Annotated in this window: 48 protein-coding genes, 7 pseudogenes and 1 riboswitch (1 of these 56 running past the window's edge); of the genes and pseudogenes, 31 read left to right on the forward strand and 24 right to left on the reverse strand. The window is 55.3% G+C overall.

Going from position 1 to position 57,671, the window contains the following annotated elements:
- The first annotated feature begins 272 nt into the window (after window positions 1–272).
- Both HA51_RS21720 and HA51_RS27715 read left to right on the forward strand, forming a co-directional pair.
- Window positions 273–1,094, forward strand: a complete 822-nt coding sequence (locus HA51_RS21720) for a M55 family metallopeptidase (RefSeq protein WP_084936655.1) — start codon at window positions 273–275, stop codon at window positions 1,092–1,094.
- 25 nt (window positions 1,095–1,119) lie between these two features.
- Entirely contained in the window at window positions 1,120–1,251 is a 132-nt protein-coding gene (locus HA51_RS27715) for a hypothetical protein (RefSeq protein WP_281253470.1), read from the forward strand.
- Window positions 1,252–1,268: 17 nt separating this feature from the next.
- Here the strand turns inward: HA51_RS27715 and HA51_RS27140 are convergent, their stop codons facing one another.
- Window positions 1,269–1,445 carry a hypothetical protein gene (locus HA51_RS27140; RefSeq protein ID WP_158087384.1) on the reverse strand — a complete coding sequence of 59 codons (177 nt, stop codon included), beginning with the start codon at window positions 1,443–1,445 and terminating at the stop codon, window positions 1,269–1,271.
- A gap of 55 nt (window positions 1,446–1,500) precedes the next feature.
- Between HA51_RS27140 and HA51_RS21730 the strand changes: the two genes are divergently transcribed.
- The gene (locus HA51_RS21730) at window positions 1,501–2,337 is read left to right on the forward strand and encodes a fumarylacetoacetate hydrolase family protein (protein ID WP_084936660.1); all 837 of its coding nucleotides are present in this window, start codon (window positions 1,501–1,503) and stop codon (window positions 2,335–2,337) included.
- 180 nt (window positions 2,338–2,517) lie between these two features.
- Here the strand turns inward: HA51_RS21730 and HA51_RS21735 are convergent, their stop codons facing one another.
- The 6 genes and pseudogenes from HA51_RS21735 to HA51_RS21760 form a co-directional block, all read right to left on the reverse strand.
- Window positions 2,518–4,029 carry a serine hydrolase domain-containing protein gene (locus HA51_RS21735; RefSeq protein WP_084936663.1) on the reverse strand — a complete coding sequence of 504 codons (1,512 nt, stop codon included), beginning with the start codon at window positions 4,027–4,029 and terminating at the stop codon, window positions 2,518–2,520.
- Window positions 4,026–4,766, reverse strand: coding sequence for an ABC transporter ATP-binding protein (locus tag HA51_RS21740; RefSeq protein WP_084936665.1), 741 nt, complete (start codon window positions 4,764–4,766; stop codon window positions 4,026–4,028). Before HA51_RS21740 ends, HA51_RS21735 begins: the two co-directional genes overlap by 4 nt.
- Window positions 4,767–4,769: 3 nt before the next feature.
- Entirely contained in the window at window positions 4,770–5,597 is an 828-nt protein-coding gene (locus HA51_RS21745; RefSeq protein WP_084936668.1) for an ABC transporter ATP-binding protein, read from the reverse strand.
- Window positions 5,597–6,495, reverse strand: a pseudogene (locus tag HA51_RS21750) (ABC transporter permease). Before HA51_RS21750 ends, HA51_RS21745 begins: the two are co-directional and overlap by 1 nt.
- Window positions 6,492–7,503: pseudogene (locus HA51_RS21755) on the reverse strand (ABC transporter permease). The pseudogenes HA51_RS21750 and HA51_RS21755 overlap by 4 nt, the downstream one beginning before the upstream one ends.
- On the reverse strand, window positions 7,503–9,098 hold the full coding sequence (locus HA51_RS21760; protein WP_084936671.1) for an ABC transporter substrate-binding protein: 1,596 nt from the start codon (window positions 9,096–9,098) through the stop codon (window positions 7,503–7,505). Before HA51_RS21760 ends, HA51_RS21755 begins: the two are co-directional and overlap by 1 nt.
- Before the next feature lie 199 nt (window positions 9,099–9,297).
- Between HA51_RS21760 and HA51_RS21770 the strand changes: the two genes are divergently transcribed.
- Together HA51_RS21770 and HA51_RS21775 are read left to right on the forward strand one after the other, a co-directional pair.
- Window positions 9,298–10,347 carry a dipeptidase gene (locus HA51_RS21770; protein WP_084936677.1) on the forward strand — a complete coding sequence of 350 codons (1,050 nt, stop codon included), beginning with the start codon at window positions 9,298–9,300 and terminating at the stop codon, window positions 10,345–10,347.
- A gap of 2 nt (window positions 10,348–10,349) precedes the next feature.
- A complete protein-coding gene (locus HA51_RS21775; RefSeq protein ID WP_084936680.1) occupies window positions 10,350–11,258 on the forward strand; it encodes a LysR family transcriptional regulator in 909 nt (302 codons plus the stop codon).
- A 71-nt stretch (window positions 11,259–11,329) separates the two neighbouring features.
- Here HA51_RS21775 and HA51_RS21780 read toward each other — a convergent pair whose 3' ends face one another.
- Window positions 11,330–12,682 carry an MFS transporter gene (locus HA51_RS21780; RefSeq protein WP_084936683.1) on the reverse strand — a complete coding sequence of 451 codons (1,353 nt, stop codon included), beginning with the start codon at window positions 12,680–12,682 and terminating at the stop codon, window positions 11,330–11,332.
- A 173-nt stretch (window positions 12,683–12,855) separates the two neighbouring features.
- On the reverse strand, window positions 12,856–13,758 hold the full coding sequence (locus tag HA51_RS21785; RefSeq protein ID WP_084936815.1) for a GntR family transcriptional regulator: 903 nt from the start codon (window positions 13,756–13,758) through the stop codon (window positions 12,856–12,858).
- A 135-nt stretch (window positions 13,759–13,893) separates the two neighbouring features.
- On the opposite strand from HA51_RS21785, the gene HA51_RS21790 reads away from it, so the two are divergent.
- Window positions 13,894–14,922, forward strand: a complete 1,029-nt coding sequence (locus tag HA51_RS21790) for a zinc-binding alcohol dehydrogenase family protein (RefSeq protein WP_084936685.1) — start codon at window positions 13,894–13,896, stop codon at window positions 14,920–14,922.
- A gap of 532 nt (window positions 14,923–15,454) precedes the next feature.
- On the opposite strand, the pseudogene HA51_RS21795 reads toward HA51_RS21790, so the two are convergent.
- Window positions 15,455–16,371: pseudogene (locus tag HA51_RS21795) on the reverse strand (nucleoside hydrolase).
- 107 nt (window positions 16,372–16,478) lie between these two features.
- A riboswitch (Fluoride riboswitch) is annotated at window positions 16,479–16,554 on the forward strand.
- A gap of 90 nt (window positions 16,555–16,644) precedes the next feature.
- Between HA51_RS21795 and crcB the strand changes: the two are divergent.
- Both crcB and HA51_RS21805 read left to right on the forward strand, forming a co-directional pair.
- Window positions 16,645–17,022 carry a fluoride efflux transporter CrcB gene (gene crcB, locus HA51_RS21800; protein ID WP_039333080.1) on the forward strand — a complete coding sequence of 126 codons (378 nt, stop codon included), beginning with the start codon at window positions 16,645–16,647 and terminating at the stop codon, window positions 17,020–17,022.
- A 118-nt stretch (window positions 17,023–17,140) separates the two neighbouring features.
- Window positions 17,141–17,938, forward strand: a complete 798-nt coding sequence (locus HA51_RS21805; RefSeq protein ID WP_084936688.1) for a sugar phosphate isomerase/epimerase family protein — start codon at window positions 17,141–17,143, stop codon at window positions 17,936–17,938.
- Here HA51_RS21805 and HA51_RS21810 read toward each other — a convergent pair.
- The 3 genes from HA51_RS21810 to HA51_RS21820 all read right to left on the reverse strand — a co-directional run bounded on the left by HA51_RS21810 (window position 17,935) and on the right by HA51_RS21820 (window position 20,491).
- Window positions 17,935–18,540, reverse strand: coding sequence for an alpha/beta hydrolase (locus tag HA51_RS21810; protein WP_084936691.1), 606 nt, complete (start codon window positions 18,538–18,540; stop codon window positions 17,935–17,937). The genes HA51_RS21805 and HA51_RS21810 overlap by 4 nt on opposite strands.
- An 11-nt stretch (window positions 18,541–18,551) precedes the next feature.
- A complete protein-coding gene (locus tag HA51_RS21815) occupies window positions 18,552–19,493 on the reverse strand; it encodes a glutathione S-transferase family protein (RefSeq protein ID WP_084936694.1) in 942 nt (313 codons plus the stop codon).
- Between the two features lie 98 nt (window positions 19,494–19,591).
- Entirely contained in the window at window positions 19,592–20,491 is a 900-nt protein-coding gene (locus HA51_RS21820) for a LysR family transcriptional regulator (protein ID WP_084936696.1), read from the reverse strand.
- A 191-nt stretch (window positions 20,492–20,682) separates the two neighbouring features.
- Between HA51_RS21820 and HA51_RS21825 the strand changes: the two genes are divergently transcribed.
- The 3 genes from HA51_RS21825 to HA51_RS21835 all read left to right on the forward strand — a co-directional run bounded on the left by HA51_RS21825 (window position 20,683) and on the right by HA51_RS21835 (window position 22,508).
- The gene (locus HA51_RS21825) at window positions 20,683–20,919 is read left to right on the forward strand and encodes a ParD-like family protein (protein ID WP_084936699.1); all 237 of its coding nucleotides are present in this window, start codon (window positions 20,683–20,685) and stop codon (window positions 20,917–20,919) included.
- Window positions 20,888–21,217: a type II toxin-antitoxin system RelE/ParE family toxin gene (locus HA51_RS21830; protein ID WP_084936702.1), complete on the forward strand. Its 330-nt coding sequence runs from the start codon at window positions 20,888–20,890 to the stop codon at window positions 21,215–21,217. Before HA51_RS21825 ends, HA51_RS21830 begins: the two co-directional genes overlap by 32 nt.
- Window positions 21,218–21,383: 166 nt before the next feature.
- On the forward strand, window positions 21,384–22,508 hold the full coding sequence (locus HA51_RS21835; protein WP_084936705.1) for a GNAT family N-acetyltransferase: 1,125 nt from the start codon (window positions 21,384–21,386) through the stop codon (window positions 22,506–22,508).
- Here HA51_RS21835 and HA51_RS21840 read toward each other — a convergent pair.
- The gene (locus HA51_RS21840; RefSeq protein WP_084936708.1) at window positions 22,505–24,337 is read right to left on the reverse strand and encodes an ABC transporter ATP-binding protein; all 1,833 of its coding nucleotides are present in this window, start codon (window positions 24,335–24,337) and stop codon (window positions 22,505–22,507) included. The two genes, HA51_RS21835 and HA51_RS21840, sit on opposite strands and share 4 nt — an antisense overlap.
- Window positions 24,338–24,398: 61 nt before the next feature.
- Here HA51_RS21840 and HA51_RS21845 point away from each other — a divergent pair, with 61 nt between their 5' ends.
- Window positions 24,399–24,893 (forward strand): GNAT family N-acetyltransferase, encoded by a 495-nt coding sequence (locus HA51_RS21845; RefSeq protein ID WP_084936711.1) that lies wholly within the window; start codon window positions 24,399–24,401, stop codon window positions 24,891–24,893.
- A 234-nt stretch (window positions 24,894–25,127) separates the two neighbouring features.
- On the opposite strand, the gene HA51_RS21850 is transcribed toward HA51_RS21845, so the two are convergent.
- Window positions 25,128–26,042, reverse strand: coding sequence for a sugar ABC transporter substrate-binding protein (locus tag HA51_RS21850; RefSeq protein WP_084936714.1), 915 nt, complete (start codon window positions 26,040–26,042; stop codon window positions 25,128–25,130).
- 434 nt (window positions 26,043–26,476) lie between these two features.
- On the opposite strand from HA51_RS21850, the gene HA51_RS21855 reads away from it, so the two are divergent.
- The 9 genes from HA51_RS21855 (at window position 26,477) to HA51_RS21895 (ending at window position 38,254) form a co-directional block, all read left to right on the forward strand.
- Window positions 26,477–27,871, forward strand: coding sequence for an MFS transporter (locus HA51_RS21855; RefSeq protein ID WP_084936717.1), 1,395 nt, complete (start codon window positions 26,477–26,479; stop codon window positions 27,869–27,871).
- Complete coding sequence (locus HA51_RS21860; RefSeq protein WP_084936719.1) at window positions 27,852–28,811, forward strand: 2-hydroxyacid dehydrogenase; 960 nt, start codon at window positions 27,852–27,854, stop codon at window positions 28,809–28,811. The genes HA51_RS21855 and HA51_RS21860 overlap by 20 nt, the downstream gene beginning before the upstream one ends.
- Before the next feature lie 280 nt (window positions 28,812–29,091).
- Window positions 29,092–30,255: an HD-GYP domain-containing protein gene (locus HA51_RS21865; protein ID WP_084936722.1), complete on the forward strand. Its 1,164-nt coding sequence runs from the start codon at window positions 29,092–29,094 to the stop codon at window positions 30,253–30,255.
- A 108-nt stretch (window positions 30,256–30,363) separates the two neighbouring features.
- A complete protein-coding gene (kdpF, locus tag HA51_RS21870; protein WP_100701897.1) occupies window positions 30,364–30,453 on the forward strand; it encodes a K(+)-transporting ATPase subunit F in 90 nt (29 codons plus the stop codon).
- Complete coding sequence (gene kdpA / locus HA51_RS21875; RefSeq protein ID WP_084936728.1) at window positions 30,453–32,132, forward strand: potassium-transporting ATPase subunit KdpA; 1,680 nt, start codon at window positions 30,453–30,455, stop codon at window positions 32,130–32,132. Before kdpF ends, kdpA begins: the two co-directional genes overlap by 1 nt.
- A gap of 7 nt (window positions 32,133–32,139) precedes the next feature.
- Window positions 32,140–34,188 carry a potassium-transporting ATPase subunit KdpB gene (gene kdpB / locus HA51_RS21880; protein ID WP_084936731.1) on the forward strand — a complete coding sequence of 683 codons (2,049 nt, stop codon included), beginning with the start codon at window positions 32,140–32,142 and terminating at the stop codon, window positions 34,186–34,188.
- Window positions 34,189–34,199: 11 nt separating this feature from the next.
- The gene (gene kdpC, locus HA51_RS21885; protein WP_084936734.1) at window positions 34,200–34,772 is read left to right on the forward strand and encodes a potassium-transporting ATPase subunit KdpC; all 573 of its coding nucleotides are present in this window, start codon (window positions 34,200–34,202) and stop codon (window positions 34,770–34,772) included.
- 254 nt (window positions 34,773–35,026) lie between these two features.
- Window positions 35,027–37,702: a two-component system sensor histidine kinase KdpD gene (gene kdpD / locus HA51_RS21890; protein WP_084936736.1), complete on the forward strand. Its 2,676-nt coding sequence runs from the start codon at window positions 35,027–35,029 to the stop codon at window positions 37,700–37,702.
- Between the two features lie 54 nt (window positions 37,703–37,756).
- Window positions 37,757–38,254 (forward strand): TIGR00645 family protein, encoded by a 498-nt coding sequence (locus HA51_RS21895; RefSeq protein WP_084936739.1) that lies wholly within the window; start codon window positions 37,757–37,759, stop codon window positions 38,252–38,254.
- Window positions 38,255–38,558: 304 nt separating this feature from the next.
- Here the strand turns inward: HA51_RS21895 and HA51_RS21900 are convergent, their stop codons facing one another.
- Window positions 38,559–39,488 (reverse strand): LysR family transcriptional regulator, encoded by a 930-nt coding sequence (locus HA51_RS21900; RefSeq protein WP_084936742.1) that lies wholly within the window; start codon window positions 39,486–39,488, stop codon window positions 38,559–38,561.
- 92 nt (window positions 39,489–39,580) lie between these two features.
- Between HA51_RS21900 and HA51_RS21905 the strand changes: the two genes are divergently transcribed.
- From HA51_RS21905 to HA51_RS21920, 4 genes and pseudogenes are all read left to right on the forward strand, one after another.
- A complete protein-coding gene (locus HA51_RS21905) occupies window positions 39,581–40,789 on the forward strand; it encodes an MFS transporter (protein WP_084936818.1) in 1,209 nt (402 codons plus the stop codon).
- Window positions 40,790–40,842: 53 nt separating this feature from the next.
- A pseudogene (locus tag HA51_RS21910) lies at window positions 40,843–42,191 on the forward strand (cation:proton antiporter).
- A gap of 26 nt (window positions 42,192–42,217) precedes the next feature.
- Entirely contained in the window at window positions 42,218–42,565 is a 348-nt protein-coding gene (locus HA51_RS21915) for a YaeQ family protein (RefSeq protein WP_084936745.1), read from the forward strand.
- A 624-nt stretch (window positions 42,566–43,189) separates the two neighbouring features.
- Window positions 43,190–44,035 (forward strand): alpha/beta hydrolase, encoded by an 846-nt coding sequence (locus HA51_RS21920; RefSeq protein ID WP_084936821.1) that lies wholly within the window; start codon window positions 43,190–43,192, stop codon window positions 44,033–44,035.
- Window positions 44,036–44,117: 82 nt separating this feature from the next.
- On the opposite strand, the gene HA51_RS21925 is transcribed toward HA51_RS21920, so the two are convergent.
- Window positions 44,118–45,035, reverse strand: coding sequence for a bestrophin family protein (locus tag HA51_RS21925; RefSeq protein ID WP_084936748.1), 918 nt, complete (start codon window positions 45,033–45,035; stop codon window positions 44,118–44,120).
- A 255-nt stretch (window positions 45,036–45,290) separates the two neighbouring features.
- Between HA51_RS21925 and HA51_RS21930 the strand changes: the two genes are divergently transcribed.
- Window positions 45,291–45,932, forward strand: a complete 642-nt coding sequence (locus tag HA51_RS21930) for a hydrolase (protein ID WP_034819796.1) — start codon at window positions 45,291–45,293, stop codon at window positions 45,930–45,932.
- A gap of 1 nt (window position 45,933) precedes the next feature.
- Here the strand turns inward: HA51_RS21930 and HA51_RS21935 are convergent, their stop codons facing one another.
- Complete coding sequence (locus tag HA51_RS21935) at window positions 45,934–46,836, reverse strand: LysR substrate-binding domain-containing protein (RefSeq protein WP_084936750.1); 903 nt, start codon at window positions 46,834–46,836, stop codon at window positions 45,934–45,936.
- A gap of 95 nt (window positions 46,837–46,931) precedes the next feature.
- Here HA51_RS21935 and HA51_RS21940 point away from each other — a divergent pair, with 95 nt between their 5' ends.
- Window positions 46,932–47,753 carry an SDR family oxidoreductase gene (locus tag HA51_RS21940; RefSeq protein WP_084936753.1) on the forward strand — a complete coding sequence of 274 codons (822 nt, stop codon included), beginning with the start codon at window positions 46,932–46,934 and terminating at the stop codon, window positions 47,751–47,753.
- Here HA51_RS21940 and HA51_RS21945 read toward each other — a convergent pair.
- Window positions 47,750–48,085, reverse strand: a complete 336-nt coding sequence (locus HA51_RS21945) for a DUF488 domain-containing protein (protein ID WP_084936756.1) — start codon at window positions 48,083–48,085, stop codon at window positions 47,750–47,752. The two genes, HA51_RS21940 and HA51_RS21945, sit on opposite strands and share 4 nt — an antisense overlap.
- Before the next feature lie 251 nt (window positions 48,086–48,336).
- Between HA51_RS21945 and HA51_RS21950 the strand changes: the two are divergent.
- A pseudogene (locus HA51_RS21950) lies at window positions 48,337–49,352 on the forward strand (zinc-dependent alcohol dehydrogenase family protein).
- Between the two features lie 44 nt (window positions 49,353–49,396).
- Here the strand turns inward: HA51_RS21950 and HA51_RS21955 are convergent.
- The gene (locus HA51_RS21955) at window positions 49,397–50,176 is read right to left on the reverse strand and encodes an L-threonylcarbamoyladenylate synthase (protein WP_084936759.1); all 780 of its coding nucleotides are present in this window, start codon (window positions 50,174–50,176) and stop codon (window positions 49,397–49,399) included.
- Window positions 50,177–50,435: 259 nt separating this feature from the next.
- Window positions 50,436–51,366 (reverse strand): annotated as a pseudogene (locus HA51_RS21960) (nucleoside recognition family protein).
- Between the two features lie 372 nt (window positions 51,367–51,738).
- Here HA51_RS21960 and HA51_RS21965 point away from each other — a divergent pair.
- Window positions 51,739–52,905 carry a hypothetical protein gene (locus HA51_RS21965; protein ID WP_084936762.1) on the forward strand — a complete coding sequence of 389 codons (1,167 nt, stop codon included), beginning with the start codon at window positions 51,739–51,741 and terminating at the stop codon, window positions 52,903–52,905.
- A 110-nt stretch (window positions 52,906–53,015) separates the two neighbouring features.
- Here HA51_RS21965 and gorA read toward each other — a convergent pair.
- Window positions 53,016–54,369 (reverse strand): annotated as a pseudogene (gorA, locus tag HA51_RS21970) (glutathione-disulfide reductase).
- Between the two features lie 125 nt (window positions 54,370–54,494).
- On the opposite strand from gorA, the gene rnz reads away from it, so the two are divergent.
- Complete coding sequence (gene rnz / locus HA51_RS21975) at window positions 54,495–55,406, forward strand: ribonuclease Z (RefSeq protein WP_084936765.1); 912 nt, start codon at window positions 54,495–54,497, stop codon at window positions 55,404–55,406.
- Here rnz and HA51_RS21980 read toward each other — a convergent pair.
- Both HA51_RS21980 and HA51_RS21985 read right to left on the reverse strand, forming a co-directional pair.
- Window positions 55,403–56,218: a CPBP family intramembrane glutamic endopeptidase gene (locus tag HA51_RS21980; RefSeq protein ID WP_084936768.1), complete on the reverse strand. Its 816-nt coding sequence runs from the start codon at window positions 56,216–56,218 to the stop codon at window positions 55,403–55,405. The genes rnz and HA51_RS21980 overlap by 4 nt on opposite strands.
- Before the next feature lie 62 nt (window positions 56,219–56,280).
- The gene (locus HA51_RS21985) at window positions 56,281–57,123 is read right to left on the reverse strand and encodes a 23S rRNA (adenine(2030)-N(6))-methyltransferase RlmJ (RefSeq protein ID WP_084936770.1); all 843 of its coding nucleotides are present in this window, start codon (window positions 57,121–57,123) and stop codon (window positions 56,281–56,283) included.
- A 222-nt stretch (window positions 57,124–57,345) separates the two neighbouring features.
- On the opposite strand from HA51_RS21985, the gene prlC reads away from it, so the two are divergent.
- Window positions 57,346–57,671 carry the start of an oligopeptidase A gene (gene prlC / locus HA51_RS21990; protein WP_084936773.1) on the forward strand. 1,717 nt of this gene lie beyond the right edge of the window, so the window shows 326 of its 2,043 coding nt (coding positions 1–326); it begins with the start codon at window positions 57,346–57,348; its stop codon lies off the right edge, out of view.

A 57,671-nucleotide genomic window follows, 5' to 3' on the forward strand; every position in this document is an offset into this window, starting at 1 on the left:
ATACGCACTGTTCGGTGCGGTTTTCGCCGGCTGCGCATTTATGCGTACCGGGTTAAATACGCACAGTTCGGTGCGGTTTTCGTCGGCTGCGCATTTATGCGTACCGGTTTAAATACGCACTCATTGGCTTAAGTGCGCGGCATTACGCCATTCTTGGTGCCTTTTACAGTAGCGCTTGCGGTCAGCCTGAATGCTGCCCTTGGCGTATTGTTACCCGTAGGGTCGCCATTTATGGCGACCGTGTCTCAACCCGCACGGAATTGACCTGACTTATGAAAATATTCATCTCTGCTGACATTGAAGGTATCGCGGGCGTAATGCGTCCGGAACAGTGTTCACCCGGCCATGCAGAACACCAGCTGGTGCGCGGGCTCATGGAACAGGAAGTGAATGCCGCGATTGACGGTGCGTTTGCGGGGGGAGCCACCGAAGTCGTGGTGGCCGACAGCCATGCGCAAATGACCAACCTGCGCGCGGAAAATATCGATCCCCGTGCGCGCATGGTTCAGGGCAAACCGCGCGGTTTATCGATGGTGGAAGGCATTGAGCAGCAGACATTCGATGGCTTGTTCTTTATCGGTTATCACAGTGCGGCGGGCGAACCTGGCGTGCTGGCGCATACCATTAATGGCCGCGCGTTCTGGCGAATTCACATCAACGGCAAAGTGATGGGTGAAAGCGATATCTACGCTGCTGCTGCCGCCGAACAGGGCACGCCGCTGTGGTTAGTCAGCGGCGACGACCAGCTGCAAGGCTGGATCGCCGAGCACTATCCTTCCGTCGATTACGTCTGCGTGAAACGCGCGATTTCCCACACTTGCGCCGAGTCCATCAGCCCGCAGGCCGCACAAAACGCCATTCGTGCCGCCGCCACGGCAGCGGTACAGCGCGCGCGCCAGGTCAGTACCACACGTTTGACCGCGCCGTATGAGATGCAGTTGCAGGCCAGCAAACCCGTATTAGCGGATTTGTTCAGCTTGATTCCTGGCGTGACGCGCATTGATGCCGTGACCGTAGGCTATCGTGCCGATCAGATGGGCACCTTGATCAGCCTGCTGAGTGCATTCTCCTATCTGGCCAGCACCCAGTCGTAATACCACCAGCATCGAAGGCCACTGAATGTGTAGCGACTCAATGTATTGCGCGTTAGCCAGCAGCAATACCACCAGCATCGAAGGCCGCTGGATGGGTAGCGGCGCAATGTATTGCGCATCAGCCAGCAACACTACCACCAGCATCGAAGGCCACTGAATTTGTAGCGGCGCAATTTATTGCGCATTAGCCAGCAGCAATACCCACAGCATCGAAGGGCGCTGGATGTATAGCGGTGCAATTGATTGCGCATCTTGTAACAACAATGCTGCTCCAGGAGAGCGCGATAAATCACGAGCAGCGGTGTTGAGCAAAGCATGATGCAGGTATATTCCTGGCAGGTCGTACCGCATTTCCTGCTGGCTTTTGGTAACCTGCGCGCAATTTATATATAACAACGAGGCAGTCATGCAGCTCTGCAGTTTTTATCTTATTGACCAGGAAAGAAAAAGTTACGGAATCGTGCGGGAAGAGGGCGTGATTGATGTCGGTTCGCGCCTCGGCGCGGAATGCCCGGACCTGAAATCTTTGTTACAACGCGGCGCGGTCAGCGACCTGGAAGCCTTTAGCTCACTGCCAGCGGATCACCCGTACAGCGCTATTCGCTTTCTTCCGGTAGTGGAAAATCCTGGCAAAGTGTTCTGTGTTGGCATGAACTATGCTGACAAGCGCAAAGAGTTCGCCGAGACCCTCGACGCGCCAACGCTGTTTGTGCGTTTTGCAGATTCACTGGCAGGACACGAGCAGCCGCTGCTGAAACCGGCGACCACCCAAGAGTTCGATTATGAAGGCGAACTGGCAGTGATCATCGGCAAAGCTGCCTATCAGGTTAAAGCGGCCGATGCGCTGCAACATGTGGCGGGTTACAGCTGCTTTATGGATGCCACGGTGCGTGACATGCAGTTCACCTGGTTTACCGCCGGGAAAAACTGGCAGCAGACCGGTGGATTCGGTCCGTGGATGACCACGGCGGATGAGATCCCCGATCCGCAGCAGTTGGCGATCAAAACCTGGCTGAATGAGCGTGAAGTGCAGAACGACACGACCGCCAGCATGGTGCATCCGGTGGCGAAAATCATCGAATACATTTCGGCGTTCAGCCCACTTTCACCAGGCGATGTGATCATCACTGGTTCACCGGGCGGCGTCGGTAAAAAACGCACACCACCGCTATTTATGTTCCCCGGCGATGTGATTGAAGTAGAAATTGAGAAGATCGGCCGTCTGCGTCACACCGTGGTTTAACCCAGCGCACATCTATTCGTCATGTAGACATTGCAGATGTTAAATGGATGCGCATCAATACGTGGCGGAGACATCGCGTGTTTTAAATCGATGCGCATAAATGCGCACCCTACGTGAAATGCGCAGATTTCCTGTAGGGGCGCCATTTATGGCGACCGCCTAACGCGGAATAGCGACCGCTTAACGCGTAAATATCATCACGCGGCTGCGATTCAACAGCAGCTGCACTTTGTCACCTTCGCGCGCTATCACAAAACGTTTCTCCCATGGCCCATCCTGCGCGGTGGCTAACACGCGATCGCCACCCAGTGATTGCAACGTGGCATGAATTGCCGCTGGACCAATGCCCATGATCAGCCGGTCATCCTCAATCACCATTTCACTGCGCCACGGCTGCGAAAACCAACGGCCTTGAAGCTGTTCAAGGCTGGCACTGTCTGCTTGTACCGGCATAAACCGGCGCGGTGCGTGACCGATTTCACCGACAATGGCTGCACCTTCATGACGTAGTTTGATCGGGAAAGTACTGGAGAGCGACACCGCATCACCATGCGGGTCGGCGCGCCACAGCGTTTCGCCAGCGCCAAGCCAGGTCGCCGTGACCCCTTTGATTTCCAGCCAGTCGGCGGCGTTTTCCGCCACGTATAAGCCCGGCGTCAAATCATGACCTTTCTCCGGCAGCGTGCGATTCAGCAGTGCCGCCATTATGCGTAGTGCGCTTTCTGAGGTGGTGACATCTTCGCGGTTAGCGACAATCGCCACCCCGAGTTTCAGCTCCGGATGCAACAGGAAGTAGCTCTTGTAACCCGCATGTGAACCACCATGACCAAACAGCGTCTGGCTGCCCAGCGTGGAACTGGTGATGCCCAGCCCATAGCCGCTGGTGCGACCATCACTGAGATTGCGCGGTGCAGTCAAACGTTGCAATACCCCCGCGCCCGGGCCGTTGTCCGCCAGCAGGCTTTGCAGCCAGCGCGTCAGATGTTTGACGCTGCCGGTGACGCTGCCCGAAGCGGAAAGATGTAAACCGGCGCTGGAGAGCTGCCACTGTTCGCCATTTTGCCAGTAACCCGGCACCAGTCCCGGCACGATATCGAACCAAGTTTCCGGCGCGATCAAATTGATATCCAGCGGCTCGCACACATATTGCTGCAACAGATCGTTGAACAACACGCCTTTGGCTTTGAGCGCTTCTTCTACTAAACGGTAGCCGGTGTTGGTGTAGGAAATTTCGCTACCGGGGGTGTAATTGAGTTCACCCTCTTGTGCGATGAAATCGAGTAACTCAGCAGCGCTGGTGGCGTTGTACACCGACAATCCCAGCAGCGACAGGGTTTCACGCACATCCGGCAGACCACTGCTCATATCCAGCGCCTGGCCGACGGTGATCTGGCCGTTGGCACCTGTCAGCTGCGGCAGATGCTGCACCAGCTTATCGTCCAGCTGCAGGTAACGGCGCCCTGGTCCGGTGACCAGTGCGGCAAACAGATGCTTGGTTATCGAGGCAAAACGCACCACGCTGTCGGCGCTGAACGGCGTCTGTTGCGCCAAATCGGCCAGTCCGGCGCAGTGTGTCGAGTGAATCTGATGGGCATCAAACAACACTATCGCACCACCCGGTGCGCCGGGCTGCTGCCAGCTTTGTGTTATTTGCTGTGCCACCTCTGCGGCCTGTTGCCAATTCGCGGTCATGCCGGTTCCTCCAGCGTCATGCTGAGATCAAACAGTTGAGCGGTATGCGGATGCTGGATGCGCCGCGCGCGCAAATCCTCCGCGCTCAGCTGCTCCACCATCTCACCGTGCTGCATTACCCCGATGCGCTGGCACAGATGGGTCACCACCGCGAGGTTATGCGTCACCATAATGTAGGTGAGTTTGCGTTCGCTGCGTAGATCGCTGAGTAAATTCAGGATTTCGGCCTGCACTGAGACATCAAGCGCCGAAGTGGGCTCATCCAGCAGCAGCACTTCCGGTTCGGCAATCAATGCCCGGGCTATTGCCACGCGCTGACGCTGACCGCCAGAAAGCTGATGCGGATAGCGGAAACGAACCGCAGCGGGTAAACCAACTTCACTCAGCGCCTGGCTGATGCGCTGTTCGGCGCGATCAAGCTGATGCACCAGCAACGGCTCATGCAAAATGCGGTCGATGGTTTGACGCGGGTGCAGCGAACCAAACGGGTCTTGAAACACCATCTGCACTTGGCGATAGAAAGCACGGCTGCGCTTGGCACCCAGCTCCATGCCGCCAAATTTCATGCTGCCTTGCCAGTCGGAGTTTAAGCCTGCAAGAGCGCGCAGGATGGTGGATTTACCCGAACCACTCTCGCCGACCATACCAAAGCTTTCGCCGTTAGCGACCGCAAAGCTCACGTCTTTCACCACCGTATGCGCACCGAAGGCGATACGCAGGTTATCGATTTCAATCATAAATTATTCCCGCCACGCCGCATCGCGCTGCAATACCGGTAAACGTTCGCGTGGATGTTTCAATGAGGGCAAACAGGCCAGCAATCCACGAGTATACGGGTGCTGCGCCTGCTGCAATTGTCCTGCCTCCAGCAGTTCAACGATGCGTCCGGCGTACATCACCGCCACGCGATCGCAAAAGTGCGACACCAAAGGCAGATCGTGGCTGATCAGGATCAACCCCATGCCGCGCGCGGAAACCAGATCGTCAATCAGCTTGAGGATCTCCGCCTGCACCGTCGCATCCAGCGCGCTGGTGGGCTCATCGGCGATCAGCAGTTCTGGATCCGGTGCCAGCATCATGGCAATCATCACGCGCTGACCCATGCCACCGGAAACTTCATGCGGATAGCGCTTTGCCACCGCGGCGGCATCACGAATCTTCACCTGTTCCAGCAGATCAATCGCTGCCAGCATCGCCGTTTTCCAGCTGCCGCCTTTGTGCTCGCGCCAGGCTTCCGCAATCTGCTGCCCAATGGTCATCACCGGATTGAGTGAGTATTTCGGGTCCTGCAGGATGAATCCGACGCGCTTCCCGCGAATCTGGCGCAACACTTTCTCGCTGGCACCGCGCAGGTCGATACCGTCAAAACGCAATACGTCGGCGGTGACTTCCGCATTACCCGGCAGCAACTGCATCAGGCAGCGTGCGGTCAGGGATTTACCGGAACCGCTCTCGCCCACGATGGCGAACTTCTCGCGGCCCACGCTAAAACTGACGCCGCGTACCGCTTCAAAGGTTTCCGTGCGACTGCGAAAGGCAATGCGCAGGTTTTCAATTTCCACCAGCATTAGCGCTCCTTAGGATCCAGCACGTCACGCAGACCGTCGCCGAGAAAGTTAAACGCCAGTGAGGTCAGGAAAATGGCGATGCATGGCATCAGCGGCACCCACCATTCGCTGAACAGGAAACGACGTGCGGTAGCAATCATCGTGCCCCATTCAGGTGACGGCGGCTGCGCGCCCATCCCCAGAAAACCGAGGCTGGCGGCGGTGATGATGATGGAACTCATATCGAGCGTGACGCGCACAATCAGGCTCGGCACGCACAGTGGCATGATGTGGCGCAGGATAATGCGCAACGACGAGGCACCGGTGAGTCGGCTGGCGGCGATAAAATCGCTGTGACGGAACTGCATGGTTTCGGCACGTGCCAGACGCGCATAAGGGGGCCAGGCGGTTAAGGCAATTGCCAGAATCGCGCTCTCCACACCAGGTTTCAGCGCGGCCACAAACGCCAGCGCCAGGATCAAACGCGGAAAAGCGAGGAAGATGTCGGTAATACGCATCAGCGTCTTATCCACAATGCCACCCGCGTAGCCCGCGATACAGCCAATCAGCAGGCCGAGCGGGGCGGTGAGCAGCACCACGGCGATCACCATGCCGAGCGTGGTACGTCCGCCATAGATAATGCGCGTCCAGACATCTCGGCCGAGTTCATCCGTGCCGAGCCAGTGCGCGGCAGAAGGTAGCGCCAGGCGGTTTTCCAGATGCTGTGTGCCAGGGTCAAACGGCGTCAGCACGGGGCGAACAGCGCCAGCAATAACATAACGGCGATGACTGCCAATCCAGCCATCGCCAGCGGGTTGCTGCGCAGGCTGAGCCACAAGCGATAGCGTCGGCCCCACACCGCCTGACGGCGATTGGCTGGCGTATCGTCCAGCAGCCAGTCACGAGAGAAGAAGATCATTTTACGCGCGGGTCCCAAAGTCGATAAAGAAGGTCAGCCAGCAGATTTAGCAGCACATACAAGGTGCCGACCAGCAGCGTGGCACCGACCACCGGGTTCATGTCGGCGTTCATCAGCGAGGTAGTGAGATACTGTCCGAGGCCAGGCCAGGAGAAGACGTTTTTCGGTGACGACCGCGCCCTCCAGTAATCCGGCGTAGGTCAGCGCCAGCACTGTCACCAATTGCACTGCCACGGTAGGAAAGGCATGCCGCCAGATCACCCGGCGCGATGACAGCCCTTTAGCTCGCGCGGTGATCACGAACTCGCCGCTCAAGGCGTTCAGCATAAAGGTTCGCGTCATACGCGTGATGTAGGCCATGCTGAAGTAGGCGAGGATCAGCACCGGCTGCGCCATGTGTGCCAGCGCATCCCAGAAGGCGTCGGTTTCACCCGCGAGCAGTGAGTCGATGGTGAGAAAGCCAGTGACCTGCGGCACCATATCCTGCCAGATGATGTCTTGTCGCCCTGGGCCGGGAGCAATCCCCAACACCGCGTAGAACACCAGCAGGCTTAGCAGTGCCAGCACAAATACCGGCAGTGAATGCCCCGCCAGGCACACCACGCGGATGGTCTGATCGACCCATGTGTTTTGTCGCACTGCCGCCCAGACACCCAGCGGAATACCGACCAGCGCAGCGATAATAATCGCCGCTGTCGCCAGTTCCATGGTGGCGGGGAAGAAGCGCGCAATATCGGTGGTCACCGGATTTGAGGTGAGAATCGATTTACCCAAATCGCCATGCAGCAGCTGATTCAGATAGTGGCCGAACTGAATGTACAGGGGCTGATCCAGCCCCATTTCAATGCGCACGCGATCCACCACGGACTGCGGTGCGTTATCACCCACCGCCGCCAGCACCGGATCGGTGGGCATCACTCGACCAATAAAGAAGGTCAGCACCGACAGACCAAACAGCGTCAGCACCAGGCTTCCCAGGGTGCTGACGATTTTCTTCAGTAAAGGCATCAGGCTTTTTTCACCTGATCGTATGGCCACTGCTCCAGCACTGTCATGTGCACATCCGCGATGTTTTTGCCGCAGGCGACATTCTTGGTCTTCTGCATCATGTAGATGAACGGACTTTTTTCGCGGCCTAGCTGCTGAATCTGCTGATAGAGCGCAATACGTTTTGCCGGATCGGGTTCGTGCAGCGCCTGCTCGGTGAGTTTATTGAACTCTTCATCTGACCAGCTGCAGCGCCATGCCAGCGTACGGCTGCGGGCATTTTCGCTGTTGTCGGTGTTGACGCAGAAGGCTTCGGTGTTGGAGTTGGGATCGAAATAGTCCGCGCCCCACACGGTCAGTGCGAGCTGATGCTGACGCGCACGCATCTTAGTCAACACCTGGCGGTTTTCGGCGGCAATCAATGACACCTTGATGCCAATGGCGCCCAGTTGGGTCTGGATCGCCTGAGCGATATCGGGGTACGGCTGCATTGAGTAGTGGTCGAGGGTGATCTCGAATCCATTGGGATAACCCGCTTCCGCCAGCAGTGATTTGGCTTTCGCCACGTCTTTGTGGAAGGGTGTGTCATCCAATGCCGCCGGGAAGCCGCTTGGCAGGAAGCTTTGATGGGTAATAAAGCTCATCGACAGAATGTTTTTCTGGATGCTGTCATAGTCCAGCGCCCACTTCAGGGCTTGCCACACCTGCGGCTTTTTCAGGTATTCATTATTGGTGTTGCATGACATCAGCATGATGGCTGACAGCGACTGATTGACCAGCGACACGTTGCTGTCGTTCTTCACCTGCAACAGCTGCTCGGTGGTGAGATCGTAGGCCGCATCGACATCCCCTTTCTTCACCATCAACGCCTGGGCTGCCGGGTCAGTGATGTGCTTCAGGATTACGCGCTTAATCTTGCTCTGCGCAGCATATTGCGGGCTCAGTTCCAGAATCACCGTTTCGCTGGCTTTCCAGGTGCGCAGGGTGAAAGCACCTGAACCGGCGCTGTGCTGTTTCAGCCACGCATTACCGAAGTCGTTGTTTTGCTGGTTGGCTTCACAGGCTTTCTTCGACACGATGCTGCCGACGGTGGCGGAGAGGCAATACAGCAGGAAGGTTTCGGCTGCTGGCGCACCCAGTTTCATCTCCACGGTATGCGCGTCTTTCGCGGTAACTAACTGCGTCACATTGTCTTTGGTAAAGCCAAACTGGTTGATGATAAAGGCCGGGCTTTTATCCAGCTTAACGATGCGCTCAATCGAATAGGCGACATCTTCTGCCGTCAGCGCTGTGCCATCGGCGAATTTAGCTGCCGGGTCAAGGTGGAAGGTGTAGGTGCTGTTATCACTGCTCACATCCCAGCTTTTTGCTAACTGGCCCATCACCTTGTCGGCTTTTTGTGGATCGGGCGTGACCAGGCGCTGATACATATTGCCGCAGATCTGGCCGCCGGTGGCTTCAAAACTTTCATGTGGATCAAGGCTGGTGATGTTGTCCAACTGCATCGCCATCACGAACATACTCGGCGGCGTATCAGCGAAGGCGGTATTGAGACTCAGATAGGAAAAAGCAGGGACGGCGGCGCATCCTGCGAGAAAACGTCTTCTGGTTACCATGACAACTCCAAGTTATTGATTATTAAAATTAAATTTATTTATTTTGCTGTTTTTTGTCTTGACTTTCCCGCTGTGCGAGAGGATTAATAATGGGATTAAGCCATTTGTTTCATGCGTAAAGACTTGCCTCTTTTTGGTGCAATTTGCCCCGCCAGCTGGCAGCGCTTGCGCTTTCTCCCGAATATGGAACCGATAAAACATGTCTGACATCTTCAACATTCCGGTCTTTGACGGTCACAACGATGTGCTCAACAAACTCTGGCAGCACCATAAGCCTGACGCAGTGCGGGCCTTCATGCAGGGCACTGGACGCGGTCAGATGGATCTTCCCCGTATCCGCCAAGGAAATATGGTAGGTGGGATATTTGCCACTTGGGCGCCGTCTCACCCTTTGATTGCAAAAAGTGCGCCAGACCTCGCAAATTTTCCTCAGGAAATTATTGGCGCTGCGCGCGATGCCACTTTTTCGATGCTGGCGCTGCTGCTGCGGATTGAGCAGGCCTCTGAAGGGCAAGTGAAAATTTGTCGCAGCGTGCGCGATATTCGTGACTGCATGGCAAAGGGCGTGCTGGCGGTGGTGATGCACGTGGAAGGGGCGGAAGCGTTGGATACCGATGGCGAATTGCTGGATATCCTGTATGCCAGCGGCCTGCGTACGCTGGGGCCGTTATGGAGTCGTTCGAATCAGTTTGGTGAGGGTGTGCCGTTCCTGTATCCGTCATCGCCGGATGTCGGCAACGGTTTAACGGCGGCGGGTAAACAGCTGGTGCGTGACTGTAATCAGCGCCGCATCATGGTTGATCTGTCGCACATGGATGAGAAGGGCTTCTGGCACACGGCGGAGATCAGCGATGCACCGCTGGTGGCGAGCCACTCTAATGCCCATGTGATTAGCGCCCAGTCGCGCAATCTCACCGACCGCCAACTGGCAGCGATCAAGGAAACCCACGGCTTTGTTGGCGTGAACTTCGCCGTACCTTTCCTGCGTGAAGATGGCGATCGTCATGCGCCGACCACGGTGGATGCCATCGTGCAGCACGTAGAGTATCTGCTGGAAAAAGTCGGTGAAGAGGGCGTGGGCTTTGGTTCCGATCTGGATGGCGCCACCATGCCGGGTGACATGAAAGATGTGGCGGGCTTCCCGCTGGTGGTGAATGCGCTGGCGGCGCGCGGTTATACGCGTGAACTGTTGGAAAAAATTTGTCACGGCAACTGGTTGCGCGTGCTCGAAGCGACCTGGGGCGAGTAGCGATGCGATTGCGACACATTGAAGTTTTTCAGGCCATTGTGCAGACCGGCAGCATCAGTGCGGCGGCGCGCTTGCTCAATGTGTCGCAGCCGAACGTGAGTCGCGTCTTGACGCATGCCGAGCAACAGCTGGGTTTTGCCCTGTTTGAGCGTCGTGCGCAGGGTATGGTGGTCACCGCAGAAGGTCGGCGTTTGCTGCCGGAAGTGGAAGATCTCTACCAGCGTTTACACTCCATCACCCAACTTACCGAGCAGTTGCGGCGCGGCGAGGGGCAAACGGTGCGTGTGGGTGCCGCACACGCTTTTGGTCAGATGGTGTTAGCGCCCGCGTTGGTGAGTTGGCGGCAGCAGGCTGCATCGGTGAGCGTGGAGTTGGTGACCGAGCACTTCAGCACGCTGTGCCAGATGATTATGGACAATCAGCTCGATTTCGCGCTGGTGTTTGGTCAGCAGGTAGATGCCGATCTGCTGGCGGAACCGTTGTTTCAATCGTCGATGGTGGCGTTATTGCCACAGCATCACACGCACAATGAGCCCGCCACGCTGGAGTGGCTGTGCGCCAACAATCTATTGATGATGCAGAACCAAGACCCGCTTGGCCGCGTGCTGCACCGCGCATTGCGTGATAAGGGCCTGGACCCGGCGGTGTCGCTGTCGATAAAAACCTACTCGGTGATTGCCGATATGGTGCTGGCGGGGGGTGGTGTTGGCGTGGTGGATCTGTTTACCGCCTGCCGCTATGCCGACCAGCTGAAGTTGTTGCCGGTGGCACAGCCGCTGCCGTTTGAAGTGATGCTGATTAGCCGCCGCGACCAGCCACAGTCGCAGTCGACGTTGCAGTTGAAACAGGTGATTCGCAATAAGCTGTGGGAGATCGCGCGACAGTGTGAAACGCGTTTTTTTACCCTTTAACGGATCGCGCAATAAATTGCGCCGCTACAAAGTTATGCACTTTGCCGTAGCGGCGCGATTCATCGCGCTATTTAAACCCCATCAGTAATCGGTTTACGTACCAGCAGCAAATACGCCAGCGCACCCACCACGGTCACACCGGCACAAATCATCAGCGCCAGGCTGAACGATTTGGTGGTATCCAGCACCCAACCGGTGATCACCGGTGCGAACGAGGCGAAGACAAAGCTGGCGAAGTTCTGGATGCTGCCCACGGAAGCGGTCATACGCGCGGTGACGTTAGCGTGAATCAAGCCCCAGCAAGATGTTCCTGCAAAGTGAATGCAGAACAGCGCCATGCCAATCAGCGTCACGGCACTGGTGGTGTCTGTCGCACGGGTGACGAGAGTGGTAAAGGCGGCAGACAGCAGCATGCCGCTGACAATCGATACCTTACGCACTTTCACGGCATCCATTCCACGACGCACCAGCGCATCCACCACATAGCCGTTCAGTAGCATGCCCGCTGCGCCAAACAGGAAAGGAATCGCTGCCAGCAAGCCGGTGCTTTTCAGATCCAGATGATAGGTCGATTGCAGATAACCCGGCAGCCAGGCGATGTAGAGCCATGCAGTGTAGTTAATTCCGCTGAAGCCAATCATCATGCCCCACATGGTGCGCTGCTTGAACAGACCGCGCCACTCAGCAAAGCTCAGCGGCTCTTTGCGTGACGCCACGCTGCCCGCTTGCAGATAGTGAATCTCTTCACCGCTCAACTTGCTGTTATCGCGGTTGCGATACATCACATACCAGCCAATGGCGAGGAACATCCCGAGCACGCCGATAGTGACGAACATGCCGCGCCAACCCATCACCAGCATCATGGCTGCCAGAATCGGTGGCGCAATCGACAGACCAATCATCGATGCGGCGTTAAACATGCCCATTGGCATGCCGCGATCTTTGATGTTGAACCAGTCATTGATTACCTTAACGCCGCACGGGTTCATCGGTGCTTCACCGATGCCCAATCCGATACGTACCAGCACAAACTGGGTGAAGTTATGTACCAGACCTGCCGCTGCCTGGAACAGTGACCAGACAAACATACCCAGTGCCAGCATGATACGCGGCCCTTTACGGTCCAGCAGCGCGCCACAAGGCAACTGAGCCAGGCCGTAAGCCAGCGAGAATGCCGAGAGCAGCACACCAATCTCGGTGGCGGATAAACCCAGCTCTCCACGAATGGTCATGTTCGCCACTGACAGTGAGCTACGATCGAGATAGTTGATGATGGCAGCAAACAGCAGCAACAACATGGCGGTAAGCTGAATCTTCTTGATGCGCGGCGAGCGCACCACATCGCCGCGTGCTGGAACAAAATCTTGTCCCTCGGCAGCCGGTGTTGGCGCGGTATCACGACCACGTGCGGATGTATTTTCCATTGCAACCTCCCAGGTATGGGGTACTTATCGTTATTAAGTGTTGGGATCCTGCGGCAGCGAAACGGTGCTGCCACAATGGATTGCTTTGGAGACTAGAAGTAAACCGATCGGGATGTTGCGAGGATGTTTCAGATTCGTGCGGACGCTTATGCTTTGTGGTTTTTAATCGGTTTTTAATTGTACTGACGAATGCAGCGGATCATGGATGACTTCGCCGTACCAAGGTGGCTGTGCAACGCGCATAATGCTTCCACATCTTGGCGGCTGATTAACGCCGTTAATATCGCCATATGCTCCTCCAGCGCCACAATATTACGCTGCTTCAGATCTGCCTCATCCCATTGATAATGCGAATGAAAAATAACAGAGATGATTTCAAGCGACTGATTGAAAAAAGGATTATTGGCGGCCGATAAAATCAGCGTATGCATCTCCTTATCCAAGGCGGCAAAGTGACGATAATTACTGGCAATGGTGTCACGCATTGCCCGATGACGATCCAGCAGATCACGCGCCTGAATCCAGCGCTCATCCTGTGAAGGGAGATTCAAAAATCGAGTAAGCGCATGAGTTTCAAGCATTTCACGTAGCTCAAACAAGTTCTCTGCATATTGTTGGTCAAATTTCTTCATGCGCCAGTGGCCGCGTTTAGTCGGCTCCAACAAGTCATAGCGCATAAAACGGAGCAGAAACTCGCGAACCACCACCGGGCTAGCTTTCACTTGTTGGGCTAACTGCAGTTCACTAAAGCTGTCACCTGGCATCAGCTGACGCTGGTTGATCAAGTTAAAAAAGGTCTGTTCAAATTGCAGTGCTTGTTGATCAATAGGTGGGGTTAATGCACTAAAACCATCTTCTTCGCCGGGATCACGCACGATAACGTAGGTATCTTCCACCTTACCCAGAACGCCACGCTCATGCAGATGCTGCAACGTGTGGCGCACGGTGGTTCGGCTGATGTTGAACATTTCAGCCAGTGCCGCTTGGGGCGGCAACGGAGAACGGATGTGTCGTTTGGCAATGCCTTCCAGCATTTGATTAATCACGTTCTGACGTAAATTCTGGCTTCGGCTCATCGGGTTATCCGGTTTTTTATTCATTAAAAACCATACAAAGCCCAAAAAAATTGGTCTGCCTCACAGTTCGTGATGTGTAAAAAGCGGTTATCAGCGATTTTCGCCATAACTGCGACATCAGCACAGGAGAAGCCCATGACAACGATGAAAACCCTGGTGGTTGCCGAACCACGCAATATGGTGTGGCAGCAGCGAGAGAAACCTAAGCCCGCTGCACACGAGGTTCTGATTAAACCGATTACCGCTGGGATTTGCGGCACGGATATTCACGCTTGGGCGGGCAATCAGCCGTTTTTCAGTTATCCGCGGGTGTTGGGCCATGAACTCTGTGGTGAAGTGGTGGAGCCGGGGCGCGGCGTCAGCGAATTTACGGTTGGTCAACGTGTGGCGCTGATTCCTTATGTATCATGTCAGCAATGCGATGCATGCCTGAGTGGGAAGACCAACTGCTGTGAAAATATCTCGGTAATTGGTGTACATCAGGATGGCGGATTCTGCGAATTCCTCAGCGTGCCCGCCAGCAACCTGTTGGCGGTTGATGGAGTGGCGCCGGAAGCGGCGGCACTGATTGAACCTTTTGCTATCAGTGCGCATGCGGTACGTCGTGCCGCAGTGGTGGCTGATGAGCAAGTGCTGGTGGTGGGTGCCGGGCCGATTGGTCTGGGCGTAGCGGCAATTGCCGCCGCCGCGGGTGCGCAGGTGGTGGTGGCCGATACCAGCGAACCCCGGCGTGCGCATGTGGTAGACAAGCTCGGACTCGCGACCATCAACCCGATGGCAGAGGATTTCGAAGCCACGCTGCGTGCCGAGTTTGGTGGGCGTCTGGCGGCGAAAGTGATTGATGCCACCGGCAGCCCGGCAGCGATGAACGGTGCGGTGAAGCTGATTCGTCATGGCGGCACCATTGTGTTTGTCGGACTGCATAAAGGCGATTTGGTGATCCCAGATATTGAGTTCCACAAACGCGAAACCACCTTGATGGGCAGCCGCAATGCCACGCACGAAGATTTCGCAAAAGTCGGCGAATTGATGGCGAGTGGGCAGCTGCGTGCCGACATCATGCTGAATCGTCATTATGATTTTTCTACTTTGGCGGAGACCTTTGAGGCAGAGGTGATTAACAATCGTGAGTTAATTAAGGGCGTGATTCATTTCACGAGGTAGTCGGTGCGCATCACTGCGCACGGATGGGGGCCAGAGCACCTCTGCAGCTGCCGGGCCGTCCTCGCGCCGCTGACGCGGTGCCTTCGGCTTCCACGTCGTGCCTACGGACCGTTCGGGTAAGGCCATCCAGGCCAACCCGAACTGCCAGTCGCCTCCCTGCGCCTGGCTCCTGGCCCAACGTAAAAGCCTCAGCGCTGCGGATAGCCCTTGCAGCAGCATAGGCGCTCTGGCCTCAATCATCGTGCCGTTTTTGACAACACTCACTGAAAGTTCAGAGCAGGCTGGTGCCGTTCCGGGGCAGGCAATCCGCAGCGCTGAACGGAAAGAGTCTGCCAGGAGAGCCCGCAGGACGCGGGCGAAAGGCTGGGCTGACACATGGATGTGGCATCCCAGCCGGTCCGTCAGGCAGACGAATGAAGTGAAGGTACCGCGTTAGCGGCGCGAGGACAGCCAGCCCCGGAACGGTACCAGACTGCGTTATCACCCGTCGCTTAGCTGGCAAGCATTACGCCATTGATAGCGATCATCAATCTCATGCCCGCAATGTGGCAAAAAAGTGTTCCCGTACCGCTTCGGCATCCACGCCGAGGCACAAGCGCTGCGGGCGGAGTCCGGCAAACGGATCTTCGCGTGAGGCGAGGGCGCTAAGGCGTCGTACCGTTTGACCGCAGCTGATGCCTTCCGTTATTACTCGTACTGGCGCTTCGGTCACGGTGAACGCTTGCGGTAATGCCAGCCATGACAGCGTTAAGGTGTCATGCAGCGCCATGCCATCAAACCCCTCTTTTGCAGGCTGTAGGCCAGATAAGGACGGCAAATGGCGCTCAGCACTGGCTGATTTAACTGCCGCACTTCATCACCTGTAATCAGTACCTTGTGCGTGACATCTAGCGGCAATACGACAACCGGCAGCGCCGAAGCCAGCACCTGATCGGCGGCATGCGGATCCTTCCAGATATTGAACTCCGCAAACGGCGATACGTTGCCGGAATGGCCGTCGGTGCCAAAGGCGCCGCCCATAATCACCAGTTCGTTCACCAGTGGGATAATATCTGGAGCCAGGTTAATGGCGCTGGCGATATTGGTGAGTGGACCAATCGCCACGATGGTGATGGCATGGGGCTGCGCGCGCACGCTATCAATAATGAACTGCACCGCGCTGGGCGCATCCTCGCTGTGCGTATTCTCGAAGGCATCCCCTAATCCATCCAGGCCGTGCAGCGTGGCGGGCGCAGAAGGGGCCAACGCCAGCGGCCGCGAGCAACCGCGATACACCGGTGCTTCAATCCCCATCTTCTGGCAAAACAGTCGGGCATTTTTCACCGCCTGGCCCACCGCCACATTACCGAATACCGTAGTGATACCCAGCAGCTGCTGAGTTTTAGCCGCATAGGCCAGCGCAAAAGCGTCATCCACGCCAATATCAGTATCAAAAATCAGGGTACGCATCGGGATCTCCTCTCTTATGATGATTCTCACGTTAAAACATAATGGTGTGCAAAGGTAAGCCAATTGTTGCCTGATATTGTCACCCCCGCTGCGCCAGCGTATTATCGTGCCGCTAAGGTGATGGCGTGCCACCTTCCCCAACCGCCGTTCTGGAAACAGACGGCTGATGACGCCTGACAACACTCGTATCCCTGCGCGGGAGACGGCGGTGTGTCAGGTGTTTTTCTGTCCTGCCGCGGCCCTGCGCGTAACTCATTTCAGGAGCTCCAAAGTATGTTGAAGTCGTTACTGGCTGTTGTGCTCGGCGGTGCCGTGGGCTGCTCGCTGCGCTGGCTGATTTCCCTGCGGTTCAACGCGCTGTTTCCTAACCTGCCACCGGGCACGTTAATGGTGAATCTGGTCGGCGGGTTTATCATTGGCGCCGCACTGGCGTTTTTTGTCCGCAATCCGCATATCGACCCTTTCTGGAAACTGCTGATCGTCACCGGTTTATGCGGGGGCTTAACCACCTTCTCCACCTTTTCAGCGGAAATTGTCGGTCTGCTGCAAACCGGTAAATATCTCTGGGCAATGTCGAGCGTGATGGTGCACGTGATTGGCTCGCTGCTGATGACCTTCGCCGGATTTGCCGTGGTTAACCTGCTGGGATAAAAGCCCGACGCATCACGGGCTTGAAATAACTCCGAAGAGGTAGATACTGGTCGGTGTTCTGTGTGCGTGACAAACAGAACCTGTCACCGATTTATCCGGACGATTAAGGAGCCCGTTGATGCGAAGTAACCCCAAATTCCTTAACCTGGTGTTGTTAAACGGTGAACCTGAGCAGAAGTTGCGTGCCGCACAGGCGGCTGGTTTTGACCAGGTTGAGATCTGGCGGGAAGATGTCGAGGCCAACACTGCACCGTTGGCTCAGCAGTTAACGCTTGGTTTTACCAATCTGCAGGTGCTGCGCGACTTCACCGGTGCGCCGGATCGCGAACGTTTACAAAAACGCGAAGAACTGCGTCAGTTTATCCACATTGCCCAGTCCATTGGCTGCGACACCATTCAGGCACCCGCCACCACGCGTGAAGATTGCGTGGCTGAGCGTATCGATGAAGATCTACGTTGGATGGCTTCCGAAGCTGCACGGCATAACATGCGCATCATGTACGAACCGATGGCGTGGTGCAGCGTCGATAATACCTTGCCGCTGGCGTGGCAGCGTTTGCAGCGTCTGGATCAGCCCAACATCGGGCTGGTGGTCGATCTGTTCCATATCTGTGCGTTAGGCGGTGATGCGTCGCAGCTGGATGGCATTCCTGCCGATCGTATTTACGAAGTGCAACTGTGCGATATGGCCGAGATGCCGCCGCAAGCGAAGGGCGCACTCAGCGATTATGCGCGCCACCAGCGTTTACTGCCCGGCGACGGCATTATCGAGGTAGAACGCTTTGTCGATAAGTTGAAGAGTGGCGGTTATAGGGGGCCGGTCGGCATTGAAGTGTTTAACGATGGGTTAAAAGCGCAGCCGCCGGAAGTGGCCGCGCAAAAAGCCTGGCAAGCGTTAAACCGCTATTGGCCCTAATCCTGCAAACACTGGGCGATGAATGTGGCCGCCTGCATCGCACCCTGTGAGGAGATGGTGTGGCCGGTGGCGGCTTCATAGCGTGCTTCCACGGTGACGCCCGCGGCTTGCAGGCGCTGTGTTGCAGACTCACTTTCGCTATAAGGGATCACGCTATCGGCCTTACCATGAATTAGCAGGGCAGGAATATGTGCCTTGGGTGTTAATGTGCCGTCAAAGGACAATCGTCCGGAAAACGCCACCACCCCCGCCAGCGGATAACGACCGGATGCCAGTGCGTCCAGCGCCATGATCGAACCCTGAGAAAAGCCCACCAAAATCAGCTTATCCCACGCGTCAGCCATACCGTGCTGTACCATCAGTTGCTGCAACGTCTCATCGAAGGCTGCGCGCGCTTCACGCACGCGAGCCGGACGATTTTCTGCGGTAATGCCCGTCAGGCTAAACCACTGGTAGCCCATCGCATGTTCAAACGGATAGGGCGCATTCGGCGAGGCAAAAGCCACATCCGGCAGCAGACTGGCCCAGTGCTGACCGAGCACCGCAAGGTCATCGCCATTACTGCCGACACCGTGTAAAAAAATCACTAACGCTTTTGCCATGCCACTGCTCCTTATAATCCGTAATCCGCCATATCCGGGCCAACCGGCACAATCCCATTCGGGTTCAGCGCTTTAATCGAATAGTAACCCTGTTTGATATGGTCGATGTTTACTGTCTGACGCACACGCGAAACCGCCAGCATACTCTTCAGATAGCGATCGAGCAGCGGATAGTCGCGCAAGCGGCGCAGATTACATTTGAACAGGCCGTGATAGGCGACGTCAAAACGCACCAGCGTCACGAACAAGCGAATATCGGCTTCGGTCAGGCGCTCGCCGAGCAGGAAGGTGCGGCCATCTTTCAGACGCTGTTCAAGTTCATCCAACTGGCTGAATACGTCATTAAACGCCTGCTGGTAGCTCACCTGGGTGGTGGCAAAACCAGTGCGGTACACGCCGTTATTCAAACGCGGATAGACCGATTCGTTGATCGCGTCGATCTCTGAGCGAAGATCCTCTGGATAAAGATCGAGGCTGCTGTCGGCCAGATCGCCAAAACCGCTGTTCAGCATGCGCAGGATGTCAGCTGACTCATTGTTCACGATGGTCTGGGTCTTTTTATCCCACAGCACAGGCACCGTCGCGCGGCCGGTAAAATCGGCATCGGCGCGGGTATATATCTCGTGGATGTATTCGGCTTTATTGAGCCAGTCACGGTCAGAACCGGGATAATCACCGAAGTGCCACCCTTGTGCGCCTAACTGCGGCTCCACCACGGAGACGCTGATGACGTTTTCCAACCCTTTCAGACTGCGCGCCACCAAGGTGCGCGAGGCCCATGGGCAAATCAGTGCCACATACAGATGATAGCGATCCGGCTCGGCGGCAAATTCGCTGGAGCCGTCTGCGGTGATCCAGTGGCGAAAACTGGACGTTTGACGGACAAATCCGCCCTGTTTATCGGTGGCTTGAACCGGATGCCACTCTGCGCTCCACTTACCGTTTACCAACATCGCTCTACTCCTCTGTGGTGAGGAGACCAGCATAACGCGCTGCTGGTTAGGTGATAATCCGGGCAAAATGGCTTTCATTGCTTCCAAAATGGAAGGAATTAGCCGGGCGGGTGCTGCTGAAAATGATCGGCGAGGAAATCAATCAGTAAGCGAGTTTTCTGCGCCAGATGGCGAGCGGGGGGATAGAGGGCAAACAGCCCCATCGGCGGCGTAGCGAAGTTATCCAGCAACGAGACGATTTCACCGCGTTGCAATGCCGGTGCGGCAATAAAACCGGGCAAACGGGCGATGCCCAATCCGGCGATCGCCGCCTGCAAGCAGGCCTCCGTGTTGGAAAAACAGAGGCGGCCACGAATTGGCATGCTCACGCTATCGCCGCACGGCGTGACAAACGGCCAGTGCCAGGGATCGCGGAAATTGGTGTCGCTGATGCACTGGTGTGTGGCTAAATCGCGCCAATGCTGGGGGGTGCCCTGTTGCAACAGGTAACCCGGCGAGGCGGCTACGCGAATCGGCACATCGCCCAAACGGCGCGCAATCAGACTGCTGTCATCCAGCTTGCCAATGCGAATTGCCATATCAAAGCCTTCATCGACGATGTTAACTGCACGATCGGAGAAATTCACATCCAGTTCAATCAACGGATAGTGGCGCGCAAATGCCACTAATACGCTGGCAAGCACCGCGGTGCCAAAGGTGCCGGGCGCACTAATTTTCAGGCGGCCGGTCGGCGTGGTGGCGCTTTCGCGTATCGTGGCGTCCAGTGCGTCAAAGGCATCCAGCAGCGTTTTCACCCGCTCGTAATACGCTCGTCCAACTTCCGTGGGCGACAAGGCACGCGTGCTGCGTTTGAACAGCTGCACCCCCAGTTCCTGCTCCAGCCGTGATACTAGCTTCGACGCCTGCCCGCTGCTGGTGCCAAGGCGCTCCGCGGCACCGGCAAAACTGCCGACTTCCAGCACGGCAACAAACATGCGGTCACAATCGAGACGATCCATGGCGGTTCCTGAGCAGCGAAAAGGGTGAGTATACACACTCGTTAATGATCAACGGTAAATCGTGTTGCCATCATAAATTGCTAAATGCGACAAAATGTCGCACAATTTCATCTGCTGTACGTCAAGCAATGACGTATTGATAGTACACCCTCACCACACCGTCGCGGGTGGCGACAACAAGAGGTTTATATATGGCAACCAGCATTCGCTTAGACGATGATTTCGTTGAAGATGTGAGAACACATGCCGAAGCAATGAGTCGCAGCGTGCCTAAACAGATTGAGCACTGGGCCAAGATTGGTCGCATAGCAGAGGATAATCCCGATCTGACGTTCTCATTCATCAATGAGATCTTACTGGCTAAAGCAGAAATGGATAACGGCAAGGTCAAAAAATATGTGCGCAGAAAAGACCGGACAGGAAGTTGAAGTATATCAAACAGGTCGTTTTGAGAAGGCTTTTAACCGCCTGACGGAACAGGACAAGGAGGGTGTTGATGAAGAGATTGATCGCATCATTGCGAACCCAGAGATAGGCGAACGCAAGAAAGGTGATCTGAGCTATCTCTGGGTGCACAAGTTTTACTTGGGTAAGCAGCAATATCTGTTGGGTCACCGCTGGGTCGACCAGAGACTGGAGATCTATCTTCTGAGTCTCGGTACACATGAAAATTACTATGATGATCAGAAGCAACACCGCAAAAACGATCTGAAGTTCATTGGCTAGCAGAGTCGCTTCCTTAAGCGGTGGAAGCGTCCGTTCCAATCCTAAACTCCCCTCGGCGAGATTCCTGCAAATAGATTGTCGATGTACATTCAGTGCGCCGCCTCTTTTCCCCTGCGGCAAAACCTGTTGAACTAGCCGTTCGCCTAAAGCTGGCCGGGAGCCATGCATGTCTTTGCTTCACCTGTCATCGCTGGCGGAGATTTCTGCCCTCGAATGGGATGCGCTGTTACCTGACGATCAACCATTTTTACGCCATGCCTTTCTTCTCACGCTGGAAGAGAGCGGCAGCGTGCGGGCGGAAAATGGCTGGCAGCCGGATCACTTGCTGTGGCGAGAAAATGGCGTGCTCAGCGCCGCGCTGCCGGGCTATCGCAAGCGCAACTCTCAAGGCGAATACGTGTTTGACCACGCGTGGGCCGACGCCTGTCAACGCGCCGGCATTCAATATTATCCAAAATGGCTCGGTGCGATCCCGTTCAGCCCCGTTACCGGTGCCCGTTTATTGGGTGAGGCAGCGGCTATCCGCCAGCTGCTCGCCGCGCTGCCCGACGAACTGATGCAGCATGGTTTGAGCGGCGCACATATCAATTTCACCACGCCGTTTGCCAACGATGTGATGGAGCAGCAACCTGACTGGCTCGCGCGTCTCGGCATCCAATATCACTGGCACAACAAAGGCTATCGCGATTTTCAGGATTTCCTCGATACGCTGATGTCACGCAAACGTAAACAGCTGCGCAAAGAGCGTGAGCAGGTGGCGAGCAGCGGCTTTGAATTTCATTGGTATCGTGGTGACGAGCTGAGTGAGGATCAGTGGGATTTCGTCTACACCTGCTATGCCAACACCTATGCGGTACGTGGTCAGCGTCCTTATCTCACGCGGCAGTTTTTCAGCCTGCTGGCCGAACGTATGCCGCGCTCGATTCGCGTGGTGATTGCCACGTTGCAGGGCCAGCCCGCCGCCATGGCGTTTTATTTAGTCGATGGCAATTCGCTGTACGGGCGTTACTGGGGCTGTCTGGCGGAGTTTGATCGTCTGCACTTCGAAACCTGTTTTTACCAGGGCATGGAATTCGCCATTGCTGAAGGTTTGCAACGCTTTGATGCCGGCGCGCAGGGTGAGCACAAACTGGTGCGTGGCTTCGAACCGCAGATTACCCATTCATGGCACTACCTGTGCCATCCGGGATTGCGTGAAGCCGTTGAGGAGTATTTAGTGCAGGAGCGGGCAGGGATTCGTGCTTATGCCATTGAAGCGCGCGAAGCCCTGCCGTACCGACGCGGCGATTAATCCTCGCCGACAAAACCACCGGTCTGATGCTGCCACAGGCGTGCATACAAGCCGCCTTGCGCCAGCAGTTCGCGGTGGTTACCCATCTCGACAATTTCGCCTTTATCCAGCACCACCAGTCGATCCATCTTAGCGATCGTCGACAGTCGGTGCGCAATGGCAATCACCGTTTTGCCCTGCATCAGCGTTTCCAGGCTCTCCTGAATCGCCGCTTCTACTTCGGAATCCAGCGCGGAAGTCGCTTCATCCATAATCAGAATCGGCGCATCTTTCAGCAACACACGGGCAATGGCAATACGTTGACGCTGACCGCCTGAGAGTTTCACGCCGCGTTCGCCGACATGCGCATCCAGCCCGGTACGTCCTTGTGGATCGGACAATAGCGGAATGAACTCATCGGCGCGGGCGCGAATAATCGCCGCTTGCAGCTCGTCTTCGGTAGCATCCGGCCGTCCGTACAACAGGTTTTCACGAATCGAACGATGCAGCAGTGAGGTGTCCTGAGTAATCATGCCGATCTGACCACGCAGGCTCTCTTGGGTCACTTCGGCGATGTTATGATCGTCAATCAGGATGCGCCCACCGTTGATGTCATAAAGGCGCAGCAGCAAGTTCACCATGGTGGATTTACCGGCGCCAGACGGCCCAATCAGACCGATTTTTTCGCCCGCTTTGATGTTGAGATTGAGGCGATTAATCACCTGGCGGCTGCCGCCGTAATCAAAGCGTACATCTTCGAAGCGAATCTGGCCGCGCGTCACCTGCAGGTTATTCGCCTTAGGCTCATCCTGCACGCTCAGCGGTTGCGCGATGGTGTTCAATCCATCCTGCACCATGCCGATATTTTCAAAGATGCCATTCACCACCCACATGATCCAGCCGGACATGTTGACCAAGCGGATCACTAAACCGGTTGCCAGCGCAATCGCGCCGACGCTGATCAGCGACTGGCTCCACAGCCATAACGCCAGTGCCGAGGTGCTGACAATCAGCAGGCCATTAAGCGTCGACAGTGTGATATCCATGGTGGTCACCATGCGACTGGCGTGCTGGGTTTTGTCGGTTTGCTCCTGAATCGCCTCACGCGCGTAGCGTTTTTCCAAGTCGTTGTGCGCGAACAACTTGATGGTGGCGATATTGGTATAGCCATCAACAATGGTGCCCATCAGTTTGGAACGCGCTTCGGAAGAGACCACAGAACGCTGCTTCACGCGCGGCACGAAGAAGCTCAGCGATACGCTATAGGCGACGATCCAGATGATCAGCGGAATCATCAAGCGCCAGTCAGCTTCGGCGAACAGCACCAGTGAGGTCACGGCGTAAATCACCACATGCCAGATGGCATCAACCAGCTGCACGGCGGAATCACGCAGTGAGTTACCGGTCTGCATGATGCGCTGGGCGATGCGCCCGGCGAAATCGTTCTGGAAGAAGTTCAGGCTCTGACGCAGTACGTAGTTGTGGTGCTGCCAACGGATCATGCTGGTCATGCTCGGGTTAATGCTTTGATGCACCAGCATATCGTGCGCGGCGATGACAATCGGCCGCAGAATCAGCGCGACAAATCCCATCCACAGTAGCGTGGGCCAGTTGTCAGTGAACAACGTGGCGGGCGTTGAGTGATTGACTAAATCGATGATGCGGCTGAGATAGCTAAACAGTGCCACTTCAATCAGCGCCTGTGCCAGGCCAACTATCAGCAGGGCGACAAAGCTTGGCCACACCTGACGCAGATAGTAGAGATAAAACGGCCAAACGCTGGTGGGTGGAGAATCGGTTGGTGCGTCCTGGAAAATATTGATAAAACGTTCAAAACGACGATACAACATAAGTCACTCTTTCCGCTTGGTGAGAGTTAACAGCTTAGTGCAATGAAAAGGGATTACCGACATGGATTTAACTATTCGCGGTCGTGAGCCAGCCGATGCCACCGCTTATCAACGTCTTTATAGCCACCCTGAAGTCTATCGCTGGACCACGCAGCTGCCGTTTCCCAGCGTGCAAACCTGGCAGAAAAAATTCGAGAACATGGACGCGGCAGGCTATATCGGCTTTGTCGCGGAGATTGACGGGCAAATGGTAGGCGAGTTGACGCTGTTTGTTGAACAGCGCCCGCGTACGCGCCATAGCATCAGTTTCGGCATCAGCGTGGATCCTGCGTTCGGCGGGCGCGGTATTGGCGAGAAACTGATTCGTAACGCCATCGATTATGCATTCAACTGGCTGGGCGTGGTGCGCATTGAGCTGGAAGCGTTTCATGATAATGCGCGTGCGCTGCGGTTGTACCAGCGCCTTGGTTTTGAACATGAAGGTCTGAAGCGCAAAGCCTGCCTGCGCGACGGCGAATTTCACGACATCGTGGTGATGGCGAAATTGCGGGATTAAGTGACGTGCGGGCTTTGACCGGGTACGCATAAATGCGTCATTAAGGTCTGTGCGGTATTTGACCAGGTGCGCATAAATGCGTCATTAAGGCCAGTGCGGTATTTGACCAGGTGCGCATAAATGCGTCATTAAGGCCAGTGCGGTATTTGACCAGGTGCGCATAAATGCGCACCCTACAGCGGCGGCGGGGATGAGGGGTTCGTAGGGGCGCCATTTATGGCGACCGTGAAAACGTTACTGGCTCTTCTCTACGTACTTCTGCATATTCTCTTTGGTCACCAGCTCGAACGGGATCCACACGTGGGAATCCACTTTCTCGCCTTTAATGAGCTTCTGTGCCACATCCACCGAGGCTTTGCCTTGGCCTACCGCATCCTGGAACACCGTGACCTGCATCTTGTCCTGCGACAACGCTTTTAGGCCATCCGGCGTGGCATCAATGCCGCCGACCAGAATCTTCTTGTTGCTCTTCGCCAGTGCCATCGCGGCACCGATCGCCATCTCATCATTATTCGCCGCGACGATATCAATCGCCTCGCCGTTGCCGATCCAGTTCAGCATCAGGTCCATGCCTTCGTTACGCGCATAGTTGGCAGGCTGTTTCTGTACCACTTTCATGCCCGGATATTTCGCGACGACCTGCTCAACATCTTTGGTGCGTTGCAGTGCGCCTGCATCGGTCAGGTTGCCGATCATAATGGCCACATTACCTTTGTAATTGGCCATCTTCGCCAAGGCTTCCATCTGCAAGGTGCCCGATTCGCGCTCGTCTGAACCGACAAATACTACCCCGGCGGGCAATGTTTTATCGCCTGGCGTGCGGTTCACATACACCAGCGGAATTTTTGCCTGCTGCGCCAGTTTGGTCAGCTGTGGCGTACTGGCGGAATCCACCGGATCGACAATGATGGCGTCCACGCCTGCGCCAATAAAGCTCTGCACCTGGTCGGTCTGACGGCCAACATCGCCGCGCGCATCCTCAAACTGCACATCAAGTCCGCGCGCTTTGGCTTCTTTATCAATCGACTGGCGAATAATGGTTAAAAAGTTTTGATCGAAATAGGCCATCGATACGCCAATTTTCTCTGCTAATGCGGAGGCCGAACTGGACAGCAGGCCAAGCAACAGTATCGCCTTGAGGGTTTTCATCGCGGACTCCAGGGTAAGCTTGTTATTAGAATGAATGTTTCAATGATAATTAAAATGGATCATTGAAATCATTTTCAGCCTACGAGGCGGCAAGCAAGCTGACAATCAACATGTATGGATTTTGCTGCTAAGCGCACACTTTGCTCGCGGGTGCATGATGATTTGCAGGCTCATAGTGATGTTGCGAAGCTTTTTCTCAGAGCTGGCGCACATTCTGAAGCAAAAGCATCGGCTTATTTAAGGTTCTGTGCAGCGCCGCACCCTGCTTTGTGGCAGATGCCAAAACTGGCGTGAAATAACGATGTGGATTCCTTCATCCGCACAATGACCCGCTTGCGCCTGGCTCTCTATAGTTGCTGAACAGTGAAATCTAAGCGGTATTCCTGAACATCATCGCTTCGGAGCAGGACGCTCCTTCATCTAGGGGTTCAGCCATGTTACAAAGCAAAAACCGCAGAGAGAACAGCCACGTGCGTATCTGGATCCTCTGTTTGATCCTGTTCCTGTCCGTGGTGGCATATGCCGACCGTTCGATCCTGTCGATCTCAGGATCGGCGATCAAAGAGGAGTTCGGATTATCAGCGATCCAGCTTGGACTGATCCTGTCGGCATTCAGTTGGGCCTATGTGATCGGCCAGATCCCAGGCGGTCTATTTTTGGACCGTTTCGGTACTAAAAAAGTCTATGGTGTGACATTAGCGCTCTGGTCGGTTTCGACTATTTTGATGGGCTTTATCGGCGAATTTTCCAACGGCATGACCATGGCGCTGGTCCTGATGTTTGCGTTGCGTTTCGCACTCGGCCTGATAGAAGCACCGAGTTTTCCTGCCAATGCACGTACCGTCATCATGTGGTTCCCTGGGGCAGAGCGCGGGCGCGCATCGTCACTGTTTGCCTCAGCACAGTATTTTGCCGTCGCTATCTTCTCGCCACTGTCGGGCTGGCTGGTATCACGTTTCGGCTGGGAGTGGCCGTTCTTTGTGCTGGGCGGCATCGGTGTGCTGGCGGTGTTTGTGTGGGGCTGGTATATGCGCAGTCCAAAGCAGCACCCGCATGTGTCAGCCAGCGAGCTGAAATATATTGAGGAAGGCGGTGCGCTGGTGGATATCGATTCCGCGCAAACCCTCAAAGCGCGTCCGCCGTTAAGCAAAGCGATGTTTAACACCCTGCTCAGCAATCGCATGCTGTGGTGCGCTTATATCGGGCAGTACTGCATTATCGCGCTCAGCTATTTCTTCATCACCTGGTTCCCGATCTATTTGGTGCAGGCGCGCGGCATGAACATCATGGAAGCCGGTTTTGCCACCATCGCACCAGCACTGTTTGGTTTTGTGGGCGGGATCAGCGGCGGATACATCTCTGATCGGCTGCTGGCCAGCGGCTGGAGTCTCTCTTGGGCACGTAAAGCGCCGTATATCGTCGGCATGCTGATGGCGGCCTCACTGATTCTGGCCGCCGTGATTCCGACTAATGCCGGCATCATCGCGATTATGTCATTTGCCTTCTTTGGTAAAGGCGTAGCGGCGGGCGCGGGCACCTGGACGATTGTTAGCGATACGGCACCGAAAGAAGCGGTAGGGTTGGCAGGCGCGATTTTCAACGGCATTGGTAATATGGCCGGATTCATCACGCCACTGCTGTTCGGTATCATCGTGGGTTTGACCGGCAGCTACAGTATTGGTCTGGTGTTCGTTGGCGCGCACTGTATCGTCGCAGCGCTGCTGTTCTTGTTGGTGATGGGTCCGATTGAACGTGTCGGTGACGAGCAAGATTCGTCAGCAACATCCTATAAAACACAGGGGAAACAAGATGGTATCAAAGCCGTTTAACGTATTGCTGAAAGGCCCGATGTTGCCGCAGCGGCTGCAGGACAACCTTGACGCGCATTTCACCACTTCGCGCTTATGGTTGCAGGAAGATCAGGGCGCGTGGCTGGCTGAACACGGTGCCAGCATTGATGCGCTGGTGACCAGCGGCAATGTGCTGATGGGCGCCAATGCGGCGTTGCTGGCGCAGTTGCCCAATCTGAAGGTGATTTGCAGTAACGGCGTGGGTTACGACGCCATTGATATTGCTGCTGCCGAAGCCCGTGGCATTGTGGTGACCAATACTCCGGGCGTGCTCAACAGCTGCGTGGCCGATACCGGCATGGCGCTGCTGCTGGACGTGGCACGTCGCATCAGCGCATCGGATCGTTATGTGCGCGCCGGTGACTGGCAAACTCAGGGACGCTATCCGCTGACCACCAAAGTGGGCGGTAAGGTGTGCGGGATTGTTGGGCTAGGCGGTATTGGCAAAGAGCTGGCAAAACGTGCGCAGGCATTCGATATGGACGTGCATTTCTACAATCCACGCTCGCGCCCGGATGTGCCTTTCACGCGCCATGATTCACTGTTGTCACTGGCAAAGCAGGCGGATTTCCTAGTATTGACGCTGCCGGGTGGCGCATCGACGCATCACTTGGTCAATGCCGAGGTGCTGCGGGCGCTGGGGCCACAAGGGTTTTTGATCAACATTGCGCGCGGCAGTGTGGTCGATGAGCAGGCGTTAATCGCCGCCCTTGAAGCCGGTGAGATTGCCGGTGCCGGTTTGGATGTGTTCGAGCACGAACCGGCGGTCCCCGCGGCGTTGCTTCATCGCGATGATGTGGTGATCACTCCACACCTTGCCAGCAGCACCCATGAAACCATGGCGGCAATGGCTGATTTGGTGTTTGAAAACCTGCTGGCGTTCTCGCAGGGTGAAGCGGTGTTAACGCGGGTGGTATAGCTTCTGTTACACGATAAATAGCGCCGTTACCGACGCATACAGGCAAACGTAGCGGCGCAATTTATTGCGCATCTGTCAGTAGCACTGCGGCTGTAAACACGCACGATGAATCGTGCCGCTACCGCTCGCTGAGTTTTTTTGTCCGTCCATCTCCTGAACAGTCGCTCGAGATATGAGCGATAAATCACACCGCGAAAGATCGCACAAATCACTCCTGAAGATTATTTGCTCAGCTGCCGATACCCCTCCTTACCACCCACTGATATTAAGGAGCGATATCGTGATAAAGCTGATTACCGTTGACGAATTGCGGCAGGGAATGTTTATCCACAAACTCGAAGTTTGGTGGCTCAAGGACAAACGCATTCGCAATCAAATGCTGATCACTGATAAGCGCCAGATCGCGATGATCCGTAATGAGGGGATCCAACAATTATGGATCGATCTTAATAAATCGGTGCAGGTGCCTGCCAAGCCTGCGCCTAAAAAAGCGATCCCTAAAACGGCGTTTTTCAAAGAGCTGGATCAGGCGCAAGCCATCTTTAATCAGGGCAAGCCTCAAGTGCTGGCGATGTTCAACGAAGCCCGTATGGGGCAGGGGTTGGACCTCCATTACACGCTGGATCTGGTGGATGACATTGCCGGGACGATAACCCGTGAGCCCACCGCGTTGCTCAGCGTGGCGCGGCTGAAAAATCATGATGATTACACCTATCTGCACTCCATGGCGGTGTGTGGATTGATGATCTCACTCGGCAAAAAAATGGGCCTGGATGAGCATCAGCAACGGCGCTTAGGCATGGGCGGGTTGCTGCATGATGTGGGTAAAGCTGCCGTGCCGCTGGAAATCCTCAATAAGCCCGGCAAGCTGACTGACGAAGAATTTACCATTATGCGTGAGCACCCTATCGTGGGGGCGCAGATGCTGATGGAAGCGGATGCGGGCGAGGATTTACTGGATATCGCTCTGCATCATCATGAGAAAGTCGACGGCAGTGGATATCCACACAAATTAAAAGGTGAGGAGATCTCACTCTTTTCGCGCATCGCAGCGGTGTGTGATGTCTACGATGCGGTCACCTCCGACCGTCCTTACCGTAAAGGCTGGACGCCCGCCGAAGCGATGCACAAAATGTTGAGCTGGCGCGGACACTTCGATACTGCGCTGCTCCATGCCTTTGTCCGCACCATCGGTATTTACCCGGTGGGATCGCTGGTGCGACTCGCGTCTGGTCGCGTGGCGTTGGTGGTGCAGGCTGGAGAAAAATCGCTGCTTAAACCCAAGGTGCATGTTTTCTGGTCGCTGCACGCCCAGCGTGAGGTGAAACCGGAAGAGCTGGATCTGGGTGACTCATTCTGCACCGACAGCATAACCGGCTCGGAAGAGAGTGGCTTATGGCATAACGTCGACCTCAATCGTATCTGGGCACTGGAAACCGCCTAATTCGACAGCATTTTTATACTTTCTTTACGCCGAATTCCCGCCTTTTTACCCCTTCTTTATGTCGCGCCGCGCATGCTTTCACCACTACCAAATCCTCTGGAGGTTGCTGTGAGCGTGGGCGTGATAGCCGGCATCGTGCTGGTATTTATATTGTTGGGCTACCTGATTTATGCCCTGCTTAATGCGGAGGCATTCTGATGGCTGCGAATGCGTTTTTACTGATTGCGGTGTTCCTGCTGGTGCTGATGGTACTGGCACAACCGCTTGGGCGTTTTCTTGCCGTGCTGGTGGCCGACAAGCCGCTATTACCCCGTACCGAACGCGCGCTATGGCGGTTGGCGGGCGTAGAAAGCGGCGCGATGCGCTGGCCGCACTATCTGTTGGCTATTCTGCTGTTTAACGCGCTCGGTTTTATCCTGCTGCTGGCGATTTTGATGTCGCAGGGTTCGCTGCCGCTCAACCCACAACACTTGCCTAATCTCAGCTGGGATCTGGCGCTCAACACCGCAGTAAGCTTTGTCACTAACACCAACTGGCAAGCCTACGCCGGGGAAAGTACGGTGAGCTACTTTAGCCAGATGGCGGGTCTTACAGTGCAGAACTTCCTGTCAGCGGCGACCGGTATTGCGGTGGCATTCGCACTGATCCGTGGTTTCGCTAATCGCTCACTGGCCACCTTGGGTAACGCCTGGCGCGACCTGACGCGCATCACCGTCTATGTGTTATTGCCGATCAGCCTGTTGATGGCGCTGTTCTTCGTTTATCAGGGCAGTATCCAGACGTTCGAGCCCTATCACGCACTCACCACGCTGGAAGGGGCGCAGCAAACGCTGCCGCTTGGTCCCGTGGCCTCGCAGGAAGCGATTAAAATGCTGGGCACCAACGGCGGCGGCTTCTTTAACGTCAACTCGGCCCATCCGTTTGAGAACCCGACCGCGCTGACCAACTTCGTGCAGATGCTGAGTATCTTCCTGATCCCCGCTGCGCTGTGCTTCACCTTCGGCCAGCATTTGGGCGACCGTCGTCAGGGACACATGCTGCTGTGGGCGATGACCATCATGTTTGTGCTGGCGGTGGTCACCGTGATGTGGGCAGAACTGCGCGGCAATCCGCACTTCCTGACGTTGGGGGCGGACAGCGCCATCAATATGGAAGGCAAAGAGACGCGCTTTGGCATCCTCAACTCCAGCCTGTTTGCGGTAATCACCACCGCGGCGTCATGCGGCGCGGTTAACGCTATGCATGACTCCTTTACCGCACTTGGCGGCATGGTGCCGATGTGGCTGATGCAGCTGGGTGAAGTGGTGTTCGGCGGCGTGGGCGCGGGTTTGTACGGCATGCTGCTGTTTGTGCTTCTCGGGGTGTTTATCGCCGGTCTGATGATTGGCCGCACGCCAGAGTATATGGGTAAAAAGATCGACGTGTGGGAGATGAAAATGACCGCACTGGCGATTCTGGTAACGCCAACGCTGGTGCTGCTCGGCACCGCACTGGCCATGATGACCGATGCAGGGCGCGCCGGTATGGCGAACCCCGGCATTCACGGTTTTAGCGAAGTGCTGTATGCCGTCTCATCGGCGGCCAACAACAACGGCAGTGCCTTTGCCGGTTTAAGCGCCAACACCCCGTTCTGGAACCTGTTGCTGGCCTTCTGCATGTTGATCGGGCGCTTCGGCATCATTATTCCCGTGATGGCGATTGCCGGTTCGCTGGCGGCGAAGAAGATCCAGCCGGTGGGCAACGGCACGCTGCCGACTCACGGCCCACTGTTTATCGCGCTGCTGATTGGCACCGTGTTGCTGGTGGGGGCGTTGACCTTTATCCCCGCGCTGGCGCTCGGCCCAGTAGCGGAACATCTGCAATTAATTCAGGGATAACGGAATCATGAGTCGTCAACAACTGGCGCTGTTTGATGCGGCGTTAACGCGCACTGCCATGTTCGATGCGGTGAAAAAACTCGACCCGCGCGTGCAGTTTCGCAATCCGGTGATGTTCCTGGTGTGGCTGGGTAGCGTGCTGACTTCAGTACTGGCCATCGGCATGCTGACAGGCCATCTGAACGGCGAGGCCGGGTTTACCGCCGGTGTCGCCATCTGGCTGTGGTTCACCGTGCTGTTTGCCAACTTCGCTGAGGCCTTGGCGGAAGGGCGCAGTAAAGCGCAGGCCAATAGCCTGAAGGGCATCAGTAAAACCAGCGATGCTAAAAAACTGGCTGAGCCGCGCCACGGTGCCCAGTGGCATAACGTGGCGGCCGACACGCTGCGAAAAGGCGATGTGGTGCTGGTGGAAGCCGGTGACATCATCCCGTGTGATGGTGAAGTGCTGGAGGGCGGTGCTTCAGTGGATGAAAGCGCGATTACCGGCGAATCGGCTCCGGTGATCCGCGAATCCGGCGGCGATTTTTCGTCGGTGACTGGCGGTACACGCATTCTTTCTGACTGGCTGGTGATTCAGTGCAGCGTCAATCCGGGCGAAACTTTCCTCGATCGCATGATCGCCATGGTGGAGGGCGCCAAACGCCGTAAAACACCGAACGAAATTGCGCTAACCATTCTACTGGTGTCGCTGACCATCGTGTTCCTGCTGGCTACCGCGACCTTGTGGCCGTTCTCCGCCTATGGCGGCACGCCAGTGAGCGTAACGGTGCTAGTGGCGCTGTTGGTGTGTCTAATTCCAACCACCATCGGCGGCTTGCTGTCAGCGATTGGCGTGGCGGGGATGAGCCGCATGCTGGGTGCTAATGTTATCGCCACTAGCGGTCGTGCGGTGGAGGCGGCGGGTGACGTGGATGTGTTGATGCTGGATAAGACCGGCACCATCACGCTGGGTAACCGTCAGGCCACGCAGTTTATGCCCGCGCCGGGCGTCACCGAGCAGCAGTTAGCGGACGCCGCGCAGTTGGCCTCGCTGGCGGATGAAACCCCAGAAGGACGCAGCATTGTGGTGTTGGCGAAGCAGAAATTTAATCTGCGCGAACGCGATCTCAGCAGCATGGGGGCCAGCTTTATTCCCTTCTCAGCGCAAACGCGCATGAGCGGCGTCAACGTGCAGGATCGTCTGATTCGCAAAGGGGCAGTTGATGCAGTTCGTCGCCATATCGAAGCCAATCACGGTCGTTTTCCGGCAGAAGTCAACGCCAGCGTGGAAGAAGTGGCGCGCGCCGGGGGCACCCCGTTGGTGGTGGCTGAAGGGGCGCAGGTGTTGGGCGTGGTGGCGCTAAAAGATATCGTCAAAGGTGGCATCAAAGAGCGTTTTGCTGAACTGCGCAAGATGGGCATCAAAACCGTGATGATCACCGGCGATAACCCACTGACGGCGGCGGCGATTGCAGCAGAAGCGGGCGTGGATGATTTCCTGTCGGAAGCGACACCGGAAGCCAAGCTGGCCTTGATTCGCCAGTATCAGGCAGAAGGTCGCTTAGTGGCGATGACCGGCGACGGCACCAACGATGCGCCCGCGCTGGCACAGGCTGATGTGGCGGTTGCCATGAACTCGGGTACGCAGGCGGCGAAAGAAGCCGGCAACATGGTCGATCTCGACTCCAACCCGACCAAACTGCTGGAAGTGGTGCATATCGGTAAACAGATGCTAATGACGCGCGGTTCGCTGACCACCTTCAGTATTGCCAACGATGTGGCGAAGTATTTCGCCATCATCCCGGCGGCGTTTGCGGCGACCTATCCGCAGCTCAATATGCTGAACGTGATGGCGCTGCACTCGCCGAATTCGGCGATTCTGTCGGCGGTAATCTTTAACGCCTTGGTGATTGTGTTCCTGATTCCGCTGGCACTGAAAGGCGTGAGTTACCGTCCGATGAGTGCCGCCGCGCTGCTGCGCCGCAACCTGTGGGTTTACGGTGTGGGCGGACTTGTGGTGCCGTTTATCGGTATTAAAGCCATCGACCTGCTGCTGACGCTGTTTGGCTTGGTTTAAGGAGAAGAGAAATGAGTCAGTTACGTCCGGCTATTGTATTGTTAATACTGCTAACGCTGTTAACCGGCGCGGTTTACCCCTTGCTGACCACCGGTTTGGCGCAGTGGTGGTTCCCGTCTCAGGCCAACGGCTCGTTGATTGAGCAAGATGGTGCAGTGCGCGGCTCCGATCAAATCGGCCAGGCCTTTAGCCAGCCGGGGCACTTTTGGGGCCGTCCATCGGCCACCGGCGATACGCCTTACAATGCGCTGGCCTCCAGCGGCAGCAATCTGGCGGCGAGTAACCCGGCGCTGGATAAAGCGGTGGCGGAACGCGTTGCCGCACTGCGCACCGCCAATCCACAAGCGCCTGCAGCGGTACCGGTTGAGTTGGTAACGGCATCGGCGAGTGGGCTCGATCCTGATATCTCGCCGGAAGCGGCGCTGTGGCAGGCTCCACGCGTGGCAGCGGCGCGCAATATGGCGCTGAAAGAGGTGGAAGCGCTGATTGACCGCAACACCGAGCGCCCGCTGCTGCCGTTTATCGGTGAGGAGACGGTGAACGTGCTGCGACTGAATATGGCGCTGGATGCGCTGCAGGGATAAGACCCGGTGCGCATCAATGCGTCATTGAATGCGGTGCGGTTTATGACGAGGTGCGCATAAATGCGTCATTGAATACGTTGCGGTTTTTGACCAGGTGCGCATAAATGCGCCATTGAATACGTTGCGGTTTTTGACCAGGTACGCATAAATGCGCACCCTACGGTTTTGTAGGGGCGTCATTTATGGCGACCGTTTTGATGAGCGCGCCGATGGCGATAACGCGATTTGTCGCACTTTGGTATGACGGATAACGAATGAACGACGAAATCACCCGCCCCGATCCCGATGCGCTGTTGCTGAATCACAGCGACAGCCATCGCGGTAAGCTGAAAATCTACTTCGGCGCCTGCGCTGGCGTGGGGAAAACCTTCGCCATGCTGCAGGAGGCACAGCGCTTACGTGCGCAAGGCCTCGATGTGCTGGCGGGCGTGGTAGAAACCCATGGGCGTGAAGAAACCGCTGCGCTGCTCAACGGCCTGGCGGTTTTGCCACGTCGTGCCACTGGGCGTTCTCGTCACGCCGAATTCGATCTCGATGCGGCACTGGCACGTCATCCGGCAGTGATCCTGATGGACGAACTGGCGCACACCAACGTGCAGGGTTCGCGCCATCCCAAACGCTGGCAGGACATCGAAGAATTACTGGAAGCGGGCATTGACGTGATCACCACCGTCAACGTGCAGCATCTGGAAAGTCTTAACGATGTGGTCGGCGGTGTCACCGGTATTCAGGTGCGGGAAACCGTGCCCGATCCCTTCTTTGACAGTGCTGACGAAGTGGTGTTGGTGGATCTGCCGCCGGACGATCTGCGCCAACGGCTGAAAGAGGGCAAAGTCTACGTCGGCGACCGCGCTGAACGTGCGATTGAAAACTTCTTCCGCAAAGGCAACCTGTTTGCCCTGCGCGAACTGGCACTGCGCCGTACCGCTGATCGTGTTGACGACCAGATGCGTGCCTGGCGCGATCAACAGGGTCGCGACAAAGTGTGGCACACGCGTGATGCCATTTTGCTGTGCATCGGCGACGACACCGGCAGTGAAAAACTGGTGCGTACTGCCGCGCGTTTAGCCGCGCGCCTCGGCAGTGAATGGCACGCGGTCTACGTGGAAACGCCACGGCTGAACCGCCTACCAGAAGCACGTCGTCGCGCTATTCTGCGCACTTTGCAACTGGCACAGGAGCTGGGTGCGGAAACCGCCACCTTGTCCGATCCTGATGAAGCGCGCGCGGTGCTGCGTTACGCGCGTGAGCACAACCTCGGAAAAATTGTTACCGGACGCCAGCCACAGCGGCGCTGGCGGCGCGACAGCTTTGCTCAGCGTTTAGGGCAGCTTGGCCCAGATCTCGATTTGCTGGTGGTGGCGCTGGACGAACCGGTGCGCGACGCGCCGCATCCGCTGGGCGGCAAACAGACCAACAGTGAGAAGTGGCGGCTGCATCTGCGCGGCTGCCTGATGGCGATTGCGCTGTGCATTTTGGTGACGACCGTCGGTCGCTGGTTGCTGGTGGAGTTCGATCCCGCCAACGGCGTGATGATTTATCTGTTAGCCGTCGTGTTAGTCGCGCTGCGCTTTGGCCGCTGGCCTTCGGTGTTTGCCACGGTCATCAACATCCTCGCTTTTGACCTGTTCTTTGTCGCCCCCACCGGCACCGTGGCGGTATCGGATTTGCAATATCTGGTGACTTTCGCGGTGATGCTCGCAGTAGGGGTGATTGTGGGGAACCTGACCGCAGGCGTGCGTTATCAGGCTAAAGTGGCGCGCTATCGTGAACAGCGCGCGCGCCATCTGTATGAGATGGCGAAGTCTCTTGGCAGTGCGCTCACGCCGCAGGATATCGCGGCCACCAGCCAGCGGGTGATTGATGTCACCTTGCAGGCACGCAGCCAGCTGCTGCTACCGAATGAGCAGGGTGAATTACAGGCGGTGGGCGAGGGTAGCATGGGTACGCCACCCGATCTTGGCATCGCCAAATGGAGTTTTAGCAAAGCACAACCGGCGGGCGCTGGCACCGATACGCTGCCAGCTGTGCCGTATCAAATTCTGCCGTTAAAAAGCGGCAACCACTGCCGGGGTTTATTGGTGGTGGAGCCAGAAAATCTTCGCCAATTGATGATTCCCGAACAGCAGCGTCTGGTGGAGACTTTTACGGTGTTGATTGCCAACGCACTGGAGCGCATGGCGCTGTCACAGAGTGAAGCGGCCTCACGGCTGGCGGCAGAGCGTGAACAGTTGCGTAATGCGCTGTTGTCCGCGCTGTCGCACGATCTGCGCACGCCGCTGACGGTGTTGTTTGGTCAGGCGGAAATGCTGATGCTGGATTTGGCCGGTGACGACTCAAAATATGTCGGCCAGGCCAACCAGATTCGTGAACAAACGTTAAGCACCATTCGGTTGGTGAGCAATATGTTGGATATGGCGCGTATTCAGTCCGGTGGGCTTAATTTGCGCGAAGAGTGGGTGGCGCTGGACGAAGTGATTGGCGGCGCGCTCAGCAGTATGGGGCCCTCGCTGAAGGGACACGATTTTGCACTCGATTTACCACCAGAGCTGGTGCTGATCAAAGGCGACAGCGCGATGTTAGAACGTGTGTTCACCAACCTGATTGAGAACAGCCTGAAATATGCTGGTAACGCCGCGCAGCACGGTATTCGCGCCTGGCGTGATAAAGACCGGCTGGAGATTGCTGTGTGGGACAACGGTCCGGGCATCGCCGTGGAGAACATGACGCGTATTTTCGACAAGTTTGCGCGCGGGGACAAGGAGTCGGCTGTGCCTGGTGTCGGGCTGGGTTTGGCCATCAGCAAAACCATTATTGAATCCCATCGCGGGCGTATCTGGGCGGAGAACCGACCGGAAGGAGGCGCAGAGTTTCGCTTGTCACTACCGCTGCCAGCGGCCCCTGAAATTTCTGAAGAAGCGCTGAAATAACTTCACACAAGTTCGGTTATAATCGACCACTTGTCTGTTGATTAATGGGAAATTATGGAACGTTTTATCGAGAACCTGATGTATTCATCGCGCTGGTTGCTGGCACCGGTTTACATTGGACTTTCGCTGGGGCTACTGGCGCTGACCATCAAATTTTTCCAGGAAATTTTTCACCTGTTGCCCAACATTTTCAGCATCGCGGAGAACGATCTGATTCTGCTGCTGCTGTCGCTGGTCGACATGACGCTGGTCGGCGGCTTGCTGGTGATGGTGATGCTCTCTGGTTACGAGAACTTTGTTTCCAAGCTGGATATTGATGAAAACAAAGAGAAGCTGAGCTGGCTGGGTAAAATGGATTCCGGCTCGCTGAAGAACAAAGTTGCAGCCTCGATTGTGGCCATCTCATCGATCCATCTGCTGCGCATCTTTATGGACGCGCGCAACGTCGATGACAGCAAGCTGATGTGGTACGTGATTATCCACCTGACCTTTGTGCTGTCGGCCTTTGTGATGGGCTGGCTGGATAATATGTCGAAGGTGGAGAAGAAGTAGTTTCGTGTGCCAGGTGCGCATCAATGCGCACCCTACGAAAAATCCACATAATCCCCGAAAATCTGCACCCCTACGAAAAATCCGCATACTTCCCGAAAACCTGCACCCTACGAAAAATCCACATACTTCTCGAAAATCTGTACTCTTCGAAATATCCGCATCATTCCCGAAAATCTGCACCCCACCGAAAAATCCGCACACTTCCCGAAAACCTGCACCCTACGAAAAATCCACACAACTCCCCGTAGGGGCGCCATTCATGGCGCCCTGGTCAAACACTGCAATGATGTCGTGCCCCTCTCAATCACCGCACCGGCTGCGTGCCCGCCAGCTTCGGCATCACTTCCCGGATCATGGCGAAAAAATGCCGCATACGGGCGGGATAATAACTGGCCCACGGATAGGTCAGCCATACCGGCAGCGGCGGCGCTTGCCACTCGGGCACCAACTGAATCAACTCTCCTTTCGCCAAATCCTCCTGCACCACCCACGACGACACAATCGCCGCACCCATGCCCGCCAGTGCGGCTTTGCGGACGGCATATAAACTGTCACTGGCGAGGCGAGGAGCAATAGCCAGATTCAGCGGCTGAGCATCGCTCAACCGCTGTAGCGCAAGTTCGTTGCGATAAAAGCTGGTTAATGCCAGCCAAGGCAGGTCGGTGAGTTGGGTGACGTCCTCCACGGGCGGATATTGCGCCAGCAGTGAGGGTGCTGCCACCACAAAGCGCGGCACTTCAGCCAGCAGAATCGCCACCAGCGAGGGATCGTTCACCACGCCCACCTGAATCGCACAATCCACATTTTCGCTGATGAAATCTGGCGTGCGGTCATTGAGCATCCACTCCACGGTGAGGCGCGGATAACGCTGTAAATAGGCCACAAGAGGATCGATGAGCTGGTCTTGACCAAAAGCGTGAGGCGCACGCACGCGCAGCGTACCAATCGGATCGTCATTGGAACCGGTCAGCTCATCTTCCAGCGCATGCCAGGTCGCCAGCAACTGTCGTGCTTGGGCATAACAGCGCTCACCATCATCAGTGAGCTTCAGTGCGTGGGTGGTACGCAGAATGAGTTTCAGCCCCAACCGCTGTTCCAGCGCCTGCAAACGGCGGCTAATAGTCGGCTGTGTGGTGCCCAGCTGTAACGCCGCCGCTGACAGCGATCCACTTTCAACAATACGAATAAAGGTCTGCATCAATTCAATGCGGTCAATACTGGTTGAATTGCTCATACGTACCACGCATAACAGTTCTGTTATTGATGAGTCTACCGCGTATGGCCGAGTCGCGCTTTAATAAGCGCACTTTCACGGGGGAATTCACTATGTCAGCCATTTCGCAATCTACTGCATTGCCAGCTGAAAAACTGCCAGCGCCGCTGGTGTTCACGCTTGCTGCAGGTGCCGGGCTTAGCGTGGCATCGATTTACTACAGCCAGCCGATGCTGGATATCATCAGTAAACAATTTAACGTTGGGATTGGTAGCGTCGGTATGGTGCCAATGCTGACCCAAGCCGGATATGCACTCGGTATTCTGCTGCTGGCACCGCTCGGCGATCGCCACGACCGCCGTACCATCATCCTGATTAAAGGCCTGATGCTGGTCGCTGCATTGCTGCTGTGTGGCTTCTCTGGCGGCATCAACGCGTTACTGATCGCCAGCTTTGTTACCGGCTTAACCGCAACGGTGGCGCAGGATATTGTCCCGGCTTCAGCAGCGTTGGCGCCTGAGCGCAGTCGCGGTAAAACCGTCGGCACGGTAATGACCGGGCTGCTGGTCGGCATTTTATTATCACGCGTGGTCAGCGGCGTCGTGGCGGAATATCTGGGCTGGCGCACCATGTATCTGGTGGCAGCGGGCGCAGTCTTGCTGATCAGCGTGGCGCTTTGGCGCGTGCTGCCCAGCTTCAAACCGGGCACGTCGGTCAGTTACCCACGTCTGCTGCTGTCGCTGGCGCACCTGTGGCAACACCACCAGACGCTGCGCCGTGCGGCGATAGCACAGGGTTTGCTGTCCGTGGCTTTCAGCGCCTTCTGGTCAACGCTGGCGCTGATGCTGAGTGAACGCTTCCATTTTGACAGTGCGGTAGCGGGGGCATTTGGTCTTGCGGGTGCAGCGGGTGCGCTGGCGGCGCCGCTGGCGGGAAGCGTGGCAGATCGCATCGGCCCTGCACGTGTCACCCAGTATGGTGCCACACTGGTGATGGTGTCATTTGCGCTCATGTTCCTGCTGCCACTGTTGCCAGTTCCGGCTCAGATCGGTCTGATCATCATTAGCACCATCGGTTTCGATTTAGGTGTTCAGGCCACGCTGGTGGCGCATCAGACACTGGTCTACAGCCTGGCGCCAGAAGCGCGTAGCCGACTGAATGCATTAATGTTTACCGTAGTGTTTATCGGCATGGCGACCGGTGCGGCACTCGGAAGCTTAGCGTTGGCGCACTTTGGCTGGACCGGTGTGGTCGCGCTCTCCACTCTTGCCGCTGCGCTTGCGTTGATGATTCGTCTGGCGAGTCGTCACCTGAAAAACTGATCGTTAATCCTGTGCCAGGCTTAAGGGAGAATATTATTTAAAAACGGAGCGTTATGAATTTCCTGGCCTGGACCGCCGCCACCGGTGGTCTGCTACTTCTGATGTCACTGGCTTCCGGTTGGATACACCGTGGGCCAGTGACTTCGTTTGGGCTTTACCTGCTTGCGGGCATTTTGTGCGGCCCGTGGGTCTTCAACCTGCTGCAAATCGATATCATCGGGCACGCCAATCTTGCGGCCCACCTCACCGAAATCGCCATGGCAGCCTCGCTGTTTATCACCGGACTCAAGTTACGTCTCCCGCTCAACGCACATGCCTGGCGTGTCGGCGTACGCCTGGCCTTTCCCGCCATGCTGCTCACCGTAGGCGGTATGACGCTGCTGGTGCACTGGATCACCGGATTTGACTGGGCGCTGTCACTGGCATTTGGTGCCATCGTCGCACCGACCGACCCCGTTTTGGCCAGTCTGATATCGGTCAACGACGCGCGCGATGATGATGCGCTACGCGTGGCGCTTTCCAGTGAAGCCGGGATGAACGACGGTTCCGCGCTGCCGTTATTGATGCTGGCTTTGCTGTTGCTGGCCCCTGAAAGCATGGATATCAGTCATTGGGGCGCATGGGCGTTGAAAGACGTGCTGTGGGCTATCGCGGGTGGGCTGGGTATCGGTTATTTGCTGGGACGTCTGATCGGACAATTAGCGACCCAGCTGCGCAGCGCCCACGAGGATATCGCGCCCAATGATTTCCTCGCGCTGGCCCTGATTGCGCTGAGTTATGCGGCGGCACAAGCGTAGATGCCTCCGGCTTCCTCGCCACTTTTGCGGCGGGCGTGGGGCTGCGACGTGCCGAACTGCGCGTAGTGAAGCACTATCCGCAAGAGGAGTTGTCAGAAGAAGAGCAATACCTGCCCGCCGAGGCACGCGTCAATCCTAATCAGCGGTTGGCGCACGGCGGTAGCGGCATGGTGAAATCGGTCGGTTTGGTGATCGGCGATGCGTTGTCATTTGGTGATACCATCGAGCGCTTGTTGGCCGCAGGCATGATGGTGGTGCTGGGTATCACGCTGGCGCAACACTGGAATCTGACCGGTATTGGCTTGGCGCTGCTGTTGTTTGTGGTGGTGCGTCCGCTGGCGGTGTGGATTACCACCTGGCGCTGTGAAATACCCTTAATGCGCCGCCTGTTAATTGGCTGGCTGGGGATTCGCGGCATCGGTAGTATCAATTATATTGCTTACGCTTGGGTGCATGGCCTGCACGGCCCACACGCTGAACAAATGGTGGATATGGCGTTGACGTTAGTGGTGTGCAGCATCGTGCTGCACGGTATCACGGTGACGCCGTTATTAAACTGGCGTGCAGCCCGGCAGGCGGCACGCGCGCAACACAATCAAAAGTGATTTTTTGGAAATTACTGGAGCCTATTATGAAAGCCATATTGATCGCCCTCGTTGGGCTCTCGCTCTCTGCCAGTGTCTTCGCCGCCGACGGTGATAACACCAGTGAAGAAAACGTCTACGCCAGCCAACTGTGCCATCTGGTGAGTAGTGAAAAAAAGACCAGCGATCTGGATACCTACACCGCGAAGATGAAGTCTCAGTTGGCCGCCAGTCAGTCTTCTTCGGCCATGGATAAACCCGAATTCAATGAAGAAACGGCGCAGGAAGTGATCAGCGCTTGGATGGAACTGGGCGAGGATGAGCGTGCGCAACTGCGCCATAATCAGCAGCAGTGCGAGCAAACTGTTATGACCCAATTCCAGCAGCAAGATTAAATCCCCGTCATACTTCAAGCTGTAGCGGCGTTGGCTGCGTTTGTTCGCCCCGGTCACTTACTACAGTAAGCTCCCGGGGACTCACGCACTTGCCGCCTTGCCACAGCTCGAATTATTTAGGGGATTAAATCCTCGTCATACTTCGCACTGTAGCGGCGTTGGCTGCGAGTGCTCACCCCCGGTCACTTACTGAAGTAAGCTCCCGGGGACTCGCATCCTTGCCGCCTTGCTACAGTCCAAATTATTTAGGGCATTTCACTACTTAGCCGATAAACAGGTCTCGGGATTTCGCTACTGAGCCGATAAACAGGTCTTGGGATTTCACTCTTGAGCCGATAACAGGTCTCGGGATTTCAGCATTGAGCCTATAAACAGGTTTCGGGTGATCACTATGAGATGGCGGCAAAAGTTATGCGGATTAACCATAAAATAAGCGCCTTTTTAGACGCTTTTTTAATGGATTTTTTGTACAAAATGCGTACATAATCGCCAGCGTTGAAATTCGACACATATCACATAACGAGACGCAGCCCACAAGGCTGACATGTTTTTCAATTCTGGCGACTGGGCATGAAACTTACACGGCGTCACTTTTTGTTGGCAACCGGGGCAACCGCACTCTCGATGACCACTGGCAAACTGTTTGCCCGTGATGACATCATTCCATTATGGCCTGACGATCCGCCGGGTGGCGGTGGGCCGTCTGGACTCTTGAAAGTCAGTATGAATGGCTCCTGGACCAACATCGTTTCTCCCGCGATTCAGCGTTTTCGTCCTGAAAATCCGAATGGCGAAGCGGTGATTGTGGCGGCAGGCGGCGGCTACCGCTTTATCGGCATGGGCCGTGAAGCTTGGCCCGTTGCGCGTTGGTTGAATGCCAATGGCTATACCGTCTATGTCTTGAGTTATCGCTTGCCGGGTGAAAAGTGGCAAGCGGGTAACCTCGCACCGTTGCAGGATGCGCAGCGCGCCATTCGTCTGGTGCGTTCAATGGAACGCAAAGTGCACTTGCTCGGCTTCTCTGCCGGCGGTCATCTACTGGGCATGGCGGCGGCGCGTCCTGATTTCACCACCTATCCTGCACAGGACCCGCTCGATCAAATCCGCCCAACAGCTGATAGCGTGGGTCTGATCTATCCGGTCATCACCCTTGAAGCGCCTTACCAGAACACTAAGACGCACCTGATGATGGTGGGCGATCACGCTACACCAACCCAGGAAGCGAACTGGTCAGTGCAGAATTATGTCACCCGACAATATCCACCGACGTTCCTGGCCCAAGCAGAAGACGATCACACCTCCAATCCCCATAACACTGAAATGATGCGCGATGCCTGTCGTCGTATGCAGGTGCCGGTAGAGTTGATTGAACTCAGCAGCGGCGGACACGGCTTTGGTCTGGGGAAAGCGGGTACGCCTGCCGCACTGTGGGATCAGGCGTATGTGCGTTGGTTGGATCTGCACAGTTAATCGAGATTAGGCCGCCATGAATGGCAACCCTACGACGAGTTTTTGCGCTTTTCTTAGGGTGCGCATCGGGCATAGATACGCATCACGTCAAATTAAAATACCGATCCGGCTGATGCGGTTCTGGCAGCGGGAAATCGTTATTCATCGCCTTCAAATTACGTTCGATATTGACGCATAGCGCATCCAGCGGCAGATGATTAGGCGCAGTGCCAAACGGATCTTCTAACTCCTCCGCCAGTGACTCAAGCGACAGGAAGGTGTAGGAAATAAACACCGACACCAGCGGCGTCATCAGATGCAAATCCGCCACCAGCGCAAACGGCAGCAGGGTACAGAACAGGTACACGGTGCGGTGCAGAATCAAACTGTAGGCAAACGGGATCGGTGTACTGGCCAGACGATCGCAGCCTCCCAGATACGCCGACAGCAAATTAAGATTCTCATCAATGCTCTGCCAGACAATATCCGATACCAATCCTTCATCACGCCGTTGCGCCAACCATTCGCCCATACATAACAGTGTTTGTGATGTCGGCATGGGATGGCCCAGCACCGCGCGCTGCCATCTTTCCGGCAGTAACCGTACTAAGTCAGCCTGTGCATCGGTTTTACGCAATCGGTGTTTCAACGCCCAACTGAATGCCAGCTGCAATCCAATAAATTCCTGCACCTGTTCTTCACTGACGCCACGAATCGTTTTTATCTGACGCAGCAGTGAGCGTTGGGCGATGTGCATATTACCCCACAGCGTGCGAGCTTCGATAAAACGCGCATAGCTGGCGTTATTACGGAAGCCAAGAAACACTGCAATCGACACACCAATCAGGCTAAACGGTGCCGTGGTGAGATGAATGCCCAAGGTGGAATACCACGGATAACCGAAGATGGCGATCACCGACATCAGCAGGTTGAGTGACAGGCGAAATACAATGCTTACCAGTACCGAGCCGTGCCAGTCGAACAGCCGGAGGAACCAGTGTTGATGAGGACGTACGATCATTTTTGCGATGGTGTTTTTTTATGATTTAGTCAACACAGGTTACGCCCGTCATTGCCGTATAAGCAATGTGAAAATCAGGTATTTCAACCATAAATACTGACGCTATAGGCTTTTTTTATCTTTATAAATCAATCTTCTAAAAACAGTTTGAACAAGTTGTAAAATTCTTTGCGTTATCTCTTCGCGGCCCCTTTCTCTAAAGTTCATTCCAGCAGCACAACACACAAATTTAAAAACACTTTAGAGGAATACATCATGTCTAAACTTGACCTGCTCGACCCACAGAACTCTACCCTGATCTTTATCGACCACCAGCCGCAGATGGCCTTCGGTGTCGCCAATATTGATCGCCAGCAGCTCAAAAATAACACCGTCGCTTTGGCAAAAGCGGGCAAAGTTTTCGACGTGCCGGTGATTTATACCTCTGTAGAAACCGAAAGTTTCAGCGGCTACATCTGGCCAGAGCTGCTGGCCGTGCATCCGGAATCCAAGCCGATTGAGCGTACCTCGATGAACTCGTGGGAAGATGCCAAATTCGTCGAAGCGGTGAAGAAAACCGGTCGTAAGAAGCTGATTATCTCCGCACTGTGGACGGAAGTGTGCCTGACCTTCCCGGCGCTGATGGCGCTGAAAGAAGGCTTTGAAGTCTACGTCGTGACCGATACTTCAGGCGGCACCAGCGTTGATGCCCATGAACGTTCAATTCAACGTATGGTGCAGGCCGGTGCGGTGCCGGTGACCTGGCAGCAAGTATTGTTGGAGTACCAGCGCGACTGGTCACGCAAAGAGACCTACGATGCGGTGATGGATCTGGTGCGTGAGCACAGCGGTGCATATGGCATGGGCGTTGATTACGCCTACACCATGGTGCACAAAGCACCACAGCGTCAGGCTTGAATTACGACTGGCGCGGTAGGCTGATTTTCAACGCATCGATAAACAGCCGCAGCGCCATCGACTGATGCTGGTTGGGCGGGAACCACAATGCCATCCCCGCCGACTGCACCCGCCAGTCGGCGAGCAGCTCCACTAACTGACCCGATTGCAGCGCCGCTTCAGCATAGAGCGACGGCACATAGGCAATGCCCAGTCCGCTGATGGCGGCTTGGGTCATCAGTGCGTTATTGTCCAGCGTGATCAAGCCTGGCACATCGATCTCACCGCTTTCTCCCGCTTTTACGTACTCCCAGCGATAGCGCTTGCCGCTTGGCAGACGATGGCGAATGCACTGCTGTTGCAGCAAATCCTGCGGTAGCTGCACCGGCGGGTGCGCGGCAAGATATGCGGGTGAAGCGATAGTGATAAAGCTTAGCGGGCCGCCCAGCGGTATAGCGACCATATCCTGCGGCACATCTTCCATTAACCGAATGCCGGCATCGAAACCTGTTGCGGTAATATCCACCAGCGTGCCCTGTGCTGCGAAGTCGAGCTGGATGTTGGGATAGTCGCGGCAGAAATCCGGCACCACTTTTTCCAGCAGGATACTGATTGCCGCGTCACTGGCGCTGATGCGTAAGGTACCTGCGTGCTGCTGGCGGCGAGCGCTGACATCGTGCAGCACTTCATCCATCTCATTCAGCAGCGGTGCGAGGCGATCCAGGAGTTGTTTTCCGGCATCGGTGAGCGATACGCTGCGGGTCGTACGCTGAAACAGCTGTACCCCCAGATTCTGTTCCAGCGTTTTTACCAAATGGCTGAGTGAAGAGCGTTTCAGGCCGAGCATCTCAGCGGCACGGCGAAAGCTGCGCTGCTCACCCAAGGTTTTGATGGCCTGCAATTCATGCCAGGAAGGTCTTCTCATTGGTGGATTTTCCTCACCAGGTCATGCGCGATTAGGGAGATTATGACCACCAGTAAAGCGATCTATCATCAGGTTTTCAACCGGAGGACGACAAAATGAAAACCTGGTTAATTACCGGTGCCAGCAGTGGGCTGGGCCGTTTAATGAGTGAAGATTTACTGGCGCGTGGCGATCGGGTGCTGGCCTGCGTAAGGCGCACCGAGGCAATGGCGGATCTGCAAGCGCGATACGATGAGCAGTTACAGGTCATGATGCTGGATTTGGCGAATACTGCCAGCATTGCACCAGCCATCCTCCGCGCATTTGCCAGCGTTGACCGTATCGATGTGGTGGTGAGCAATGCCGCTTATGGTCTGTTTGGTGCCGCGGAGGAGCTGAGCGATGCGCAGATTGATCGCCAAATCGCCACCAATCTCACCGGTTCCATTCAACTGATTCGCGCAGTGATTCCGCTGATGCGCCAGCAGGGGGGAGGACGCATTGCGCAGGTTTCTTCTGAAGGTGGGCAAGTGGCTTATCCCAACTTTAGCCTGTACCACGCCAGCAAGTGGGGCATCGAGGGATTTGTTGAAGCGGTGCGGCAGGAAGTCGCCAGTTTTGGCATCGATTTCCTGCTGGTGGAGCCGGGTCCAACCGCCACCAATTTCGGTGCCGGGCTGGATATTGCTGAGGCGCAGGATGTTTATCAGGACACCTCATCCGGCCAAGTGCGCCGCGCCATTTTATCTGGCGAGTTCGCTATCAAAGGCGATGCGGCGAAATCCGTTACGGCGATGATCGCAACGCTTGATCAAGCCGCCATGCCACTGCGTTTAGCGCTTGGCAGCACGGCTTATGACAATATTGAAGCCGCACTGGAACGGCGTCTGGCTGAGTTACGCGCTCAAAAAGCTACCGCGTACGGGGCGGATGTTTAATCCAGCAGTTTCTGCAATACGGTAATGTGGCTCTGCTGGTCGAGTTTCGTGGCGGTCAGCAGTGTCACCTTTTGCTTCGCCATACGCTCTTTTAGCTCGGCGAGTGCTGCGTTTTGTTGTAACTCGGCACGGTACTGCTTTTCGAAATGGGCGAAATCCATGGTTTCGCTGTGTAGCGCTTTGCGTAATGCGGCAGAAGGCGCGATGTCCTTCAACCACGCATCGCAGTGCAGATCGGCTTTTTTAATGCCACGCGGCCACAGCCGATCGACCAAAACCCTGTAGCCGTCCTGTTCGCTGATCTCGTCGTAGACCCGTTTCACATCAACCATGATTGCCCCCCTTTAACCGCACATTGTAGCAGGCGGAGATTGAGCATAACTGCCACACTTAGCATCAGTTTTTACCAGGTGCGCATAAATGCGCACCCTACGGTTGAACATGGAACCGTAGGGTTGCCCTTTATCTGATCGTATATACGGCATCCAACATGGTGGGGTCGCCATGTATCTGATCTAACACATTGCACCCAACATTGTAGGGTCGCCATTTATGGCGACCGATACCAAGGAGAACAGCAATCATGCAAGCGATGATCCTGAAACAGCCCGGTGGTTTAGACCATCTACAACGGGTGGATCTGCCCGATCCGGGTAAACCCGCCGCTGGGGAGATCCGCGTGGCGATTCACGCGACTTCTCTCAACTTCCACGATCTGCTGGTGGCAGATGGATCGATCCCCACCGAGCAGGATCGCATCATGATGGCGGACGGCGCGGGCGTGGTTGAAGAGGTCGGGGCAGGCGTCACGGAATTTAAACCCGGTGACCACGTGGTGTCGTGCTTCTTCCCGCAGTGCAGGACGGTTTGCCGTTTGCTCAGGTCGGCAATTTCACCCAGACACCCGGCGATGGCGCAAACGGTTTTGCCGCCGAAGTGGTGGTGCGTCCGGCGCATCACTTTACGCTCGCCCCGCGTGGCTGGCGTCATGCCGAAGCGGCAACCATCACCACCTCCGGACTGACGGCGTGGCGCGCACTGGTAGGGGATGCGCAGATCAAAGCGGGCGATACGATCGTGACGTTAGGCACCGGTGGCGTATCGATCACCGCACTGCAAATTGCCAAAGCGATGGGCGCGCGAGTGATTGTCACCTCATCGTCAGATGAGAAGCTAGCAAGGGCGCAAGCGCTGGGAGCCGATGCGGGTATCAACTATCGCAGCACGCCGGAGTGGGGCAAAGCCGTTCAACAGCTGACGGATGGCAAAGGCGCAGATGTGGTGATTGAACTCGGTGGGCCGGGCACCATGGCGCAGTCGATTGAAGCAGTGCGAGTCGGCGGTCATATTGCGCTGATTGGCGTACTGACCGGGCGCGAAGGGGTGATCCCAACCTCGCTGTTAATGGCAAAACAGGCACGTATTCAAGGCCTGATTGTCGGGCATCGTCGTCAGCAGCAGGACTTTGTGCGGGCGTTAGAGCAAACCGGTATTCGTCCAGTGATAAGCGACAGTTATGGCGCGTTAAGCGATCTGCCTGCGGCGTTTAAACATCAGCAGTCTGCGGGACACTTCGGCAAGATCACCGTGGAGTGGTAATCCGGTAAGCCTGTCTCCTCTATGAGGAAACAGGCTTCAGCACATCAGTAGTAATCACCGTGGCGGTAATCCCATGATGGGAAGATATCTGACAGCAGCGCCATGATTTTATCGACATCCAGGCCTTTACGGATCAGCACCGGGCACGGCGTGATTTTGCGTTCGCCGTTTTGCTGCGGGATCAGACGGCCTTCGCTATCCACCATCGACACCATTACGCCCTGTTCGTAGCGCACTTTATTTTCGTCATTAGGCTGAATGGATTTCACGTAGTCATTGGCTTCAATAATTAAATCAGCGCGTGAGGCAATACGTTCGCCAATACCTTCAACCAAACCACGGTTTCCCTGACCCGATGGGTTGGCGGAGCTGGCAAAGGAGAATTTCCCGTGGTCTTCCCACAGCGCTTTCGCAATATTTTCACCGGGGCGGCCAAATTTAATCACGAAGCAGCTGGTCTGGCGTCCATCCATCATCAGCTCTTTAGAGCCGTCAGCCGGAATACGCGCCAGCGCATCTTCGCGCCATGGTAAAATACAGCCCAGCAGGATATCTTGATCCCAATGCTGTTGATAAAGCTGGTCAATTTCCGGCGTCAGCTGTGCCAGGGAACGCAGCTGCTCCAGCGAGCCACACAGCACCACGCCTGGCTTATTACGCTTGCGTTGCTTGGCTTCGAACTTGCGCTCCAGCCCGGCTTTATCGGAGGTCATGATGATGTAACCCACTTTGGTGGGGCTCACAATCATGCCGCCGTCCTGTGACAGAATCTCGATGGCTTCAGGTTGCAATCCGCCATTCCAGGTTATTTGTTTACCGCTCATGGATCTACCCTATCTGCGTATCAATAGATGACGTGCAGGAATATTACCTGCAATGTAATTAAGGAATTAATTAACCGGATAATTCATCTGGATTAATTGTCTTGCGTAAAGCCATGCTGGTGATAATAGTACGATAATTAAAGGCTGTGCAACTGATGAAAATAACGATGGAATATATAGGGTTAATTTTAAATAACGCACGGAAAGTGTAGTGTTATTTAAATAGGGCGCTGAATAAACCTTTCAGCGCCAGGGATTATTAAAATATCAGGGCGTGCGCCACACCGCGTAGCGCGATGCCTAGAATAATGCCCGGCACGGCGAAACGGAACAGACGCGGGAAACGGCTCGACAGGCCAAGGAAAATACCAATACCTGGCAGGTCAAAGGTTTGAATCAGCCAGCCCGCCGAGGCATTAATATTGTGCGCACTGTAGAGTCCTTTCTCCACCAACCCCGCCACCACGCCGTAGTACGCAGTCCCGCCCGCCAGGCATTTGGTCAGCAGGCAGAATGTAGACTTCGGAGATGTTGAGCCTATCCAGCAACGGTGAAACCAGCCGGGTGAGCATCTCAATGCCACCGGATTCCTTCAAAATGCCGACCACTGAGAGAGACAGAATCAGCATCGGCAGTGAGCCCAGCGCCAGGCGAATCGCATCCGCACCCGCACTGTTGATGATGGCAATCAGCCCCATCTTGCTTTCATTATTCGTAACGGCTTCATCTTCATTGAGCAGCGCCGCATCAGAAAGTTTGCGGCCAAAAAAGTGGTAGGTTGCTGCCGCCGCCAACACACCGCCACAAATTGAGATCAGCAGTGCCGCAGTCCAGTTCAGTCCTGCGGGAATCAACGGATAGAAGGCGTTGGCTTGCCCCATGGCAAACAGCATTGCCAACGTGGCCGCCATATGACGATCGGAGGTGCCGCGCTTTTCCATAATGGCTAATGCTGCTAACGGCGCAGCAAAACTGACAAAGTTAAGCTGAATCAGGGCAAATAACGCCAGTCCGGTAATACCTAGAGGTTTTAATAACGGTGTGGAATGACGGACCACAAAATCCAGTACGCCTTTCACTTCCAGATATTTCATGATGAATAACATCACCACCATAATTGGAATAAGCGTGTACAACGCGACATCTACCGAGGCTTTGCCCGCAGACATAATAATGCTGATGATATTCATGCCGCCTCCCTACGCCAAATCCATTGCTCACCGTACGTCAACATTGTGCTTACGCTCTCCCCTTACCCGCCAGAAAAGCCAGCGCGAAGGGCGCCAGCAAAGAAATAAATAGTATCCCGGCAGTGTGGACTTGAGTAGTGAATAAATTAAATTTTATCTTGTAGAAGGTGAAAGGTGATGTATGTAATCCATTGATTTGTAATCATATTATATAATTTTAGCCGGCAGCCTTGCATAGAGTGAAAGCTTCTTCATTAATGTTCTTACTTTTACGGCCGATAACTTAGCATAAAACTTTGTCAAGCTTGAACACGGCAAGGCTAAGTTGTGGGTTAATTCTTTTTTAATGTGATCTGAAGATCAGGAGGTTGTGTGAATAGCAATGTAAATGAATTGATCGGTTCTGATGTTACATGGATAGATGAGAGTGGAGATTCAGTCATTACTGCTAGGGCATGTGCATATTTTCCTGACGAATCCATTATTGAGATCACTTCCCCAGAAGAACTTAAAAAACTAGCTAATATCGCTGCTGAGACTTGTAAGGGATTCATCAATACCTCGAGTCGTACGGTTGAATTAGTCTTTATGCCTAATATTCAAAAGGGATTGAATGAGGGCACTATGAGAATGATGACAACTCGGTCAGGGGAGACGCTAGCTGATGTTGTGCATTCGGTAGGGGACAAAGCTGGCCAGATCGCAGGCAAAGCACGTGTCATTGAAGGCGGAAAGCTTAAACAATTGGCGTCTGGAGCGTTTCAGCTCGTAAGCTTCGTGGTAGCTCAATCTCATTTGTCTGAAATTAATACAGAATTAGATGGTATTAAAAAATCAATCTCTCAGCTTCATGAAAAAATGGATAATGAACGTCTTGCTGATATAGAAGGGCGCATCAGTTATTTTGAAAAGTTAATTAAGCGCATGTCTGATGGGGAATTTAATGATAAAATCCCACAGGAAATTAGTAATATGATTGAGTCTACAATTGCAGACGCCCATAAATGGAAAGCGCTATTGGCTAATGATCTAAAAACATTGCAAAAGGAAATTGGTAATATAAAAGATAATGATTATTTTGGAACCGGAAACTCTTATCAGGAGCTTAAGAATAAAATTGAAGAGTTGAATCCGTTAATTATTAGAAGAAAGTTGCTCCTTAAGATAAGCGCGTTAATTAGCTGGCTAAACGCTTGCGTTGATCCTATGGGGAAGAAGTTTACAGTATTTGATGTTGAGACTAAGCAATGGCAAGAGTCAATTTCTGCTATTGGTGAGGTTATCTCGCGTCAATGGGACACACTCTTAAAAGTATCTAAATTCAATAGCGACGAGTTGTTAGAACATCGCCGTTATCGATTAAGGAGTATTTTAACAAATTCAGTAGAGCAATCCCGATTAACTGAGGAAAATTTCACCATCAGCCTGATGAAAATGATTCATAGCCAGAGGAACATTCTCTCGCAAAAGGGGAAGTTTCGAGTTGCATTGGGTTTCGATAGCACGGGAAAGCTTGAAAAAGCAGCAGTGGTCGATTAACCGATATCATTGCCGCACTTGCTGATAATTTTTTATTACGAGGGCAGACTGCTAGATGCTCAAAAAATGAGGTTTTAAAACCTCATTCGAACAGCTAACTTCTGCCGATATTAACGCATCGTAACAAACTCTTCGGCCGCCGTTGGGTGAATCGCCACGGTGTTGTCGAAGTCTTTCTTGGTCGCGCCCATCTTCAGTGCCACCGCGAAGCCTTGCAGCATCTCATCCATACCGTTGCCGATACCGTGAATGCCGACAATCTTCTCTTCTGCACCCACGCACACCAGCTTCATGCGGCACGGCTGGCGATGTTGGGTGACGGCGGTGTACATCGCGGTGAACGATGATTTATACACTTTCACCTGGTCGTCACCGTACTGCTCGCGCGCCTGCGGCTCAGTCAGGCCGACGGTACCAATCGGTGGATGGGTGAACACCACGGTTGGCACATTGCTGTAATCCAGATGCTCATCCGGCTTGTTGTTGAACAAGCGCTCTGAAAGACGACGGCCTGCGGCAACTGCAACCGGCGTCAGTTCCACCGCACCGGTGTTATCGCCTACCGCATAAATGCCTTTCACGTTGGTGTTCTGGAACTTATCAACGTTGATATAGCCTTTTTCGTTCAGCGCCACGCCGGTCACGGAGAGGTTGAGATTGTCGGTGGCTGGCTCGCGGCCAATCGCCCACACCAGGCAATCGACGGTTTGCTCATGACCGCTTTCCAGTTGCAGCGTCAGGCTGCCGTCTGCATTTTTGATCACCGCTTTCGGGATCGACTCGGTATGCAGCGTTGGGCCTTCGGCCTGCATCACTTCCACCAGCGTATCGACAATCAACGGATCGAAGCTGCGTAGCGGCGCATGCTTACGCACAAACAGATGCGTTTCGGCACCCAGTGCGTTGACCACACCGGCCAGTTCCACCGCGATATACCCTGCGCCCACTACCGCAACACGCTTCGGCAGCGCATCCAGTTCAAAGAAACCGTCAGAGTCGATACCGTATTCCGCGCCTGGCACTTTTGGATGGCTTGGACGGCCACCGGTAGCGATTAGGATGTGATCGGCAGTAATGGTTTCGCCGTTTACTTCCACGGTGTTGGCATCAATAAAGCGTGCGAAGCCTTTGATCACTTCAACGTTATTTTTACCCAGCACGTTATCGTACGAGGTATGAATACGGTCGATGTAAGCGCTGCGGTTTTTCACCAGCACTGACCAGTCAAAATTGTTCACGGTGGTATCGAAACCGTAATCGGGGCCATACAGGTGGATGGCTTCCGCAATCTGCGCGGCATGCCACATCACTTTTTTTTGGCACGCAGCCAACGTTGACACAGGTGCCGCCCAATTCTTTCGCTTCGATCAGCGCGCACTTCTGGCCATGCATCGCGGCACGGTTAATCGAGGCGATACCGCCGCTGCCGCCGCCGATGGCGAGGTAATCAAAATGTCGGGTCATCCGGAATGTCCATCTGTTGGAAGAAAATTGGCATAGAGTGTAACGCTGCTTGCGCAAGCGGCGCAAAGGTTCAGCCTATGATTATGATAGGGTTAAATCTACGTTCCGCTAACATGGAAGACATTATGCACCTGACTTTTCTTGGCACCGGCGCGGGTGCGCCGAGTTTGCAACGCAACGTCACGGCGATTGCGCTGACACTGTCGAAACGTGGCGACACCTGGCTGTTCGACTGCGGCGAAGCCACTCAGCATCAGTTTATGCGCTCAGCGCTCAAACCCAGCAAACTGGAAAAAATCTTTATTACCCATCTGCACGGTGACCACATCTTTGGCCTGCCGGGTTTGCTCACCAGCCGATCAATGGCGGGATTGCTGGAGCCCATGACGGTTTACGGGCCGAAAGGCATCAAGCAGTTTGTTGAGACGGCGCTGAGTTTGAGCGGGTCTTACACCAGCTTCCCGCTGGAAATCGTTGAGATTGAAGCGGGCGAAGTGCTGGATGATGGTGAATTTCGCGTCACGGCCTATCCGATGAATCATGTGGTGGAGTGCTATGGTTATCGCATCGAACAGCATGACAAACCGGGCTTTCTCGATGCGCCACGCCTGAAAGCGGAAGGGGTGCCGCGCGGGCCGTGGTATCAGGATTTGAAAGAGGGTAAACGCATCCGGCTAGAGGACGGGCGCGAGATTGACGGCGCGGAGTATCTCGGCCCGGCGACTAAAGGCAAAGTGATCGCCATATTCGGCGATACCGGCCCGACAGAAGTGGCGCTTGAGCTAGCAGCGAATGTGGATGTGATGGTGCATGAAACCACTATGGAAGCGGCGATGGCAGAGAAAGCCAATGGGCGCGGCCATTCCACCACGATTCAGGCGGCCGAAGTGGCAAAGCAGGCGGGGGCGAAGCGTATGATCGCCACGCACTTCAGTTCGCGCTATGTATCGAGTGACCGGGAGAGATTGCTGGCGGAGTGCCAGTCGGTGTTTGCAGCGACCGAGCTGGCACGTGATTTTGCGGTATTCGAGATTTAGTGCTGTAACGCCGGATAGGTGAAGAACAGCAGGTGCGTCATGTTGAACAGGAAGTGGACGACGGTGGCGACCCATACGCGTCCGCTCCAGTGCCACGCCAGGCCGTAAATCAACCCGGCCAGGGTCGCGAAGACAACCAGCATCATCCCGCCAGGGAAATGCGCCAGTCCAAACAGCACTGACGTAATCAACAGCGCCGCCACGCCGCCGATTTTCTGGCGCAGGCGCTGTTGCACATAACCGCGAAAGAACGCTTCTTCTGCCAGTGAGACAAAGAACAGGTTTGCCAGCATAAAGCTGCCAAGCCAGTCCGGCCAGTGGGGCTCAATCGCCAGTCCACCCAGCAGCACGGCGACGTACAGCAGTAGTGGAATCGCCGCCAGCAACAGCAGCCACAGAATCTTGTGCGGCGCGGGAAACTTCTGCGTGCGGAACAGCGTAGGTAACGCGGCCAGCAGCACAAACGGAATCAGCGCTTTATCGAAGTTGTAGGAGAAACTGAACGGCACACTGTTGGGGCCCACCTGCAGCTCATCAATCTGACGCGGGTTGTTAAAGCCAGGCACCAGGTGCAGGAACAAGCCAGCCGCAATCAGCACTAACAGGGCTTCGCAGATGAGCAGCACGACGCGGTTAGTGGGATTTTCCACTCGCACCCATGCCAGCAGAGCAATCACGCCCATGATGGTAATGGCGGGCCAGTTCAGTACATCCTGAAACAGGCCCATGATCGTCGCCAGTAACAGCAGGAGTACGGCGAGACGTTTGGCAGGCGACAGCACAGTCAGTGCGCCAGCCAGAATGATCCACATAAAGAGTGTCCTTAGAAGGGTAACGGCAAAGGGCGGCTCAAGAGCCGCACCCGACAAGCACGTTATTCTGGAACGATTTGCGTCACGCTGTAGTGACCGGTGCCAGCTGGTACCAGCTTCTGGTGCAGCCACGGCAGTAGCTCTTCCATCTGCGCTTTCAGTTTCCACGGTGGGTTAATCACGATCATGCCAGAGGCGGTCATACCGCGCTGATCGCTGTCTGGACGCACCGCCAGTTCGATCTGCAGGATGTTGCGGATATTGGTTGCCTGCAAATCTTTCACCATATGTTTGATTTGCTGACGCATTACCACCGGATACCACAGTGCGAATACGCCAGTGGCGAAGCGCTTGTGACCTTCCTGAATGCCTTTCACCACATCCTGATAATCGCTTTTCATTTCATACGGCGGATCGATCAGAATCAAACCGCGACGGCTTAGCGGTGGCAATTTAGCTTTAAGTTGCTGATAGCCGTCACCTCGTGCAACACGGGCGCGGTCATCTTTGCTGAACTCATTACGCAGCAGCGGATAATCGCTGGAGTGCAGTTCGGTCAGCTCCAGTTTATCCTCTTCACGCAGCAAAAAGCGCGCGATCAATGGCGAGCCCGGATAGTAGCGCAACGTGCCATGAGGGTTGAGGTTGCGCACCGCAGAGAGATACGGTTTCAGCAGCTCTGGTACGTCCGGCTGCTGCCAGATGCGGCCGATGCCTTCCAGATATTCACCGGTACGCTCGGCGTGCTCACCGCTCAGCTGGTAACGACCGGCACCGGCATGCGTATCCAGATAGAGGAACGGTTTTTCCTTCTCCATCAGGGCGGTGAGGATCAGGCTTTCAACGGTATGTTTGAGCACGTCGGCATGGTTGCCGGCATGAAAACTGTGGCGATAACTCAGCATAAAAAAGAGGGGTCCGCGGTTGGATCAAAGGAGATAAATACATCGTGTGTGGCGCGATTATAGCCGTGCTGCGTAAAAATTGCTGACGTTTTGGCTCTCGCGCTTTTTTCTTCTGCGGTCCATCCTTAATGGCATTGAATTTCCTGCTCTCTGACCGCATGTTAGAAAGATTGCGTCGCGCGAAACCTCGCGCCCGAACACTATGATGAAAGGACTGCGCTTATGACCAATCCGTTACTCACCCCTTATTCGCTCCCGCCTTTTTCCGCTATCAAACCTGAGCATGTGGTTCCCGCTGTGACTGAAGCGCTGAACAACTGTCGTGCCGAAGTGGAACGCGTTGTGGCGCAGGGTGCGCCTTACTCTTGGGATAATCTGGTGCAGCCGCTGGCCGAAGTCGATGATCACTTAAGCCGCATTTTCTCACCGGTCAGCCATCTGAATTCCGTCAAAAACAGCCCGGAACTGCGTGAAGCCTATGAGCAGACGCTGCCGCTATTGTCAGAATACAGCACCTGGGTTGGCCAGCACGAAGGCCTGTATCAGGC

This window comes from Pantoea rwandensis, from assembly GCF_002095475.1.
Lineage (GTDB): Bacteria > Pseudomonadota > Gammaproteobacteria > Enterobacterales > Enterobacteriaceae > Pantoea > Pantoea rwandensis.

Bases quoted from the DNA above. Each gene is read 5' to 3' on its own strand.
- HA51_RS21720 (WP_084936655.1), top strand. From the start codon at position 273: ATGAAAATATTCATCTCTGCTGACATTGAAGGTATCGCGGGCGTAATG.
- HA51_RS27715 (WP_281253470.1), top strand. From the start codon at position 1,120: ATGTGTAGCGACTCAATGTATTGCGCGTTAGCCAGCAGCAATACCACC.
- HA51_RS27140 (WP_158087384.1), bottom strand. From the start codon at position 1,445: ATGCGGTACGACCTGCCAGGAATATACCTGCATCATGCTTTGCTCAAC.
- HA51_RS21730 (WP_084936660.1), top strand. From the start codon at position 1,501: ATGCAGCTCTGCAGTTTTTATCTTATTGACCAGGAAAGAAAAAGTTAC.
- HA51_RS21735 (WP_084936663.1), bottom strand. From the start codon at position 4,029: ATGACCGCGAATTGGCAACAGGCCGCAGAGGTGGCACAGCAAATAACA.
- HA51_RS21740 (WP_084936665.1), bottom strand. From the start codon at position 4,766: ATGATTGAAATCGATAACCTGCGTATCGCCTTCGGTGCGCATACGGTG.
- HA51_RS21745 (WP_084936668.1), bottom strand. From the start codon at position 5,597: ATGCTGGTGGAAATTGAAAACCTGCGCATTGCCTTTCGCAGTCGCACG.
- HA51_RS21760 (WP_084936671.1), bottom strand. From the start codon at position 9,098: ATGGTAACCAGAAGACGTTTTCTCGCAGGATGCGCCGCCGTCCCTGCT.
- HA51_RS21770 (WP_084936677.1), top strand. From the start codon at position 9,298: ATGTCTGACATCTTCAACATTCCGGTCTTTGACGGTCACAACGATGTG.
- HA51_RS21775 (WP_084936680.1), top strand. From the start codon at position 10,350: ATGCGATTGCGACACATTGAAGTTTTTCAGGCCATTGTGCAGACCGGC.
- HA51_RS21780 (WP_084936683.1), bottom strand. From the start codon at position 12,682: ATGGAAAATACATCCGCACGTGGTCGTGATACCGCGCCAACACCGGCT.
- HA51_RS21785 (WP_084936815.1), bottom strand. From the start codon at position 13,758: ATGAGCCGAAGCCAGAATTTACGTCAGAACGTGATTAATCAAATGCTG.
- HA51_RS21790 (WP_084936685.1), top strand. From the start codon at position 13,894: ATGACAACGATGAAAACCCTGGTGGTTGCCGAACCACGCAATATGGTG.
- crcB (WP_039333080.1), top strand. From the start codon at position 16,645: ATGTTGAAGTCGTTACTGGCTGTTGTGCTCGGCGGTGCCGTGGGCTGC.
- HA51_RS21805 (WP_084936688.1), top strand. From the start codon at position 17,141: ATGCGAAGTAACCCCAAATTCCTTAACCTGGTGTTGTTAAACGGTGAA.
- HA51_RS21810 (WP_084936691.1), bottom strand. From the start codon at position 18,540: ATGGCAAAAGCGTTAGTGATTTTTTTACACGGTGTCGGCAGTAATGGC.
- HA51_RS21815 (WP_084936694.1), bottom strand. From the start codon at position 19,493: ATGTTGGTAAACGGTAAGTGGAGCGCAGAGTGGCATCCGGTTCAAGCC.
- HA51_RS21820 (WP_084936696.1), bottom strand. From the start codon at position 20,491: ATGGATCGTCTCGATTGTGACCGCATGTTTGTTGCCGTGCTGGAAGTC.
- HA51_RS21825 (WP_084936699.1), top strand. From the start codon at position 20,683: ATGGCAACCAGCATTCGCTTAGACGATGATTTCGTTGAAGATGTGAGA.
- HA51_RS21830 (WP_084936702.1), top strand. From the start codon at position 20,888: ATGTGCGCAGAAAAGACCGGACAGGAAGTTGAAGTATATCAAACAGGT.
- HA51_RS21835 (WP_084936705.1), top strand. From the start codon at position 21,384: ATGTCTTTGCTTCACCTGTCATCGCTGGCGGAGATTTCTGCCCTCGAA.
- HA51_RS21840 (WP_084936708.1), bottom strand. From the start codon at position 24,337: ATGTTGTATCGTCGTTTTGAACGTTTTATCAATATTTTCCAGGACGCA.
- HA51_RS21845 (WP_084936711.1), top strand. From the start codon at position 24,399: ATGGATTTAACTATTCGCGGTCGTGAGCCAGCCGATGCCACCGCTTAT.
- HA51_RS21850 (WP_084936714.1), bottom strand. From the start codon at position 26,042: ATGAAAACCCTCAAGGCGATACTGTTGCTTGGCCTGCTGTCCAGTTCG.
- HA51_RS21855 (WP_084936717.1), top strand. From the start codon at position 26,477: ATGTTACAAAGCAAAAACCGCAGAGAGAACAGCCACGTGCGTATCTGG.
- HA51_RS21860 (WP_084936719.1), top strand. From the start codon at position 27,852: ATGGTATCAAAGCCGTTTAACGTATTGCTGAAAGGCCCGATGTTGCCG.
- kdpA (WP_084936728.1), top strand. From the start codon at position 30,453: ATGGCTGCGAATGCGTTTTTACTGATTGCGGTGTTCCTGCTGGTGCTG.
- kdpB (WP_084936731.1), top strand. From the start codon at position 32,140: ATGAGTCGTCAACAACTGGCGCTGTTTGATGCGGCGTTAACGCGCACT.
- kdpC (WP_084936734.1), top strand. From the start codon at position 34,200: ATGAGTCAGTTACGTCCGGCTATTGTATTGTTAATACTGCTAACGCTG.
- kdpD (WP_084936736.1), top strand. From the start codon at position 35,027: ATGAACGACGAAATCACCCGCCCCGATCCCGATGCGCTGTTGCTGAAT.
- HA51_RS21895 (WP_084936739.1), top strand. From the start codon at position 37,757: ATGGAACGTTTTATCGAGAACCTGATGTATTCATCGCGCTGGTTGCTG.
- HA51_RS21900 (WP_084936742.1), bottom strand. From the start codon at position 39,488: ATGAGCAATTCAACCAGTATTGACCGCATTGAATTGATGCAGACCTTT.
- HA51_RS21905 (WP_084936818.1), top strand. From the start codon at position 39,581: ATGTCAGCCATTTCGCAATCTACTGCATTGCCAGCTGAAAAACTGCCA.
- HA51_RS21915 (WP_084936745.1), top strand. From the start codon at position 42,218: ATGAAAGCCATATTGATCGCCCTCGTTGGGCTCTCGCTCTCTGCCAGT.
- HA51_RS21920 (WP_084936821.1), top strand. From the start codon at position 43,190: ATGACCACTGGCAAACTGTTTGCCCGTGATGACATCATTCCATTATGG.
- HA51_RS21925 (WP_084936748.1), bottom strand. From the start codon at position 45,035: ATGATCGTACGTCCTCATCAACACTGGTTCCTCCGGCTGTTCGACTGG.
- HA51_RS21930 (WP_034819796.1), top strand. From the start codon at position 45,291: ATGTCTAAACTTGACCTGCTCGACCCACAGAACTCTACCCTGATCTTT.
- HA51_RS21935 (WP_084936750.1), bottom strand. From the start codon at position 46,836: ATGAGAAGACCTTCCTGGCATGAATTGCAGGCCATCAAAACCTTGGGT.
- HA51_RS21940 (WP_084936753.1), top strand. From the start codon at position 46,932: ATGAAAACCTGGTTAATTACCGGTGCCAGCAGTGGGCTGGGCCGTTTA.
- HA51_RS21945 (WP_084936756.1), bottom strand. From the start codon at position 48,085: ATGGTTGATGTGAAACGGGTCTACGACGAGATCAGCGAACAGGACGGC.
- HA51_RS21955 (WP_084936759.1), bottom strand. From the start codon at position 50,176: ATGAGCGGTAAACAAATAACCTGGAATGGCGGATTGCAACCTGAAGCC.
- rnz (WP_084936765.1), top strand. From the start codon at position 54,495: ATGCACCTGACTTTTCTTGGCACCGGCGCGGGTGCGCCGAGTTTGCAA.
- HA51_RS21980 (WP_084936768.1), bottom strand. From the start codon at position 56,218: ATGTGGATCATTCTGGCTGGCGCACTGACTGTGCTGTCGCCTGCCAAA.
- HA51_RS21985 (WP_084936770.1), bottom strand. From the start codon at position 57,123: ATGCTGAGTTATCGCCACAGTTTTCATGCCGGCAACCATGCCGACGTG.